At 40.6% G+C, this 57,671-nt stretch carries 50 protein-coding genes, 4 pseudogenes and 1 other annotated feature (1 of these 55 running past the window's edge); of the genes and pseudogenes, 11 read left to right on the top strand and 43 right to left on the bottom strand.

Annotation, left to right across the window (positions count from 1 at the left end; genetic code table 11):
- Positions 1 to 75: 75 nt before the first annotated feature.
- A pseudogene (locus P7J36_RS03970) lies at positions 76 to 4,500 on the bottom strand (SspB-related isopeptide-forming adhesin); the annotation flags it as partial.
- A 171-nt stretch (positions 4,501 to 4,671) separates the two neighbouring features.
- On the opposite strand from P7J36_RS03970, the gene P7J36_RS03975 reads away from it, so the two are divergent.
- Together P7J36_RS03975 and P7J36_RS03980 are read left to right on the top strand one after the other, a co-directional pair.
- Positions 4,672 to 5,262, top strand: a complete 591-nt coding sequence (locus tag P7J36_RS03975; protein WP_408551295.1) for a type IV toxin-antitoxin system AbiEi family antitoxin domain-containing protein — start codon at positions 4,672 to 4,674, stop codon at positions 5,260 to 5,262.
- On the top strand, positions 5,259 to 6,104 hold the full coding sequence (locus P7J36_RS03980) for a nucleotidyl transferase AbiEii/AbiGii toxin family protein (protein ID WP_408551296.1): 846 nt from the start codon (positions 5,259 to 5,261) through the stop codon (positions 6,102 to 6,104). Before P7J36_RS03975 ends, P7J36_RS03980 begins: the two co-directional genes overlap by 4 nt.
- Before the next feature lie 62 nt (positions 6,105 to 6,166).
- On the opposite strand, the pseudogene P7J36_RS03985 reads toward P7J36_RS03980, so the two are convergent.
- The 21 genes and pseudogenes from P7J36_RS03985 to P7J36_RS04085 all read right to left on the bottom strand — a co-directional run.
- Positions 6,167 to 6,289: pseudogene (locus P7J36_RS03985) on the bottom strand (CHAP domain-containing protein); the annotation flags it as partial.
- 147 nt (positions 6,290 to 6,436) lie between these two features.
- Positions 6,437 to 8,281 (bottom strand): group II intron reverse transcriptase/maturase, encoded by a 1,845-nt coding sequence (gene ltrA, locus P7J36_RS03990; protein ID WP_408551298.1) that lies wholly within the window; start codon positions 8,279 to 8,281, stop codon positions 6,437 to 6,439.
- Positions 8,282 to 9,058: 777 nt separating this feature from the next.
- Positions 9,059 to 11,752, bottom strand: a complete 2,694-nt coding sequence (locus P7J36_RS03995) for a phage tail tip lysozyme (RefSeq protein WP_408551299.1) — start codon at positions 11,750 to 11,752, stop codon at positions 9,059 to 9,061.
- Between the two features lies 1 nt (position 11,753).
- Complete coding sequence (locus P7J36_RS04000; protein WP_408551301.1) at positions 11,754 to 14,105, bottom strand: VirB4-like conjugal transfer ATPase, CD1110 family; 2,352 nt, start codon at positions 14,103 to 14,105, stop codon at positions 11,754 to 11,756.
- On the bottom strand, positions 14,062 to 14,415 hold the full coding sequence (locus tag P7J36_RS04005) for a PrgI family protein (protein ID WP_408551303.1): 354 nt from the start codon (positions 14,413 to 14,415) through the stop codon (positions 14,062 to 14,064). The genes P7J36_RS04000 and P7J36_RS04005 overlap by 44 nt, the downstream gene beginning before the upstream one ends.
- A gap of 61 nt (positions 14,416 to 14,476) precedes the next feature.
- Positions 14,477 to 15,331, bottom strand: a pseudogene (locus P7J36_RS04010) (VirB6/TrbL-like conjugal transfer protein, CD1112 family).
- Between the two features lie 18 nt (positions 15,332 to 15,349).
- Entirely contained in the window at positions 15,350 to 15,592 is a 243-nt protein-coding gene (locus P7J36_RS04015; protein WP_001072182.1) for a hypothetical protein, read from the bottom strand.
- Between the two features lie 17 nt (positions 15,593 to 15,609).
- Positions 15,610 to 17,427, bottom strand: a complete 1,818-nt coding sequence (locus P7J36_RS04020; protein ID WP_408551305.1) for a VirD4-like conjugal transfer protein, CD1115 family — start codon at positions 17,425 to 17,427, stop codon at positions 15,610 to 15,612.
- Positions 17,427 to 17,915 (bottom strand): hypothetical protein, encoded by a 489-nt coding sequence (locus P7J36_RS04025; protein WP_136628767.1) that lies wholly within the window; start codon positions 17,913 to 17,915, stop codon positions 17,427 to 17,429. Before P7J36_RS04025 ends, P7J36_RS04020 begins: the two co-directional genes overlap by 1 nt.
- Before the next feature lie 76 nt (positions 17,916 to 17,991).
- Entirely contained in the window at positions 17,992 to 18,576 is a 585-nt protein-coding gene (locus P7J36_RS04030; RefSeq protein ID WP_408551307.1) for a CPBP family intramembrane glutamic endopeptidase, read from the bottom strand.
- A 2-nt stretch (positions 18,577 to 18,578) separates the two neighbouring features.
- Positions 18,579 to 18,812 carry a transcriptional regulator gene (locus P7J36_RS04035; RefSeq protein WP_408551308.1) on the bottom strand — a complete coding sequence of 78 codons (234 nt, stop codon included), beginning with the start codon at positions 18,810 to 18,812 and terminating at the stop codon, positions 18,579 to 18,581.
- A gap of 8 nt (positions 18,813 to 18,820) precedes the next feature.
- Complete coding sequence (locus P7J36_RS04040; RefSeq protein ID WP_024415400.1) at positions 18,821 to 19,204, bottom strand: thioredoxin domain-containing protein; 384 nt, start codon at positions 19,202 to 19,204, stop codon at positions 18,821 to 18,823.
- A gap of 10 nt (positions 19,205 to 19,214) precedes the next feature.
- A complete protein-coding gene (locus tag P7J36_RS04045) occupies positions 19,215 to 19,643 on the bottom strand; it encodes a hypothetical protein (RefSeq protein ID WP_408551309.1) in 429 nt (142 codons plus the stop codon).
- The gene (gene dcm, locus P7J36_RS04050) at positions 19,627 to 20,982 is read right to left on the bottom strand and encodes a DNA (cytosine-5-)-methyltransferase (protein ID WP_398581672.1); all 1,356 of its coding nucleotides are present in this window, start codon (positions 20,980 to 20,982) and stop codon (positions 19,627 to 19,629) included. The genes P7J36_RS04045 and dcm overlap by 17 nt, the downstream gene beginning before the upstream one ends.
- 149 nt (positions 20,983 to 21,131) lie before the next feature.
- On the bottom strand, positions 21,132 to 21,950 hold the full coding sequence (locus P7J36_RS04055; RefSeq protein WP_408551310.1) for a replication initiator protein A: 819 nt from the start codon (positions 21,948 to 21,950) through the stop codon (positions 21,132 to 21,134).
- Positions 21,947 to 22,120, bottom strand: a complete 174-nt coding sequence (locus P7J36_RS04060; protein WP_032510356.1) for a hypothetical protein — start codon at positions 22,118 to 22,120, stop codon at positions 21,947 to 21,949. The genes P7J36_RS04055 and P7J36_RS04060 overlap by 4 nt, the downstream gene beginning before the upstream one ends.
- 199 nt (positions 22,121 to 22,319) lie before the next feature.
- Complete coding sequence (gene rplL / locus P7J36_RS04065) at positions 22,320 to 22,685, bottom strand: 50S ribosomal protein L7/L12 (protein WP_002936483.1); 366 nt, start codon at positions 22,683 to 22,685, stop codon at positions 22,320 to 22,322.
- Between the two features lie 65 nt (positions 22,686 to 22,750).
- Complete coding sequence (gene rplJ, locus P7J36_RS04070; RefSeq protein ID WP_408551311.1) at positions 22,751 to 23,245, bottom strand: 50S ribosomal protein L10; 495 nt, start codon at positions 23,243 to 23,245, stop codon at positions 22,751 to 22,753.
- A gap of 26 nt (positions 23,246 to 23,271) precedes the next feature.
- Positions 23,272 to 23,406, bottom strand: a sequence feature (ribosomal protein L10 leader region).
- 123 nt (positions 23,407 to 23,529) lie between these two features.
- Positions 23,530 to 25,623 (bottom strand): type I DNA topoisomerase, encoded by a 2,094-nt coding sequence (gene topA / locus P7J36_RS04075; RefSeq protein ID WP_398581669.1) that lies wholly within the window; start codon positions 25,621 to 25,623, stop codon positions 23,530 to 23,532.
- A gap of 92 nt (positions 25,624 to 25,715) precedes the next feature.
- Positions 25,716 to 26,558 (bottom strand): DNA-processing protein DprA, encoded by an 843-nt coding sequence (dprA, locus tag P7J36_RS04080; protein ID WP_408551312.1) that lies wholly within the window; start codon positions 26,556 to 26,558, stop codon positions 25,716 to 25,718.
- Positions 26,559 to 26,702: 144 nt separating this feature from the next.
- Positions 26,703 to 27,314: a sugar O-acetyltransferase gene (locus P7J36_RS04085; protein ID WP_408551313.1), complete on the bottom strand. Its 612-nt coding sequence runs from the start codon at positions 27,312 to 27,314 to the stop codon at positions 26,703 to 26,705.
- A gap of 125 nt (positions 27,315 to 27,439) precedes the next feature.
- On the opposite strand from P7J36_RS04085, the gene P7J36_RS04090 reads away from it, so the two are divergent.
- From P7J36_RS04090 to trhA, 3 genes are all read left to right on the top strand, one after another.
- Positions 27,440 to 27,751 carry a rhodanese-like domain-containing protein gene (locus P7J36_RS04090; RefSeq protein WP_172010858.1) on the top strand — a complete coding sequence of 104 codons (312 nt, stop codon included), beginning with the start codon at positions 27,440 to 27,442 and terminating at the stop codon, positions 27,749 to 27,751.
- A 96-nt stretch (positions 27,752 to 27,847) separates the two neighbouring features.
- Complete coding sequence (locus P7J36_RS04095) at positions 27,848 to 28,399, top strand: DUF1836 domain-containing protein (RefSeq protein WP_408551314.1); 552 nt, start codon at positions 27,848 to 27,850, stop codon at positions 28,397 to 28,399.
- A complete protein-coding gene (gene trhA / locus P7J36_RS04100) occupies positions 28,389 to 29,039 on the top strand; it encodes a PAQR family membrane homeostasis protein TrhA (RefSeq protein ID WP_408551315.1) in 651 nt (216 codons plus the stop codon). The genes P7J36_RS04095 and trhA overlap by 11 nt, the downstream gene beginning before the upstream one ends.
- 376 nt (positions 29,040 to 29,415) lie before the next feature.
- On the opposite strand, the gene P7J36_RS04105 is transcribed toward trhA, so the two are convergent.
- The 15 genes and pseudogenes from P7J36_RS04105 to P7J36_RS04175 form a co-directional block, all read right to left on the bottom strand.
- A complete protein-coding gene (locus tag P7J36_RS04105) occupies positions 29,416 to 30,732 on the bottom strand; it encodes a glucosyltransferase domain-containing protein (protein ID WP_408551316.1) in 1,317 nt (438 codons plus the stop codon).
- Positions 30,733 to 30,740: 8 nt separating this feature from the next.
- Complete coding sequence (locus P7J36_RS04110; protein ID WP_408551317.1) at positions 30,741 to 31,751, bottom strand: YdcF family protein; 1,011 nt, start codon at positions 31,749 to 31,751, stop codon at positions 30,741 to 30,743.
- A complete protein-coding gene (locus P7J36_RS04115) occupies positions 31,748 to 32,527 on the bottom strand; it encodes a ribonuclease HII (RefSeq protein ID WP_408551318.1) in 780 nt (259 codons plus the stop codon). The genes P7J36_RS04110 and P7J36_RS04115 overlap by 4 nt, the downstream gene beginning before the upstream one ends.
- Positions 32,514 to 33,365: a ribosome biogenesis GTPase YlqF gene (gene ylqF / locus P7J36_RS04120; protein WP_408551319.1), complete on the bottom strand. Its 852-nt coding sequence runs from the start codon at positions 33,363 to 33,365 to the stop codon at positions 32,514 to 32,516. Before ylqF ends, P7J36_RS04115 begins: the two co-directional genes overlap by 14 nt.
- Before the next feature lie 235 nt (positions 33,366 to 33,600).
- Positions 33,601 to 34,091 (bottom strand): annotated as a pseudogene (locus tag P7J36_RS04125) (YkgJ family cysteine cluster protein).
- A gap of 51 nt (positions 34,092 to 34,142) precedes the next feature.
- Complete coding sequence (locus P7J36_RS04130) at positions 34,143 to 34,790, bottom strand: Maf family protein (RefSeq protein WP_408551320.1); 648 nt, start codon at positions 34,788 to 34,790, stop codon at positions 34,143 to 34,145.
- A 50-nt stretch (positions 34,791 to 34,840) separates the two neighbouring features.
- Entirely contained in the window at positions 34,841 to 36,955 is a 2,115-nt protein-coding gene (gene nt5e / locus P7J36_RS04135) for a cell surface ecto-5'-nucleotidase Nt5e (protein WP_408551321.1), read from the bottom strand.
- A 129-nt stretch (positions 36,956 to 37,084) separates the two neighbouring features.
- A complete protein-coding gene (locus tag P7J36_RS04140; protein WP_408551322.1) occupies positions 37,085 to 38,353 on the bottom strand; it encodes a dihydroorotase in 1,269 nt (422 codons plus the stop codon).
- Between the two features lie 39 nt (positions 38,354 to 38,392).
- The gene (locus P7J36_RS04145) at positions 38,393 to 39,046 is read right to left on the bottom strand and encodes a uracil-DNA glycosylase (RefSeq protein ID WP_044767141.1); all 654 of its coding nucleotides are present in this window, start codon (positions 39,044 to 39,046) and stop codon (positions 38,393 to 38,395) included.
- A gap of 9 nt (positions 39,047 to 39,055) precedes the next feature.
- Positions 39,056 to 39,982 carry a glycosyltransferase family 2 protein gene (locus P7J36_RS04150; RefSeq protein WP_408551323.1) on the bottom strand — a complete coding sequence of 309 codons (927 nt, stop codon included), beginning with the start codon at positions 39,980 to 39,982 and terminating at the stop codon, positions 39,056 to 39,058.
- 108 nt (positions 39,983 to 40,090) lie between these two features.
- Entirely contained in the window at positions 40,091 to 40,723 is a 633-nt protein-coding gene (pyrE, locus tag P7J36_RS04155) for an orotate phosphoribosyltransferase (RefSeq protein WP_408551324.1), read from the bottom strand.
- 137 nt (positions 40,724 to 40,860) lie between these two features.
- Positions 40,861 to 41,187, bottom strand: coding sequence for an inorganic diphosphatase (locus tag P7J36_RS04160; RefSeq protein ID WP_408551325.1), 327 nt, complete (start codon positions 41,185 to 41,187; stop codon positions 40,861 to 40,863).
- Positions 41,180 to 41,875, bottom strand: a complete 696-nt coding sequence (pyrF, locus tag P7J36_RS04165; protein ID WP_408551326.1) for an orotidine-5'-phosphate decarboxylase — start codon at positions 41,873 to 41,875, stop codon at positions 41,180 to 41,182. Before pyrF ends, P7J36_RS04160 begins: the two co-directional genes overlap by 8 nt.
- A gap of 164 nt (positions 41,876 to 42,039) precedes the next feature.
- Entirely contained in the window at positions 42,040 to 42,981 is a 942-nt protein-coding gene (locus tag P7J36_RS04170; protein ID WP_408551327.1) for a dihydroorotate dehydrogenase, read from the bottom strand.
- A 9-nt stretch (positions 42,982 to 42,990) separates the two neighbouring features.
- Positions 42,991 to 43,803: a dihydroorotate dehydrogenase electron transfer subunit gene (locus P7J36_RS04175; protein ID WP_408551339.1), complete on the bottom strand. Its 813-nt coding sequence runs from the start codon at positions 43,801 to 43,803 to the stop codon at positions 42,991 to 42,993.
- A gap of 174 nt (positions 43,804 to 43,977) precedes the next feature.
- Between P7J36_RS04175 and P7J36_RS04180 the strand changes: the two genes are divergently transcribed.
- From P7J36_RS04180 to glgB, 5 genes are all read left to right on the top strand, one after another.
- Positions 43,978 to 44,889, top strand: coding sequence for a LysR family transcriptional regulator (locus tag P7J36_RS04180; protein WP_408551328.1), 912 nt, complete (start codon positions 43,978 to 43,980; stop codon positions 44,887 to 44,889).
- A gap of 163 nt (positions 44,890 to 45,052) precedes the next feature.
- On the top strand, positions 45,053 to 46,180 hold the full coding sequence (locus tag P7J36_RS04185; protein WP_002935156.1) for a glucose-1-phosphate adenylyltransferase: 1,128 nt from the start codon (positions 45,053 to 45,055) through the stop codon (positions 46,178 to 46,180).
- 12 nt (positions 46,181 to 46,192) lie between these two features.
- Positions 46,193 to 47,308 (top strand): glucose-1-phosphate adenylyltransferase subunit GlgD, encoded by a 1,116-nt coding sequence (gene glgD, locus P7J36_RS04190; RefSeq protein ID WP_002935157.1) that lies wholly within the window; start codon positions 46,193 to 46,195, stop codon positions 47,306 to 47,308.
- An 8-nt stretch (positions 47,309 to 47,316) separates the two neighbouring features.
- Positions 47,317 to 48,762, top strand: coding sequence for a glycogen synthase GlgA (gene glgA / locus P7J36_RS04195; protein ID WP_408551329.1), 1,446 nt, complete (start codon positions 47,317 to 47,319; stop codon positions 48,760 to 48,762).
- 72 nt (positions 48,763 to 48,834) lie between these two features.
- The gene (gene glgB / locus P7J36_RS04200; RefSeq protein ID WP_408551330.1) at positions 48,835 to 50,673 is read left to right on the top strand and encodes a 1,4-alpha-glucan branching protein GlgB; all 1,839 of its coding nucleotides are present in this window, start codon (positions 48,835 to 48,837) and stop codon (positions 50,671 to 50,673) included.
- Between the two features lie 126 nt (positions 50,674 to 50,799).
- Here the strand turns inward: glgB and P7J36_RS04205 are convergent, their stop codons facing one another.
- The 6 genes from P7J36_RS04205 to uvrB all read right to left on the bottom strand — a co-directional run bounded on the left by P7J36_RS04205 (position 50,800) and on the right by uvrB (position 56,488).
- Positions 50,800 to 51,600: a transporter substrate-binding domain-containing protein gene (locus tag P7J36_RS04205; RefSeq protein WP_014637883.1), complete on the bottom strand. Its 801-nt coding sequence runs from the start codon at positions 51,598 to 51,600 to the stop codon at positions 50,800 to 50,802.
- Positions 51,601 to 51,771: 171 nt separating this feature from the next.
- Positions 51,772 to 52,581: a transporter substrate-binding domain-containing protein gene (locus P7J36_RS04210; RefSeq protein ID WP_079254971.1), complete on the bottom strand. Its 810-nt coding sequence runs from the start codon at positions 52,579 to 52,581 to the stop codon at positions 51,772 to 51,774.
- Between the two features lie 200 nt (positions 52,582 to 52,781).
- Positions 52,782 to 53,249: an 8-oxo-dGTP diphosphatase gene (locus P7J36_RS04215; protein ID WP_408551331.1), complete on the bottom strand. Its 468-nt coding sequence runs from the start codon at positions 53,247 to 53,249 to the stop codon at positions 52,782 to 52,784.
- A 9-nt stretch (positions 53,250 to 53,258) separates the two neighbouring features.
- Complete coding sequence (locus P7J36_RS04220) at positions 53,259 to 53,990, bottom strand: elongation factor Tu (protein ID WP_408551340.1); 732 nt, start codon at positions 53,988 to 53,990, stop codon at positions 53,259 to 53,261.
- Positions 53,987 to 54,478: a GNAT family N-acetyltransferase gene (locus P7J36_RS04225; protein ID WP_408551332.1), complete on the bottom strand. Its 492-nt coding sequence runs from the start codon at positions 54,476 to 54,478 to the stop codon at positions 53,987 to 53,989. The genes P7J36_RS04220 and P7J36_RS04225 overlap by 4 nt, the downstream gene beginning before the upstream one ends.
- Before the next feature lie 24 nt (positions 54,479 to 54,502).
- A complete protein-coding gene (gene uvrB, locus P7J36_RS04230) occupies positions 54,503 to 56,488 on the bottom strand; it encodes an excinuclease ABC subunit UvrB (RefSeq protein ID WP_408551333.1) in 1,986 nt (661 codons plus the stop codon).
- 197 nt (positions 56,489 to 56,685) lie between these two features.
- On the opposite strand from uvrB, the gene P7J36_RS04235 reads away from it, so the two are divergent.
- A protein-coding gene (locus P7J36_RS04235) for an ABC transporter substrate-binding protein/permease (protein WP_408551334.1) crosses the window boundary here: on the top strand, positions 56,686 to 57,671 show its start. Its footprint extends 1,210 nt past the window's final position; the window shows 986 of its 2,196 coding nt (coding positions 1-986); its start codon is at positions 56,686 to 56,688; its stop codon lies beyond the right edge, outside the window.

A 57,671-nucleotide genomic window follows, 5' to 3' on the forward strand; every position in this document is an offset into this window, starting at 1 on the left:
TATTATTGGGAATCCCAGCTTAAATCATAGATACCGTAAGGGATTTTATTCTTTATTTAAAACTTTGCAACAGAACCCATTATACTCATCATGCTTTTCATCATAGTTATCTTCAAAACCATATTCAAATAAATCTGTCGCACGATTGCTTGGAATCATTGCTCCAACTAAGCGATAGTTAATGATTTGATTCAAGGCCACTTCTTTCCCATCAAGGCTGTTATTTTTATGAGACAAGTCAACCACCACATCCTTTTGTGGGTCTAGTTTGGGAACATTATTGACCACCGTTTCCGTGACATAAGCCAAGCCAAAATCAATTTGATAGGCTGTATTTTCATACTGACCACCTGTTTTGGTCAGCTCATTTTTAACCGTCATCGGAAGCGTGACAACCAATGTTTGACCAGTCTTCACATAGGTCTCATAAAATGTTTTGGGATCATCGCTACTAAGGACTTGAATGGCTCCTTTAGGCGTAAACTGACGTTTAGCCATGGCATCTTGGACGACTTCCGGAGCTTCTGACAAACTAGCGTAGGTGCTGACAGAGATACCAGATACACGATTGCCAGCCTTATCCAAAACTTGAATGCCATCAGGATTTAGGGTAAGGGCTTCTTCTGGGTAATCGTCTACCATGTAAAATCCCTTGGCAAGAACATCATCCGTCACGACCATGTCCTTGTATTGACTGTAATCCAAGACAATTTTGTAATAATTGACCGTATTCGGAAGAACAGTCTTTCCATCAATTGAAATACCTTCTTGGTTGGTATTAGACTTATGTGGAGTTACTTTAGGGACAAAATTGGTCACCGTGTTGGTTTCATAGGCTTGCCCAAAGTCCACCTGATAAGCCACGTTTTCATAAGACTTCCCTGAATTAAGCATGGTTTCCAAAACCGTCATCGGAGTGACAATGGTAATATTCTCCCCCTTGGTCACATAAGATTCAAAAAAGGCTTGTGGGTCCTCAGGCATGAAAACTTGAAAAGCTCCTTGAGGCTGAATTTTTTGTTTCGAAAGGGCTGCTTGTAGCGTTTTAGGAGCTTCTGATAATTGAGAATAAGCCTTCACCGTGATTCCTGAAACTGTTTTGCCATCAGATGTGATAAACTGAATAGCTGTTTCATCCGGCAATAAAGCTTCTTCTGGATAATCATCCACAAAGTAAAAACCTTGTGCAATCTGAGAGTTGTCTGCTTTAATCCCTCGGTATTGGTCCAAGTCCCATGAGAGAGTATAGTGATTTTGAGTTCCCACTAGCATGGGCTTCCCGTTGATATCCACTTTATCCTTGTTTAGGTTTTGTTTCTTGGGTTCTGGAGAAACAAGGGTGTTGGTCACTTCCTTGGTTTCATAGCCATTGCCGAAATCAACTTGGTATGCCTTGTTTGTATAGGTCTTTGTCTGACCGTAGAGACTATCTTTAACCGTCATTTTGGTCAAAAGAGCTAAAGAAGTTCCTGTTTGAACATACTGGTCATAAAAGGCTTGGTTGTCATTAGGCATAAAGACTTGAAAGGCACCTGTCGGTGTAATCTTAGCACGAGCTAATTTATCTTGAAGGTCTTTAGGGGCTTCATTTAGTGAAGCATAGTTTTTAACCGTAATTCCTGATACCTTCTGACCGTCAAGGGTTGTAACAGCCGTCCCATTTTCCACCACATCAAGCACTTCCTCTGGGTAATCGTCCACAAAGAAGAAGCCTCGTGCAATTGTCTCTTTAGCAGAACGATCTCCCTTATACTGGTCCAAATCCCAAGTCAAACGATAGTGGTTGGTTGTGCCAAGGGCTACGACCGTGTCATTAATGAGGACACCATCCGCATTTTCATTGTTTTTATCTGGTGTAATGAGCGTGGTTGTCTCCCCATCACCTGGTGTACGAACCGTTACAACATTTGAAGTGACTGTGTAAGCATTGGTTGTACCCTTGTTCAAAAGGAGTTTGTAACTATTGGAATAGGTTGCCCCATCATTTTGAACAGAACCATAGAGTTTTGGAGCGGTCAGTTGATAAACCTTGGTTAAATCTTTATTTACCTCCTGCAACAAGTTTTCCTTTGCGGTCAAGGTCACAAAATGCTTAGTCTCATCAAAGCTAAGGACATAGTTTCCATTCTCATTTTGTGTTGTTTCCTTATCAAACAGGTAACCTGCAGGTAAATAGTCCTCAAAAATGAGGCTAGTCGTTTGAGCACGATTGGGCGATAAGGCATCAACTGTTAAGGGATAAATCACCGTTGAATCTTTTGCGACAGTTTTCTCATGAAGATTAGCTTGGTCACTATTGACCACTTCTTTCATGATCTCTGGAGTTGTCGTCAAACGGTAAGCATGATAATGGACAGTCGGAACTTGTGGTGGCGTTGGAAGTTCTTTTGGAATAGGTTTGACAGGTAAGGTTACCTTGGTCAAAGTTAGACTAGGCTGAATCACTTCTTCCAAAGGCTTTGGCGTGAAGGTTACAGGCTTTTCTGGTGTAAATGTTTTAGGAGTAAAGACATCTGGTGTTACCGTAATAGGTTCAGGAACAGGCTCAAGTTCCACCGCTACATGAGGTTTGGGACTATAAGGTGTTACTGTACGTGCAACTGGTAGGGTATTTAAGGCAAACCAGTAAGACAATCCAACATTCTGTGGCATATCGCCTTGCCCAAAGGTAACTGTATAGGTGTTGCCTGATATGACCGTTGAGACAATAGCTCCTTTATAAGCATAACGACTTGATGTGGTATCCCATTCCTCAGGTAAATTCAAATCACTTGCACGGTTGGAACCCAACGAACGGGCCAGACCTTCATTAGTCACTTGAACGGTAGAACCATTAATCGGCACAAATTTCCCAGATGAATCTTTGACATATTCTAGACCAATGTCATTATGATTGAGGGAAGAATGTGTGAAGACTCCAGGCTTTTCTTTGGAGAAGGTAACCTGCGTTCCGTCTTCCAAGAAATACTTGGCAACTACACGAAATTCCATCTTGTCTGTTCGCCAATCACCATTTCCGTCATTTCGATAGGCAATAAAACCTTCGGTTGGATCATTTGGCACAACCAATTTCACGGCATCGGTTCCAGCTGGTGATACAAGGTTGGTAATATCGTAAGTCACACGACTAATCTTTTTACCATCAAATCGTGCATTTTGAAGATTTTGATAGTTAAAACTAAGGGTCTCACCTGTTTTGAAGCTATCATAGACAAAGAATCCTGTTGAATCCAATATTCTTGAGTAGCCACCCAGCATGGCATCGCCAGTTGAAATGATTTGATTAGGATTTCGGGTAATGGCCCCATGTTGTGCTTGGGGTTCACCGTTATTGAGATTGAGGGCTTGAGCAAGGGCTTCAGAAATATAACCTTCTGCACCTTTTGAAATCTCGGCCAAATCACGTTGATAGCGTTCCATTTCTTTGGTATTGTAGGCATCAATCACTTCATTTTCTTTTCTGGCTGCGGCTTCTTTTTCTTGATTACGTTTTGTGATAGCTTCAATCTCGGCTGCACGATCTGAAACTAATTGTTGTTTCTCCTGATTAGCTTGATCTACTGCGGCTTGACCTGCACGGTTTTCAGCATCAACAGCTGCTTGACCTGCCTGATTACGCCTTTCAATGGCTTCATTATCTGCCTTTGCCTTAGCAAGTCCAGCTTCATTTTCTTTTTGAATGGCCTGATTTTTCGCAACAATATCATCTGCCTTGGTTTTCTTTGTTAGATAATCCGCTACTGCTTGTTCGTTTGTTGTTTGAATGGTTTCAACAGTCTTGCCATAGTTTGTATAGTCAAGTACAGATGTCCCATTTCCTGATGAAACTACTTGTTCATTTACTATCACATCAGCATCTACATACCGAGTTTTTAGGTCATTGACTTTAGTATCAACCCAAGCATTTGTCTCTTTACCAGTTTGGTTGGCCTCTTCGTAGGCCTGTGACAGCTCCTTATTTTCCTGTTCAATGCGTGCTTTATTCGATTCGTATGTCGCTTTGTCAGCTTTGTAGGTTTCAGTAACTTCATTGATAGCCTCAACTTGGTTTTGGGCATCTGCTTCAGCTTTTGAAATTTGTTGGTTGGTCTCTGCCGCAGATCTTGTATTTCCTAAATCCATTGGACTATCTTCAACCGTAGAAACACCTTCAGCCTTTGCCCCTTCAACTGCTTGTGTTACCGTATCATGTGGTACGGTGACTGCAATTGCACCGTTAGATTGTCCAGTTGACCCTAAACTTTCAGTTTGTTCAGAAACAGGGGTTGGTTGTGTTTCAGGTAAATTCGTAGCTGGATTTTCCGCTCGTTGAATAGTGGTGTCAACTGATGATGTGACTTCATCAGCATGTGCAACCGTGCCTCCCCAAGCAACAACGGCAGTCACCATCGTTCCAAGGGCAACCGAACATAGAGTACGGTATTTTTTACTCTTACGAAAGACGTGTTTCTCGCCTTTTTCCTGATTGACAAGAAAGTGATGATTACATGTTTTGGTCATAAATAGTCCTTCTTTTCTTTTTTATGTAGCAACAAACTGTCACTCTTTCCTCATCATAAAAAAGAAGGCTTGATTTTGTTATCACAATAAGTTTAGGGAAAAGAAAATGTTGCTTTCGCACTACAAATATTGTAAAATTGTAGTGTAAAAGCAACATAGAAAGGAGTAAGCATGTCAAAAAAAGAGATTCTACTTGAATTTATAGAAAACCACAATGGTATTATCACCTATAAAGATTGTAAAGCTCTAAATATTCCAACAATATATTTGACAAGACTAGAAAAAGAAGGAATTCTATACCGCGTCGAAAAAGGAATTTTCCTAACCCAGAATGGAGACTACGACGAATACTACTTCTTTCAGTACCGATATCCGAAAGCTGTTTTCTCATATATCTCAGCGCTTTATCTGCAACAATTTACAGATGAAATTCCTCAATATTTTGACGTAACCATTCCTAGAGGCTACCGTTTTAATACTCCTCCAGCAAATCTGAACATTCATTCCGTTTCTAAGGAAAATAGCGAACTAGGAATTACTCTTGTAAATACCCCTATGGGAAACGAGGTAAGAGCGTATGATTTCGAACGTATTATCTGTGATTTTGTGATTCATCGAGAAAAAATAGATACTGAGCTTTTTGTCAAAACACTTCAACATTACGGAAACTATCCTAAAAAAAATCTTACAAAACTCTATGAATATGCGACAAAAATGAACACCTTGGCCAAGGTCAAACAAACTCTGGAGGTCCTAGTATGAATAAAGCTAAGCTAACAGCACTCTGTCATAAAATATCAAAGAATACTGGATTAACCTTTAATTCCGTGATGACCTATTACTTTCTAGAAGTGATTTTGAAAAAATTAAGTCAGAGTACCTATTCAAATCACTATATATTCAAAGGAGGATTCCTACTATCAAATGTTATTGGAGTTGAATCTCGTAGCACGGTGGATATTGATTTTTTGTTCCATCAAATAACACTCTCAGAAGATACTGTGAAGCAGCAACTCAAGGAAATTTTAGCAGATTCAGAAGAAGGTATTTCTTTTGTGATTCAATCCATCACAGCTATTAAAGAAAGTGATGACTATGGTGGCTATCGAGCAACAATTTTGTGCCAACTTGAGAATATTAAACAAGTTATCCATTTGGATATTGCGACAGGCGATGTTGTAACTCCTCAGCCGATTACATACGACTATAAAGCTATTTTTGATGAAGAAAATTTTCCAATCATTGCTTATACAATTGAAACAATCCTAGCTGAGAAACTTCAAACCATCTATTCACGTAACTTCTTGAACAGCAGAAGCAAAGATTTTTATGATGTTTATATACTTTCAAAACTGAAGCAAGAAGACATTGACTTCATTCAGTTGAAAAATGCCTGTCAGAGAACATTTTCATATCGCGAAACAGAACTCGATTTTGAAAAAATTATTGAACTACTCGAGAGGTTCAAATCTGACACTATTCAGAATAAACAATGGCAAAATTATTCGAAAAAATATAGCTATACAAAGGGGATTTCCCTTGCAGATGTTCTTGATGAGATGATTCGTCTCATAGCAGTTCTCATTTCTATAAATTCTGATTAATAGTGACCAAAAAATTAAAAAGGATATGCTAACATTTATACATTTTGTTAGCATATCCTTTTTTATTTCGTCGTATACGCAAAACTCAAGCTACTATCCACTCCAGATAATTTACGGAAGGTGTAGTTTGGATTGCCATTATAGTTGGTTTCGGAGATAAGGAATGAGCCATCTGGGTAGACTTTTTATAGCGATAGGTAAAACTTTGATACTATCTCCATCTTTTCCCCCGCTTCACACCGTGCGTGCGACTTTCACCGCACACGGCGTTCCATCAATAGTGTATTATCACGATTTTGCTTTATCGTGCTATATTAATATGATTAACATGATTATTCTAAGTTCAAATTTTCTTTCAATAATGGTGGATTTCCTACAAGTTCACGCAACTGATTTAATTTGGTCAGTCCTGTATTACTCAAATTCAAAAGCTGAAAGAGATTTTTGATAGCCTTCTCATTTGTTGCGTGAATCAGGCGATGACTATCTCGTCCAACAATGATAAGGTTCCTATAAGAGTCATCCTTTGTTTCTGACCAAGGTCTCTTATGGTGACAATGAATATCATCCATATCCAATTCCTGACCGGTTACAGCACATTTCCCTTTTTGAGCTACAAATAAAGAAATTCGATTATCGTTATATTCAACTGTTGCACGCTTATTTATAATTGGGTGTTCTCTCAGCCATTTTAATTTCCATGTTTCAACAGATTCCTGTTGTTTATGAATCAATTTTCTCCCCTCAGGAGTATACCTATTCAGATTCTTATTTCTTCCTTTTAATGTCCTTGTCTTGACATAGCTAATTGGAAGAATTGGATACCCCATTAAGTACCGAATATTTTGAGATTGAAGGTAAGGGAGAACCCCTTTATCTTTTCCCTTGTATTCTCCTATTTTTGTCAGACCTTTCGCCTGCAATCGATTTTTAAAAGAGAGGTAAAGCTGATAATGAATTTCTTCTAAATCCTTACTCACATGTGTTGCCATACTATAGTAGTTATGAATACCGATAACCATACTATTATACTTCTGTATTTCACGAATAATTGTTTCTTTAACACCTTTAATTTGTATCAATTTCATCTGTTGTTTCAGTTGATGTTTAATACGTTTCTTGGCTTTCGGTGCAATATGAGAAAAACAGACAAAACGATTATTCTTAGAAACCAGCTTTAAAGTAATCCCAAGGAATTCGCTGCTTTTCTTTCTCAGATTGGTAATTTGAGATTTTTCCTCCGAAACAGGAAGGTTAAGTCGCTCTTTTAACCACAATTTTACAGCCTTAAACGTTCGCTCTGCCTCATTCCTATTTCGACAAAAGATTTTAAAATCATCCGCATATCGAACAATATACATCTCTTTTAGTGTCGTTGAAGCTCGCAGCTTTCTATAAACATGTGACTTGTGTCTTGTTCCCTTGGAATTATATTGAGGAACTAATTCCTTACAATCTCTTTCTTCCCATTGTCGTCCTATCCACCAATCAAATTCATTAAGATTGATATTGGCAAGTAGCGGAGATAGGATACCTCCTTGTGGTGTGCCCTTAGTTGGATGGCTCACTTTTCCATTCGGAAGAACAATTGGTGCTTTTAACATTTTTCGAATAATCACTAGAAGTTGTTTGTCCCTGATGCCTAAGGTCCAGATTTGACGCATTAACTTAGTATGATTCACTTCATCAAAAAAGCCTTTAATATCAACGTCAACGACATAAGTCATATGACTTTTATTCATACGATACATACAGTCCATAATAGCGTTATCAGCTGACCGTAGAGGTCTAAATCCATAACTATGTTTGTAAAATTTAGCTTCACATATTGGCTCTAACACTTGTAAAATACACTGTTGAGCAATCCTATCCCACATTGAGGGAATGCCTAGTGGTCTTTTCTTTCCATTTGGTTTAAGAATCTCTACTCTTCTGACCTTTCTGGGTCTATAATGTTGAAATCTTCTTTGAACTTTAGAGATAAAGTCTTCTTGGGTCAAATTTTCTAAGTCTTTAATGGTAACACCATCTACACCCTTGGTTTGACTACCACCATTCCGCTTTATGGTACGATAAGCGAGTAGTATATTTTCGGGAGATGTGATAATGTTCATCAAATTCTTAAAGTTGAATCCATTTTGACTTTTGGAATATAAATCGTCAAATATTTCGGTCATGCCATAGTATTCTGCATACCTTAGTTTTTGACGTTTTAATAGTTTGTCATCATTTTTGGGTTTCGTCGTGGTCTATCACTCCTCTCTTTGGATTCGTGACCTTTTATGTCTTACAAGAATCCATGAAATGATAAAGTTCATAACAATACACTATTGACTAGTGGCTGTTCCTCCAGTATCATTACAACACTTTCAAAGGTCGTGCCACCACTCTCACTAGAGATTAAGGAAAGTTATGATTTCCTTTCCATTGCTTCGCTGGTTGTGCAACCTCCACATCTCTAGCTTTCGACGTTCCCTTATCTTTATCAATACTAAACTTAGGTGCCTAGCTATACCCCTTCAACTTTGATATGCCTGTAACATAACAAGGAATTTCATATCGTAGATTCTTACTCTTCCTCAAGTTGAAACAACTTACGTTGCTATACGCATTTCTACGTACTCGCCTTCGGAGCGTACATTCGCTGGTTCGTCAGTGCTCATGCACATTCTCACCCTATTTAGTTTTTAATGACTCCCGACCTATCAGATACATATCCCACCTCTGGAACACTTTCGATTCTTAAGTCCTTAAGAATGACGGTATCTTTCAGCCGACTTCACCGAGCTTCATACCTTTACCTTTGCATCAGATAAACGCATGTCGGAGTATTAGAGAAATCGTTTCAGGGCGTTACCCCTTCATTCCAATTTTCAAGATAAGAGTTCTCCATTCTCTTCAAATTTAACCTGATTATCAGGTTGATTTTTCAAGAACGTGTCTAACCTTTTCAGTTAGAAACGTCTCGCACCCACGAAGGCCACATGTCCGTATTCTGCTGGTGTGTCATGTCCTCCACCCGCAAATGAGAGTATGGCTCCTGGTTGCGGACTTGTTCCAGTTTCACCACCGAGACTTGCGGCTGTACGCACCCAATCTTGGCCATTGCCCATGGTACTGATAATTGAAATCTTCTCACCATTTTTACCTTTAAGTTTTAGACCCAGTTGGTTGATACGGGCTGCAACTCCCCAAGTACATTGGCCGTAGGCATACCCCATACCGTCACCACCTCCTGGAATAGAGTTTTCAAAGAGGTCTCCTCGTACAGCTTCAAGTGCTTTTGGATCACTTTGCGCTGTCCCACCGTTGGGTTGACTAAATCCTTTTTCAATTTGGTAATACCACTCACTTGCTCGTGTCTGTCGTTCAAGTAGCTTATCACCACTATTACCTTCCCAGTAAATGAGAAAGAGTTGGGCAAGACTAGCTGGACTTCCTGAATTTTTGAAGAAGTCCTTTAACCAGTTGGTGTAATAAGGACTATCCCCTTGCAACATGAAATCCAGTTGTAACCCTAAGTTATACCACTTTTGATGTTTTCCTTTTGCATATTCGAGCAATAAGGTATGTCTGCGTGAACCATCTGCGGTATCTGTCCATTGTCCTAAGCCTAAACCACGTTTAAGAATATTTGGGTAACGTCCATTGTATATTGTTGGACCATTAAGTGAAAGCCAACCCTCATCATCCCACGAACTGTCTGTCGCACCAATAGGTGGAGATAGATAGTCGCCCTCTGCACGCTTCGGATTAATGGAAGATTCTACCGACCAATTTCCTAAAATGGCTGCGATAGCTTGATTGGTCGCACCTTTGCTTTTGAGATAGTCATAAATCGCCTTGGCTCTCTCAAACTCATCGCCACCAAACTGACCAATAGTTGGAAGAATGGTGGTCTGAACCTGAATCACTTTTGGAAAGTAAAAAGCTGGATTGACATAGACCAACTTATTCGTGTCATCATCAACCTTTTGATAGCTGACTTTTAGACCCGTTCCATCCTTGGTCTGACCAATAATGTCTCCTGCCATGACTTGTTGATGTTCACTCACTCGACCTGAATGAATGCCAAACAAGGTTAGTTTAGTCTTATTGACTCCCTTACCAGATGTCAAAATAACGTTCTCCCCATCAAGAGATACCTTGCCATCCATCGGAGCCACAATGACTTGACCTTCTTTTGCTTCTAAGATGATATGGTGATGAAGCGTTGGTTTTTCATCAATGACCTCATAACCATATCGGTATAACATACTTAAACTATCTTCATCAGTCTGTCCCTGAAAGGGATTGTCCAATTCTTGAAGGGCTAAATAGTTGCCTTCTTCGGTCAACTCCTTTAGTTCTTCTTGGTCCTCATCTGACAGCTTGTAAGCAGGTTCTTTATACAAGTCAGACATGGATTTAATAGAGTCTCCACCATTTAAGTCCGTCCAGACTTGACTGAGAAATGCTTTGTAGGTCGCACCACCTGTTTCCATGACATCGTCAAGCTTGTAGTCTTGGTATTGATGATTCATGTAAACCATGACCTCATCAATCTTGGTGTAATAGGTAATCCCTTTTTCGTTAGTTCTCGTATGCTCCGCATCTTCCCACGTCATGTGGGTATAAGCCTTGGTCAATTCCATCTCATCTTGTTGAATGACACTGCTTCCTGAGACACTCATGAAAAAGCTCAACATCAAAAGGAGTATCAAGAGAAGGCCTGAGACAATCCAAGTCAAAGGATTTCCCGCAATTACAGAAAAGAAGGTCAGGCTTCCCTTAATGGCTTGAACAATCTCCTTAACTCCTGCTAGACTATGCTTTCTGGCATGCTTTAAAAAGGTCTGGTAGCGTCTTTGTGGTTTAAGAGGTTTCTGGCGTGTGAATCCTTTTCCCTTTTTGAAGTTCTGGAATCGTTCCTTTCCATGAGCCACTTTCGTCTTTGTAAAACGCACACCAGTCTGTCCGCTTTTCACCGCCACTTTACCTGCTTGATAGGTAAACCTGCCATAGCGTCTGGCTTTCAAACTAGTATCCTTTAAGGTTCTAAAACCTTCTAAATCATCATCCTGTGCCACCAAGTCAAGCGATTCAGATGCAGCTAAGCCCAATCCAACTTTGACTTTGGTAGAGTTTTTCTTAGACTTTTGGACTTTCTTGAGTTGTTTGACCTCACGTTTGGCAGAACTGACTTCTTTTTCTGCACTTAGTCGATCAAATGACTTTTCTTGGTGAAATTGAAAGCGAGACTTCAGGGAAGGATTTTCTTTTTTGAAAGTAAACTTAGGATTAACCGATTTTGACTTTTCACTTAGTTTCACTTCTGACAAATGTTTTCTTGTCATCCGCAAACGCTCTTGAGCTTGCGGAAGTCGATAGTTCTTGATTTCTTTTACCTTCAATAGTCTAGGAGACACATAGGTAATTTCCTTTAGGAACTTCTCTTCTGCTTCCTTTTGGCTACTGAGTAGATTTTCTTTTAACTCTGTTTTCTTTTCCTGAAAAAGAGAATTTTGAGCTGGTTTTCGAAATCGTCCTTTATTAGGAACAGTCTGTTTTAAGGCTCTAACTTCTTTCCGATAATGCATACGAGCTGATTTTAAGTTGCTTCGAAAGTTTTGCCTGGCTTGTTTGACTACCTTTTTATCCTCTTTCATCTCATGTCCTCATTTTTTCAGGGTCCGTACTCATGATGTCAAAGAGCTCAGTGTGTTGTGGAATCTTATTCTTGAATGGGACAACGGTGGAACCGGCCTTGATTAGTCCAGCCCCTTTTTCGGGATTGACCAAGTATTTCTCCAGTTCCTTGGAAAGTCCAAGCATATGCACCAATTCTTCGCGATCGCTCTTAGCCTGTTTTAATAGAATCATAAACTCGCTATTGGCAATAATACGTCTGCCATTGGCATCTAAAAGAAGAGTCTCTACATTTTGAGTAATACCTGTCGGTATCGCCCCATACTTACGGACACGACTCCAGAGTTTAAAAAAGAAATCAGAGGCGTATTTGTCCAATAAAAGAAGTTGCATCTCATCAAAGTATATCCAGGTCTTCTTGCCTAGTTTTTGGTTTTTTACCACCCGATTCCAAATTTGGTCAAAGATAACCATAAGGGCAATTTGTTTTAATTCATCGCCTAATTTTTTGACATTGTAAATAAGGAAATGACTGTCAGTTTTGATATTGGTCCGATGTGAAAATATATCTAGCGACCCTTCTACATAGAGTTCCATATCCAGTGCCAAGTCCTTAGCTTCCTGTTCAGGTTGTTGAGATAAGACAAAGACCCACTCGACCAATGATGGTGTGTCAAAATGCTTATAGGTGAGTCGTGTCACACGGTCAATCAAGGACTTCTCACGACCATCCATTTTGCGGTCCAAGAGCTTTCCAATCCAGGACAAGAGAAATTCGGACTTGACCTTGACTGGGTCCTCATCCATATTCTCATCGGATAGGTCTAAGACATTTAAAAAGGTAGTGGAATCTGGGGCAATATCAATACTCTCTCCACCAAAGGCTTGACCGATAATACTGTACTCATTTTCTGGGTCAACAATAATAATTTCGGTATCGCTATCTGCTTCCTTGAGCTTAGTAGAGATGATTTCATGTTTTGTCGCCATCCCTTTTCCAGCTCCAGAAGTCCCTAAAATCAAACCTGACGGAGTATTTAACTTGCCACGGTCAATACTGATGATATTACTTGAGATTTGATTGATGCCATAAAATTTCCCACCCTTGTCCTGAATATCTACGGAAGTCCAAGGGGCATTCACGGCAATGTTTGAAGTCAATAGAGACCGAGAAATACCTTCGAGATAGTTCTTCCCAAATGGCAAGAGACTATTAAAGGCAGCTTCTTGCATATAGGTCAAGTTATCGATAATCATATCATTTGACCCAGCCACTTGCTTGATAATATCAAGAGATTGTTTGAGTTGGTCTTCAGTATCCGCCAGCACGCCAATTAGAAATACGGTGTCAAACAGTTTATCTCCTGTTTGAGTCATGGTTTGAAGAAGAGTTTCTGCTTCATCGATATTGTTTTCAAGAACATGCCCGACCTTCTCCAAATAGATGCCTGTCCGAGCCATCTTTTGTTGTTCCCCAATCTTTTGTGATTCCATCAAGGTTTTCTTGGTTCGTAGCTTGGTCATGGTTTCAGACTTGGTAGAGCCTTTAGCATGTAGGCTAATCATCACTTCCAAATCTGACTGCATGAGGTCACGAATAAATTTATCCCCTAGCTCCATACCGTAATCACGAACATAGACAATCTGTAATAATCGATCGTCCAATTCAATATGATTCTTGTGTTTAAAGGAAAGGTAGGTTGGGGCCATAAAGTGTTTGGTGGATTGACCTGACAGGGTTAAATCCTTGTAAGAGAAAGGCAAATGATTTTCACCTCGTAACATATCCGCAAGGACATTCACTCGCTCCTCTCCACCAAGCAAACCAAGAGATACATCAATCTCTGAAAAGCCACTCTTGAAATATTCCCCAATTTGCGACAGAGAACGAAAAGCTAGTTTTGGACTCTGGTCGCTCTTGCCAAATGAAAGAAACTTGACGGCTGAAAAGTTGTTCTCACCCGCCTCTAAGTTGGCATCCATCATGCGATTCAATTCATCACGATAAGCATCAAACCCATCTTCCTGCAAGGGATAGAGAATACTCTTACGGAATTTTTCCAAATTGACCTTTTGATTGAAAATGGTCAGTTGGAAATTGGTCTGATCATCCAGTGAATTGATTAAATCGGAATATTTCTCAACAATAGCTCCTTTATCATCTAAGCCAACTGTTTGGTAATTGACATCTCCTAAGAGATAGGTTTGTGAAAAATAGCTTGGACTGACCTGCATAAGGCCATTCTGAAAAAGTCCTTGATAGGCTAACGTATTTATCGTAGAAGGGCTGATTTCCTGTTTCTGTGTTTTCATCTTTTGCTTTTTGTCATTAGAAGAGGTCTTTGGTTTCATTGAGTGTTTTAATTTTTTCACGTTGGTCTCCTTTTCTTCCAGTAAATGTACGATCTGGTACTGTTAGTTCATAATGAAAACGGTACTTAAGGTAGATTTCAAATGGTAAATCATTAGGGCGATAGACCCCAAATAACATGAGTGGAATGGTAAAGCTAAAAACAAAACCATAGACAAACCAATCCCCAAATTGCCAGTAAAATAGGTTCAAGCCCAATACTAAAATGGTTAGGGCGATGGCTGGAAATACCAAAATAACCTGTCTAGTTGTAAATCCCAGCCATGCCCTGTGTTGAACCTTTGAGATGTCCTTAAAGACACGTGTGTTCATAAATGTTCTCCAATCTAAGTAAGCTATAAAAAGAGGAGGCGAGATAATGACTCCCTTCCTCCTACATCCCCAAAATACTTCGGGCGGTTCGTTGACTGCCAACTAAGGCAATGATTAACAAGATAGCCTGTACCAAGCCACCAAACATAATGGCGAGTGATTCCATAACTCCAGCTCCATTTGATACGGCAATCTTTCCAGCCGATTCAAACAAGGGGACAAGAGATACAATTAGAAAAATCAAAATACCTTGAACGGCATAGACCATGATGTTTTTAAGGTAACCAATCCCAACACTTCTCCAGTCATCACTAAGGAAGGTCGGAATGGTAACAGGGGCAAAAGGAATCATCAGATAGAGTTAGATAAAGCGAATGGTAATCAAGATATTGACAACCATGATGCTAGCCATTCGTACCAACCAAATGAGAATCGCAAAAAAGCCAATAATCATTTTTCCTACAATTCCAGATCCCTTAATGCCTGAGATGGTATCGTAATTAGCACCACCATTCGTGACAAGACTTGCCACTTGTTCAATAACATAAGAGGCAATGGCAATAATGGCTTCCACAATAACCGTCGTATTGGTAATCACGACCGCGACCATGATGTAGCTGACAATCATAGGTGCCATAGCTTCAAAGGTCATTGCACCACCTGAGTTTGCGATTTTCTTGGCCATTTTTGAAAATTCGAGTACAAGAACTACCGCAAGAATAGCTACTCCCAAGGGCTGCATAATACCCTTGGTAATGGCTGTCATGTAAGACCAAACCGTCGGATTAAAGTCCGCTAGTGACTTAACCAAGTTGGCGGTTGATTCTAAATCCACTTGAAACCCTTCAAAAAGGCTGTCGCTAGATACTTTTTCAGAGGCTAGAAATACAAAAGGTGACGTAAAATTCATCATCATGTCATGTTCTGACCTCCTCTAAATGGTAATCTGTGTCACAAAAGCACCTGCGGCTCCCACCATGACACCACCAACAATTTCTAGAATGGCATTTCGGACGCCTGGCCCACCATCTTTAATGTTGGTTGAAAGGTTGATAATGCCCATGACTACAAGAAAGGCTCCTACTGCAATCAAGCCTTTTTGTAATAGAGACATGGCCTGGGAGAACATGGAGCTGGCGTCCACTCCGTAAACAAAGCCTGTTAGTTTTTGATTCATATTTTTCCTCATTTCTATTAATGTAGTGACGTTTCTGTGCTTAAATCCCTTATTTGATAGTCTGACAAGTCCAATTCTTCCTCTTTAGCCAAGGGATTGATGTGATAGTTCCACCAACGGTCATCGGTTTCCTTATCAGCGAGCAACTTCCAATGTTTGTGTTTGAGTGGGAAATATTTCTTGGTCCGAAAAACAGGAACTCCTGCAATGCGTACGAGACATTCATCTCGTTTCATATTTCCTACTTCATCTGCTGTCATCAAGTCACGGGCAATTTTCTGGTGAGAGGTAGAACTTGAGCCAGTCTGCCCAAAAGAATGACTGGTACTTCTGACATCAATGGTTTGTTTACCTAGAAGACCACTCATGAATTTGAAAGTTTCCTCGTCATTTCCACCCAAATAGAGGAGGCTATCACAGTTCCCCAGAATAGTTTTCCAAGCTTCTTTTTCCTTATAAAGTCCTTGGAGTTGGGCGATATTTTGCAAGATTGGTACTAGACTCATATTCCTAGAACGAACTGTTGAGGTTTGTTCGGCAAAGTCTGGGATTTCTCCAACATTCGCAAACTCATCCAGATAGCTTCGAACATGAATAGGCAGTTGCCCTTTAAAGTCCATATCTGCCTGTCTGGTCAAAGTAGAGAAAACCGTAGAGAAAAATAAAGCAGATAGGAAACGAAAGGTAGTATCGTTATCTGGAATAACAAGATAGACCATGGTCTTTTGAGTGCCCCACGTTTTCAAATCCATAGTGTCTCTTTGCGTCAAATCAATCACTGATTGGATATTAAAAAGGGCAAATTTAGCTGTTGTAACCGCAATTACCGAATCCAATGTCTTATCCTTATAATTTTGGAAATCCGCCCAGTTTCGCATGGTAAAGTTCTCGTGACCATATTTCTTAGCATAGTCTTCAAACAAGACTTCAAGAACACTTTTGTCCTGATTGTCTCCCTTTGATAAGAGTTTGATGAGTTTCCCAATCTCTGAAAAGGCTGGATAACGGCCACGCTTACGTCTTGCTTCCTGTTCTTGCTTGGAACTTCCTGGAGGATTGTAAAAATCCAGCAAATAGGAGGCAATCGCTCTCACCAATGTCATGGAAGCCTCGTCCCAAAAGGGATCACTGCGAGAACCATTTCCCTTGGTATTGTTAAAATAGACCGTTAACATGCGGTTCAAATCATTTTCTGTCTCAACATAACGAAAGGGATTAAAACCATCTGAATTGGTCATGTTAACCAGGTCTAAAACATTGACCTGATAACCGTTTTCCAAAAAGAGTTTACCTGTCTTCTCAGCCAAATGGTCTTTAGGATCCACGACAATATTGGAACAGTTAAGCTGGATAAGGTTGGGTTTCACAAAGCGAAAGGTCTTACCTGCCCCAGAACCCCCAATGACAATCAGGTTTTTATTTCGGTCAAACTGGGGCTTCTTCTTTTCCAACAAGGTCAGACGAACATCACGAGCCAAAATCGTGTCATTGAAAGGATACTTACTGTAAAAGAACCGCTTTTCCTTACTGGTTCCAAATCGTGCAGAACCATATTCTTCCCCTTCTCGATAGACTTTCTGTCCTGTTGAAATATACAGATAGACTAGCGTCATCGTTAGAACCCCAAGGATAAAGGCAAGAAAAGATTTTTGAGTAAAGGAAAATAGCCATAAAGGATTGAAAACCTGATTTAACCCCTCTCCTAAGAGGTAGGCAATACGTTCCATAGGTGGGGCATTGGTTAAACTATCATAGAGTAGGGTTAGACGATGGCAGAAATAGCCAAAGGCGAGACCCAAGAGGCCAAAGACAAATGCTTTTTGCCTAGAATACATTACAAGGTCACCTCCTTGGTCTTGACTGCCGAAGGTTCTGTCACTCTAATTTTCTCTTTGGCCAGTTCTATCTCTTGGTCCAAGGTTTTATCAAAGGTTAGACCTTCTAGCTTCTCTGGATTAGACACCAGTTTCTTCACGAGTTCGTCCAAGTGATGATCGAGCAAGGTCTTGTCCTTGGCATAAAAGTAGAGATAGTCTTTTTGCCAACTAATAGCAATCGGCAGTTTTTCTGACTCCATCAACTCCTTGAATTTCTCCACATCAATTGGCTTATCTAAAATGTCTTTACTAACATTAATCCCTTCAATGGCGTAAGGGCTTTGAAGGAGTTCTTCCAGTTTTTGAACCCCAATCTTATAAGCTGAATCTTGGGCTAAGGCTTGCCTAGCTGACCATTCTAAGAGCTTTAAGAGGGTTCTGACTGTCAATAAACTACTTCTTTCCACGTATTGCATCGCTTGACGTTCTTGTTGTTCAGATGACATGGTGACCTCCTCTTCTTTGAATCCCCTATCAAATATAAGGTGCTTCCATAATACGGAAGCACTCTTGATTTTGGTATCACAAGAAGGTCAAGACATAAACCAAACTATTCCAAAGTAAATGTAAGGTGATTGCCATTTTACAATCGTTTTTCAATCGAACAACAGCCAAGGTTCCCCCAAGACAGCTATACATGAGCCAACTCCCTAATTGAATGGGACCATGGGCTAAAGCAAAGAGAAAACTGGTCACTCCTATTTGTACAAAAGGGAATGTCAATTTTTCCCACAGCAGTTGCCTATAAACTACCTCTTCAAGAATACTTGCATTGACCAGAAACAATAAAAAGATAACATGTGGAGCTTGTTTTCCTACTTGTACCAAGACCGCTTGATTCCTAGTCTGAACTGGAAAAAGAAAACTGATAAAGACTGCAAAAGCAACCATACACGCAAAACCAAGAAGCAACCATCTTAGGCGATTTTGTATGGTCATATTTTTTGCTTGAACAGTTTTATGACGGGCAATCTCAAAGCAAGTCACACATAATAGGACCAATTGTAGCAAGATTAAGACCTCGATTGTCAGATACTCTTTCAGGTATAAACTCACCAGAAGACCGTTAAGCTGTATGGCTAGATAAAACACCACTATACTTATCATTATCACCTCTTGAATAAATCTTCATAATCTATATCTAAGACTAGAACGATTCGCTCAACCCATCTTGTCTGTGGCATTAGACGATTGGATTTGTAATGCCGTAATTTTTGATAGAGGCGATTAAACTCACTTGGATAAACATATTGACCATTGAATACTTTGCGAGCTAGTTCTGCCCAAGTGAGTTCTTTTTCTGCCAGAATGATTTCTAAATTCTCCCAAAATCGTTCATTCATCTTCACACCTACCCTGTCACTTGTTTCATCAAGCTGGCCTGAAACAGTTCTTCTTTTACCTGTCTGGGAAGAAAGGTGCGCACTTCATCTAACCCAATAGCTGGATAGACATGATTTTGGCAGACAATGAGAGGCAGACGAAGGTTTTGGTCTGGTTTTTGGAGAATAAGCTGAATCATCTCATTCAAACTTATCGAATATTGACGCTTAAAGCGAAGAAATCGTGGCGACAGCAACTCAAAACAATCAGTGGTTTTGGCAAAGAGTGACAGTAAGATTTCATGGTTTACATCACACGCTTTTGTACAACGATAAGCCACACCATAGGTCGTCAAAATGGTTAGTAAGTCTTGATTTGTATTGGCATTATTTCCTAGATATACCTCAAGCATAGGCTCCTCCTTATAGGGTTAGGCTATTTTCAACTGTTTGTTCAGGAGTTGAGAAATAGCGACTCATATCAATAAGCATCCGTCCTTCACTAAAGCACTTGACCGTCACCAAAGTCGTTAAAATGCCATCCTTTCCCCTAGCAGTATAATTTTCACCAAAGGCACGAAAGGCCAAGTGTTTGTCTTTCGTCAATAGTGTATCTACATCATTTTTAATATCCCTAGTTTCCAAAAAATCCGAAATCCGATGAAGATTGGATTCGTAGAATAGGGGATCATTCATCTCTTTGTGGTAATCATCTTCAAAAGTCACCTCAAAGTCACAATCAAAATTGGGGAGCGACAGTATCTTTTCCAATAACTGATTGGTTTCAACTTGGTGAATACGTTCCTCTAATTCAGTACACTCTAGGATACTTTTCTTATTTAGTAGGTTCATGTTTTTCTTCCTCTTCTATTCTTCTAAATTCTCTGGCAATGGCTTCAATAACCGTCACCGTTACACTATTGCCTGCCTGTTTGTATAGTTGGCTCTTACTGGAAACACTCTCTGCTCTTTCATAAGCCCAATCAGGAAAGCCTTGAAGTCTGAAACACTCTCTTGGTGTCAGTCGTCTAATTCTTAGGCGATAGAGTTTTCCGTCTAAGACAATGCCTGTGACTTCATACCACTTATCCTGTCGATATTCCAGAGCAGCGACCACCACTCCCATATTATCTGAAGTCGTCAGGGTATTGGATATTCCCTTTCCCACTCGTCCCCTACGTTTGGTTGAGTCTGGATAAGCCAGATTGACAGAGTCTCCAAGAGTTGCCTTTGCGTACCCTCTTTTTGTGGCTTCCTTGATTTTCAGAAATGGCAGCTCCTCCCTCAGCAAAATCTTTGGAACCTTATCTCCACCCTGCATGGTGGTCAAGGTCGGTGACAAGCCAGAAATGTCAAATACTCTTCCAGTCTGGTCAAAGCTAGTCGGCAGATTTCCTGCGACGACAACACCATGTCTGTCTTGACTGGTCAATGTAAACATAGAGTCTTGATTGTCCTTAAATCGACGACCATGTTGCCGTTTTTCAAGTCTATCTGGTGTTAAGACTGGAATGGCGATTTTAGCCCCCTCACCTTTACCTCTTGTTAGTGTAGGAGCAAGTCCACTCGTCAGATAGACTTCACCATTCAAACCACGTTTAGAGGGATTGATATTGCCTAGCCTTTCAAGATTAGCTGGGCTGTTTTCTCTTCTGAGAGGAAATATGAATCTGGAACGGTATCTTCTAGAATGTCCGATAATAAAGACCCGTTCTCTGTTTTGCGGGACTTGGAAGTCCTTACTGTTAAGCACCTGCCATTCGACATCATACCCCAATTCATCCAGCGTGGAGAGGATTGTGGCGAACGTCCGTCCCTTGTCGTGATTGAGTAGGCCTTTGACGTTTTCCAAAAATAGAAAACGTGGTTGGATTTGTTTGGCCGCTCGAGCAATTTCAAAAAAGAGAGTCCCTCGAGTATCTTCAAATCCCAATCGTCTGCCTGCGAGTGAAAATGCTTGGCAAGGAAATCCCCCGCAGATAACCTCCACTTGCCCTCTAAATTGTCTAAAGTCATGGTCTGTGACCTCTTTAATGTCATGGTATTCTATTTCTCCTTCTGTGTTAAACATGGCTTTGTAGGATGTTCTAGCGAATTTATCAATTTCACAAAAGCCCAAACACTCATGGCCCTGTGATTCCATTCCTATTCTAAAACCACCTATCCCAGCAAATAAATCTAAAAACTTCATTTTTCCTCTCTTTCCAAATAAAAAAGAGCCTTACGATTTGTAAAACTCTTGCCTATATATGATCATCCATTTCTGGTGCTCGGATGATTTCAACAATCAAAATGATGATCGAAATTAGATAGATTCCACCTAGTATCCACCAAATCATCTTAATCACCTCCCTTTACTTCTTGTCGTCTCAGTTGCTTGGTCCATTCTGACAGCACACCATTAAACACGTATTCAGCTATCACTTCCGCTGACCGAGCAAATCGCATATGTTCTAAAGCATACTGATAACGATCACTAAAATAGATCATGGCATAGTCACTAGCCGACTGAGATAGACCTGTCTGTCTTAGCTGGTCATGAACCAGACCCCAAATATAGTCTCTATCGTACTTGGTCACAGCATCTACTTTTGGAGTAAAGTTTTCTTCTTGTTTGTCATCTACTAGCTGCCTCTCCTCCTCGTCCTCAATAAGGAAATCACTCCCTTCAGTTTCACTATATTCAGTCTCACTTCCTTCAGTCTCACTAGGGGCTGAATTTAAGACCGGCCCCGTCTTTCTTTGAGACTCCCCTGGTGTTTTTTTAACACTAGCCCCGTTTGAATCTAAGACTGGGGTAGGTTCATGTTCTAATTCCCCCAAGTAAATTTTATTTGCCATTCGACCTTTTTCACTAGAGGACTGTTGGACTTCATCAATCAAGCCATATTCTCGTAAGGTTTTCTTGATAGAGAGTAATTTTGACTTTGAACAGCCTAAAAGTGCCATCAGATTTGAATTGGAATAAATCAAATAAATTGCCCCATCCTCATCAATCCAGCCTTTACTCAAAGACAACTCCAACCGATCTTTTAAAACCGCGTAGGCTACCTTAACCTCCAGCTTCATATCCTTATACCGTTCACTCTCAAACAAGACTTTTGGGAGTTTATAATAATGCTCTGATGTCTGATATTGATTAGCGGTAATTCGTTTCATGATTGTCCCTCCAAGACTAAAATTCCAACATTTCCAAATTCATCAAATCGGATTAAACCTAGTTGTTCCATTTCATCAATTAGCTGTGTTGCTTTCACAATATCAACTCCTAAAATAGTCACGAGATGACATATCACGATTTGGCGTGATGATTGTTCCTTCTTTTGCATAATTACCTCCAAAACGCAAAAAAGGGGTAGACAATTTAATGTCTACCTCCCGATAATTTATTAAAACAAAAATCCTGCCAAAGAAATTTTGGCAGGATTTTTGGCAAGAAACCAAATCAATTTATCAGTTTCTATCAATCGCTTATCGCTCTCAAAGACTGGTAAATAGGGATTCCGCAATCTAATTATGATGTGACTCTTATTTAAGAGTAACTGAAGCGCCTGCTTCTTCCAATTTAGCTTTGATTTCTTCAGCTTCTGCAGTTGCAACGCCTTCTTTAACCATAGCTGGTGCACCGTCAACAAGCTCTTTAGCTTCTTTAAGACCAAGACCAGTGATTTCACGTACAACTTTGATAACGCCAACTTTTTTGTCACCAGCAGATGTCAATTCAACGTCAAATGAATCTTTAGCTTCTTCAGCAGCACCACCAGCTGCAGCAACAGCTACAGGAGCAGCCGCAGTTACACCAAATTCTTCTTCGATAGCTTTAACAAGGTCGTTAAGCTCAAGGATAGTAGCTTCTTTAATTTCAGCAATAATGTTTTCAATGTTCAATGCCATTGTGATTTTCCTCCAATTTAGGTTTTTAAATAGTTTGTAGCACTAAGCAGCTACGCTCTGACGCATTAAGCTGCGTCTTTTTTTTCTGCAACAGCTTTGACAGCGTATGCAACGTTGCGAACTGGCGCTTGAAGTACAGAAAGCAACATAGAAAGCATGCCTTCGCGGTTTGGCAATGTAGCAAGTGCTTCGATTTCTTCTTTAGAAGAAACTTTACCTTCTACAGCTCCACCTTTGATTTCAAGAGCATCAGCAGTTTTCGCGAAATCGTAAATTGTTTTAGCTGGAGCAACTGCATCGTTTGAGAATGCAACTGCAGATGGACCTACAAACAATTCTGCAAGACCTTCAAGACCAGCTTGCTCAGCAGCACGACGCAAGATTGAGTTTTTGATAACTTTGTACTCAACTTCTGCACCACGCAAGTTACGACGAAGAACTGTATCTTGTTCTACTGTCAAACCACGAGCATCTACAACAACGATAGATGTTGCAGCTTTCATTTGCTCAGCAACGGCATTTACTAATTCCGCTTTTTTAGCGATAATAGCTTCACTCATTTTTTTACCTCCGTTTTTATTTTGGGCTAGGCACAAAAAAATCGCACCTAAACCTAGACACGAAAGTACAAATACGTTTATCTCAATAATCGTTTTGTGCCTCGGTAGGATGTTTATGAGTCTAGCTCCCCTACTGTCTTAGGTCAGTTTTTTCAAACCTCAATTATCATAACACAGTATTTTCTAGAATGCAAGACTTTTCTCTTACTTTTTGAAAATTTTTTACCAATTTTTTCTCAAGGATGAAAAACAACTGCCATTCCCTTGAGAATAGCAGTTTAATCTTATTTAATTTTGTCTTCTTCGTAGTCGCCATTTGGGCAGACAACTTGTTTGCCATCACCACGAACTTTCTTCTCAACGAGATAGTGGTCACATTTTGGACAGGAACGTCCGACGGGCTTGTCCCAAGATGTAAATTCACACTCTGGGTAGCGATCGCAACCATAGAATAGACGATTGCGTTTGCTCTTGCGTTCAATCACCTGACCTTTTTGGCAAACCGGACAAGTCACACCGATTTCCTTGGTGATTTGTTTGGTATTGCGGCAGTCTGGGAAGTTGCTACAAGCGTAGAATTTTCCAAAACGACCTAACTTGATGACCATTTCATGACCACAAACATCACAATCAAAACCAGCTGGCTCATCCTTAATTTGGATTTTCTCCATCTGGTCTTCAGCCTTAGATAGCTCAACCTTGAACGGTTGGTAGAAACCATCGATGACCTTCTGCCACTGCTCTTTCCCGATTTCTACATCATCCAATTTTTGCTCCATATCGGCTGTAAATTTGACATTGACAATATCTGGGAAGAATTCGACAATGAGTTTATTGACAATCTCACCCAACTCTGTCGGTTCAAATCGCTTAGCAGCAAGCTTAACATAGTACCGTTTTTGAATGGTTTCAATGGTTGGTGCATAGGTTGACGGACGACCAACACCGTTTTCTTCTAAGGTCTTGATTAAAGTTGCTTCTGAATAGCGAGCAGGCGGTTGAGTAAAATGCTGTTCAGGATTTGTTGTTGTTCTAACAACTGTATCTCCTTGCTCCATGTCCGGCAACATCTTATTCTTATCAGAATCATTATAGACTGCCATGTAACCATCGAATTTTACTTGACTACCGTTGGCAGAGAAAATGACACCATTTTGCCCTAGGCGAACACTCATGGTATCAAAGACTGCCGCTGCCATCTGGCTAGCTACAAATCGGTTCCAAATCAAGGTATAAAGACGAAGTTGGTCCTTATCCAAATACTTGGCAATAGACTCTGGTGTCAAATGAACATTTGACGGACGAATGGCCTCGTGGGCATCCTGGGCTCCTGTCGCATTCTTGACCTTGCTACCATGTTTTGAATAGGTTTCGCCAAAACGCTCTGTGATAAATTCTGCTGCCTGAGCTTGAGCAACAGGGCTAATACGGGTTGAATCTGTACGCATATAGGTAATCAAACCTTGAGTACCGCCTGTTCCAAGACTAACTCCTTCATAGAGCTGTTGGGCAACCATCATGGTTTTACGGGTACGGAAGTTGATTTTATTGGCCGCATCCATCTGCATGGTCGAGGTTGTATATGGAAGTGGTGCATTACGTTTGCGTTCCTTCCGTTCTACCTGCTCTACCAAGAAATCGTCTCCATTTAGTCGTGCCAAAATTTCCTTGACTTGCTCATTGTTTTCAACCTTGACTTTTTTACCATCTAAGCCATAAAAGCTAGCTTGGAATTTCTTGCTTCCTTTTTTAAAAGTCGCATCAATTGTCCAGTATTCTTCTGGTTTGAAATTGTTAATTTCATTTTCACGGTCAATAATCAACTTGAGGGCGACAGATTGTACTCGCCCTGCCGACAAGCCTTTTTTGACTTTTTTCCATAGAATTGGCGAAATGGAATACCCTACAATACGGTCCAAGACACGGCGAGCTTGTTGGGCATCAACCAAATCATGATTGATAGCACGTGGTTCCTTAAAGGCATTTTTTACAGCATCTTTGGTGATTTCGTTGAAAACAACACGATTTTTGTCATTTTCATCTAGTCCCAAAATATGTGCCAAATGCCATGAAATTGCTTCACCTTCGCGGTCCGGGTCACTCGCCAGAAAGACTTGTTTGGCATTTTTAGCCTCTTTCTTCAAGGAATTGATAAGCGGTCCTTTGCCTCGAATGTTGATGTATTCTGGTGCGTAGTTGTTGTCAAAGTCAATGGACATGCTTGATTTTTTCAAATCACGAATGTGACCTACTGAAGCAACAACCTTATAATTTTTACCAAGATACTTCTCAATCGTTTTGGCCTTGGCAGGCGATTCCACTATAACAAGATTCTTCTTGGTTGCTGTTTTTTTCTTAGTAACTGATTTCGTAGCCATTCTTATACCTTACAATTATTTTTAACCTCACAAAGAATATACTATTTTTTAATCAGTGTCAAGATTTTTATTTTCCTATAGGAAAACTTATTTTAAAATTGATAGTCCGAAATGATGTCCAAACCCGATGTGATGCACTTTGCACCTTCTTGAATCAAATGATGACAGCCATCTGATTTTCCATCTAAAATAGAACCTGGAATAGCATAAACTTCTCTTCCTTCTTCCAAGGCACGTTCGCAGGTAATCAAGCTACCAGACCGCATTTTTGCCTCGCAAACCACCAAACCTTCTACCAAACCAGCGATAATCCGATTCCGTTCTGGGAAATGGTATTTGAGTGGCTGGGCACCCGGTTCATACTCTGTCAGTACCAGATGGTGTTTGCCAATGTAGGTCTGCAAGTCCTTGTTTTCTTTGGGATAGACCTTATCCAAACCTGATCCAATTACAGCAATGGTTCGGCCTCCATTTTTTAGACTTGCAATATGAGCTGCAGTGTCGATTCCTCTCGCTAAACCGCTAACGATGACAAAGCGATTGTTGAGTTCCTTGATAATCTTCTGCACAGACTGAACGCCATTTTTACTGGCATTTCGGGTACCAACAACTGCCAGCTTTGATTTTTCCAGCAATTCTAAATCCCCTTGATAAAACAAAAGTACAGGCGGATTGTAAATCTGTTTGAGTGCCAAAGGATAGATGTCATCCAAGATTGAAAAGGAAGGATACTTGTTAAATTCCTCGCGACAGGCTTTTGTATCTAGATTCTTATAATTTTCCATAAATAGCACTGGATTTTTGCATTCAGACACTACAGCAACATTGCGTAAAGTCAATTTTTTACCATGTTTTTCTTGATAGGCCAAAACTTTATTCACATTAAGATTGGTCAAGCCTGCTTTTTTCCATTTAAACAATTCAAAATTATTCATTTTCTTCACCTCACTATTATTATTCGCAAAGGAAAGAAAAAATGGGAGTGGGAAAGAACTCGACCCCAAAAAGAGTTCGTCTTCCCACCCCCGCACAGTTGATTAGGTCAGATTTGGAGTGTGAGACACGAACAAATCTGCCAATCAACCACTGCGCTGAGATGTTGACAAGAACTCTGAGAAGTGACGCTGTCCCCTTAATTTTTGAGGTATTTCTTTTATCACACGCGCAGGATTACCCGCTAAAACAACATTATCACCAAAAGATTTGGTCACAACTGCTCCTGCTCCAACAACCACATTATCGCCCAAGGTCACACCTGGTAAGATAATGGCACCGCCACCAGCCCAGAAGTTATCTCCAATGGTAATTGGAGCCCCGTACTCCAAACCAGAATTACGTTCTTCAGGGTCCAAGGGATGCAAGGGTGTCAACAATTGCACATTGGGACCGAGCATGGCATTTTTCCCAATTCGTATCGGACAGACATCAAGCATAGTACAGTTAAAATTAGCATAGAAATCCTCTCCGACATGAATGTTACTTCCGTAATCGCAGTAGAAATTTGGCTCCATGTAAATCCGCTCACCTGTAGCTCCAAACCAATTTTTCAATTGCTCCGAACGGGCTTGACCATCTAATTCTTCGTTAAATTTTTTCATCTGTTGGCGGGCAAAGGTTCGCATCTCTCTCAATTCAGCATCTGCCGCCATATAACATTGCCCTGCTATCATCTTTTCTCTTTCTGTAGGCATACATTTGCTCCTTTTTTTATTCTTACTACTTATCATAGGATTTCTCATTCTAAAAGTCAATCCTTCTTGACAAATCCAGTCAAGATTTGATATTGTTCTTTTACATTCAATAAAAAGAGGGAATTATGCTAGAAAATCAAGAACAAACACTAATCATGTCTGCTGCAGAATTGCTCGACTTGATGCAAACCGAATCTGTCCAATTGCTAGACGTTCGTGACCCAGAAGAATATTCAGCTGGTCATATTGATGGTGCTATTAATTGTCCTATGGATAAGATTGACACATTTGATGGACCAGTCGACCAACACTATCTCCTCATCTGTAAGAGCGGAAAACGTAGCAAGCTGGCCAAAGAAATCCTGTCATCTAAAGGATTTAAGGCAAATGATATTGCAGGTGGCATGGATGCTTGGGACGGTTCGACTGTGAAATAAGGGTATTTCGGAAAGGAAGTACTCTTTTTCTTTACTTTATTTTTTTAAAATTATATAATCTAGTTATCAATACTAGATAAAAGGAGGTGGATAATAATGAAACAGACTATCCCCTACTGGCATGAATTACCTGATTTAGATTTATATTTGGACCAAGTTCTGCTGTATGTTAATCAAGTAGTCCATTCTCAGGAAAACCTTGAACAGAAAAGTTTATACTCAATGAAAATCAACAGTAGCCTAGGAAACGAAGCTGATGATAGAACTGGGGTTCATCAAGGCAAGTTGACAAGGGATAATGTTGATGTTCGAAGAGTATTGACTGCTGCCATGATCAATAACTATGTCAAACACAAACAGCTTGAAAAACCAATAAAGAAAAAATATCAGAAGCAGCAAGTGGCTCGCCTGATTGCCTTGACTATCCTAAAAAATGCTTTTTCCATTCAGGAAATCAGTCAGACCTTACATCTTCTTCTCTTGTCAAGTAATTCAGAAACCTTATACGATCATTTTGTTGACTGCATGCGAAATGAGGAAAGCGACGAAACGCCTGACATCATTCGTTCTGCCTGCCAGTCTGTCAAACTTTATTACAAAACCCGTCAACTCACTATGGAGTTAGAAAGGAGTCACTATGAATCCTAGTTTGAAATTAAGTCTGAAATTGTCTTTTAGCGAAGAAGTCGCAAATAGTGTCACCCATGCAGTCGGTGCCTTGCTTATGTTAGTCTTGCTCCCCATTACTGCTATCCATTCCTTTCAAGATTATAACGTGACTGCTGTGGTCGGCATGTCCATCTTTGTCATCAGCCTATTTCTCATGTTCCTATCCTCCTCCATCTACCACTCCATGCCTTATGCTTCTACTCACAAATACATCCTAAGGATTATCGACCACAGCATGATTTACATTGCTATCGCTGGAAGTTACACACCTGTAGCACTTTCCTTGGTCGGTGGCTGGTTGGGATATCTAATTGTTGGTTTGCAATGGGGATTGACCATTTTCGGTATTCTCTACAAAATATTTGCTAAAAAAATCAATGAAAAATTCAGCCTTTTCCTCTATCTCTTTATGGGATGGTTGGTTGTCTTTATCTTGCCAGCTATTCTGCAAAAGACTGGACTTGTTTTCGGAATTTTGATGCTAGCTGGTGGTTTATCTTATACTATTGGAGCCCTCTTCTACGCCAAGAAAAAGCCTTACTTCCACATGATTTGGCATCTCTTTATCCTACTGGCTTCAGCACTTCAGTATATCGCCATTGTCTACTTTATGTTGTGACCTATGTTACGAGTTCACAGATTATTGATACTTGGCTACTTTTGAAATTTCTTGAGCAGGTGATTCATACTCATTTAAAATCAAAAATAGCTATCTACCAATAAAAGTAGATGTAGATGGTTTCGATTTTGAATTTTTTCAAAAGAAAACAACATGCTTAAAATTAATGATTCGTAACTCGAACATAAATAGAACAGTTTTGCGTATTATAAATAATTTACGCTTGCTATTTTTGAACTTAACTGAGTATCAGTATAAACAAAAAATAAAACGCATAAAACCATCGTTATAAGTGAAACGTATAGTTTTATGCGTTTTTCTACTGCTATTAGAATACCTTAGTATACAAACTGAATTCGATTCATCATAATACTAACTATTCAAAAATAATATACACTACTTTTTTTACGTCATCCAATTGTATCCAACTTGTATTTGGATTGGTATAAAACGATATAGATTGTTGACTGATTTCTTGATTCTCTTCTATTGTTGAAGGAATATAGTTCACACCTTCTAACTTTAAAAAGTTATCACTTCGTCCTTGACTTGGTAAAGGATCCCACCAAAAGAAACTCTTACCAACTGGTTCTCCAGCAATAATAAATGGAATTCGATTTCCTTGATACTTACCAATAAATTGCACACGATAGTCAGAGTTTGGAATTGCTTTCTTAATTGTTTGAGCCAAGTTGCGATCGTCTTGATACTGACGGTAATTCTGATATACCAAAAAGACTGTAATCATTGTGAAAGTAATCAAGGATAATTCTATGAAATGTTTTAGCTTTTTCTTTTTATCATAATAAACTGACGAAAAGATAATACCTACTACAAATGGAAACGTAGGAAATAAAGCACGGTATTGCAAATTTCCTACAGCAGCTAAAGTTAAGAAAGGTGAACAATAAAATGCAGATTTAAGAAAAAAACTGCTCATATCTATCTTTTTCGAAAATAATTCAAATAAAAAATAAATAGTAACAAAAACTATGATAACAATCGCCAATAGAGATACTTTACTTAAAAACAAAATATGAAGGTAATCACTATTTCCATTTTGTTGATTGAATAGGTTGTTAAGTAACCAATACACCCCCAAACTAAGACAAGGTGCTAAAAAGAGTTTCAATATAACTAACCGTGGTTTCAATGTATCCTTATTTTGTAGTAAAAAATAAGAAGTGCTAGCGATTATAAAGTCCAGAAAAGATTGGTAAACACTAATGGCGAATCCAAATATTAAAATCGGAATCAACCAAGTATACCAGTTGGTTGATGTTGAAAAATAATAAGCAGATAAAACTACCAATAAACAGGTAAAAACCACTTCTGCATTTTGTAATTGAAAATAAATCTGAAAATAAGTAATCGGCAAGGATAAGAAAGTTAGAGAAAATACAATAAGATGAACTTTTAATTTTTTACTTACAAAGTACAAAAAGAAACCCAGCCCTATTATCATTATTAGGTTATTTAAAATTGGAGAATATCCTGTTGGAAAAAAGAGTTTTTTCAAACCAACTAGACCAATCCGTCCTATTGTTTCCCAAGAAAATAACAAATAGTCATAATGAAGAATGGCATTTTCTGTATCAATCCCAACAGTTGGAAAGATAATAAAGTGCCCCAAAAATAATATTGGAAGGAGATAGGCCCAAATCAAGTCTTTAAATCGTATAAAAAATCTCATTTTTCCTCCTAAAGCATTAAACTGATAATCATTCCAATCAGATAAAGGACTGACACGATGCTCAAAAATACCAAATGCGCCTTTCGACTCATGACCACATAGCCAACAAATTCCCGAATGAAGGCATTAAGGCTAAAGTAAAATTTTGTCTTTGCTCCGTAGCCGATACACTTGATTTTCAGTTGTCGTGCCAATAGCAGAGCTCTGAAAACGTGATAGTAATTGGTGACAAGAGCAAATCGACTGCCAGGTTTCATCAGGGCATAGGAAAATTTCAAGTTTTCCTCGGTATTGGTTGATTGGTTTTCTATCACAATATCTTCCGCAGGAATCCCCTGTTCCAAGGCATAGTTAGCCATAGCCTGTCCCTCTGCCATGAGTTCATCAGGACCCTGTCCACCTGACATGATGAGCTTGCTACCAGAATGTTTCTTGTAGATCGCTATGCCTTTTTCAATCCGCGAAGCCAAAAGCGGCGTTACCTTGTCACCAATTAAGCCCGTACCTAAGACCACCACATAATCAAGCTTGCCTGGGAAGAGATTGACCAAATTGACAAAGCTAGACGTGGTATAGAGCATGCTGATGATAATAGCATATGACACCAAAAAACTAACGTAGAGGAACAGCATGATGAAAAAGCTGATGCCTGAAAGGGATTGAACCACAAAGGGAGCGATGAAGAGATAGTAAGTCAGGGCAACCGCCAGTCCCATGGATAGGAAATTATGGAAGCGAACCCCTTCTCTCTTCAAAATCTGAAAGCCATTCAGATAAAGTGTGAAAAGCAAGACAAATGGACCACTTAACAAGGCTAAAAAGAGCACCATAGCCATGTTTATGGCCAGCAAACGTAAGATTTCATTGTTTTCGAGAATGCCTGTTGAGATAATCCATGCCAAAGCCCAGACGAGGATATTCAAGGCAAACAGTGAGATAAAAATCGACCGCCGCTCCCAGAAATAGACGAGAGCAAACAGACCGATAGCTGCTAAAAATAGCCAGAAAAAGACTGTCACGACGTATGTCCTCCTGTTACCATAGACTTAATGGGCTCAAAGGATTTGCGGTGAATGGGCGTGATGCCTAGCTGGTTCAAGCCTTCCAAGTGCTCTGACGTTCCATAGCCTGCATTTTTGGCGAAGCCGTAGCCTGAGAACTCCTTGTCATAATCCGCCATCATCTTGTCCCGCGTCACCTTGGCCACGATAGAGGCTGCTGCGATAGACAGGCTATTGGCATCTCCTTTGATGATAGAGGTTTGCGGAATTTTCGTGTCCAACTTCATAGCATCTATTAAGAGGTGTTCAGGCTCTTGGCTCAGTTTGCCCAAAGCTTCCAGCATAGCCAACTTGGTCGCCTCGTAGATGTTAACCTGGTCGATGACAGCTGCATCTTTGACACCTACACCGACTGCCAGAGCTCGCTCCATGACTTCTTGGTAGATTGACTCGTGCTTGGACTTGGGGATTTTCTTGGAGTCGTTGAGGTAGCGGATTTTGCACCCTTTGGGCAAGATAACCGCAGCTGCCACCACAGGACCTGCTAGAGGCCCCCGGCCGACTTCGTCGATACCAGCGATTAACTCCACCCCATTTTCATAAAGGGCTTTTTCGTAGCATAGCATAGCTTCTAAGCGAGCGTCTTCTGCTACTTCTTTTTCCAGCTCCTTAAGGCGTTTCTTGATAGCAGCCTGGACCCCAGCTCGATCATCCTGAGATAGTTCCGACCAGACAGAACTGTCTAGACTGTCCACCTGAGCCAGCAGAGCAGTCACTTCCTTAATCGTTGCCATCTAAGTCACTCACCCTGTCTAATGTATAGGTGCCCAAACGCCCGTCTCGAACATCCTTGACAAAGAGGTTGTAAAAACGGTCATAGTCATCACGGAAGCCTAATTTCTTGGTCCAGTCCATGATGAGTTCAGGCGTTTCTTGCTCCAAATCCATGCCATTGAACCGCTCTTGTAAGCGTTCTGGGTAGTTGGTCTTGAAATAATCCAAACCAAAAATAGTCACTTCATCCATAGGCAAGAGTTGGTCCTTGATTGCTCCAGTCAGAGCCAACTTAAGGCCGACCTCTTGGTCCTCAAACTTCGGCCAGAGAATCCCTGGTGTATCAAGAATTTCAAGGTTCTTGTTAGACTTGAGCCATTGTTGCCCCTTGGTCACACCTGGTTTGTTGCCGACAACGGCGATTTTCTTACCAGCCAGACGATTCATAAGGGTGGATTTTCCAGCGTTTGGAATACCGATAATCATGGTTCGCAAGGTCTCCTTTTGAATCCCTCTTTCGCGGAGGCGTTCAATCTTGTCTTTCATCAGACTCTTGGCTGCGTCGGTCACCTTTTTCACCGTCGCTTGCTCTTTTGAGTTGATAGCAAGGGTACGAATGCCTTGACCTTCAAAGTAGCTCTGCCATTCTTTGGTACGAACAGGGTCTGCCAAATCGACCTTGTTGAGAATCATGAGCTTGGGCTTGTCGCCGACAATCTTGGTCAGCATGGGGTTTTGGCTGGATAGGGGCAGGCGGGCATCGACCAAGATGGTCACGAAATCAACGTGCTTGATGTTCTCCTGCACCTGCCTGCGAGCTTTTGACATGTGGCCCGGAAACCATTGAATTGTTGCCATTTAATAAAATTCCTTTCGTAGCAAGGGTTTGAGGCACTTGCTGCCTTTATTTTTCATCTAGGCACCAAATAGGCACCAAAATTTCGATTACCATGACATTTCATAAGCCACACTTTACCATTGGATTATTGCCATAAGATACTCCTTCATCTTACTTCATTGAAAAAAGCCGTAAAAACGGCTTGTTTTTTTATTATTATAGCAGAAAATCAATATTTTGTCTTACTTGTTCCTCTTAAATTCTCTCCCGTAACTTTTCGACAAAGAGATAGGCTGCGGGACAAATCAGAGTATTTTTTATTGTTAAATTGTTGATTTGATAAATCTTCTTGCGGTCAGTATGCGGAAATTCTCGACAGGCTTTGGGACGAGCATCATAGATATACTACATAGATTATCGCCTCCAAGGAAGGGACAGGGCATGGATTGAAATACCTTATCTCCGTCCTCATCCACACGCAAGTACATGTCCTCAAAAACTGGAAGTTTCATGCGCAAATGCTTGGCAATTCGGGTAATATCTGCTTCTGTAAAGAGCGGTCCCAACGTTTTACAACAGTTGGCACACTCTGTACAGTCGATTTCAGAAAATACTTCGGCATGAATATCTTGAACAATTCTATCCAAATTTTTAGGTGCTTTTTTCTTCAAATTTGCTAGAAATTTTCGATGTTCTCCTTGCTTCTGCTGGGCCAATTGCTTGTATCTTTCAATGTCGACGGTCATAAACTCTCCTTTTCGACCACTATTATACCACAAACTAGCTATTGAGCTCTGCTATTTTTCAAAACCTTCTTCAGAAAAAATCCTGCGGGAAACTTCGGCTACAGGTAGACCAATAATAGTTTGAATATCCCCAGAAATACCTGCTATAAAGCGTGGGTCAAGCTCCTGAATACCGTAGGCACCTGCCTTGTCGAGTGGCTGTTTTTCACGGATATATGATTGAATAACCTCTTCAAGGGCTGGATAATAGTCGACAAAATCAATCTGTGCAACCGTATAAAAAACATCCAGTGAGTGACTTGTCCGTAGGCAGACAGACGTTACAACGTGATGACTCTTTCCAAAATAGGAACGTAACATGGTTTCAGCTTCTGTCAAATCTTGAGGCTTGTTAAAAATTTGCCCATCTGACACGACGATTGTATCCGCAGAAATGTAGAGATGACCAGTTACCAAATCCATGTCCGATTTGGCTTTGGAAATTTCACAACAAGTTTTTGCAGCTCGAGTGAGAAAATCATCTGTAGCGAATTGTTTCATAAAATGTTCTTCGATACCACGCTCATCCACTTCAACTGATGCGATTTGTGGTTGTAAAAATCCCAATAATTGTTTACGACGCGGGGAGTTGCTGAGCAGAACGTAAGAACTAATCTGCTCACGACTCCCTTCTTTTTGATAGTTAAATACAGTTTGCATATTTCCTCCAGTCAAAAACAGAGCCCTAAGACCCTGTTTCTGCCATTCTATTAGTTTGTTTTACGGCGACGAACGGTCACTGCAAGTCCAGCAAGACCAAGTCCAAATAGGCTGAGCGTCAGATTCATCTGGTCACCAGTATTTGGCAAAACTCCTGCTTTTGTAGTTTTTACTGGACTTGCTACTTCTGGTTTTTTATCTCCTACTTTTGGAGAATCAACTGGGACCTTCTTGTCCGTTGCCGAAGTATTTTGTGCTTGATTAGATGGTGAATCTGTATTTTCGGCTGGAACAGTTTCTGGATTTGATGCTGGATTTTCTGGATCAGTATCCAATAAAATCTCGATAAAGTCTGGGTAGCCATCTTCATCCGTATCAATGCTTGAATTTACAGGAATGATACGTGAATATGGGTTGACAACCTCATAAGCTGATAAGTCAGCTGTTTTTAGGTATTCAGCAAAGACGCTGTCCATTGAAGGACCTTCTTCACGTGCTCCGCCAAGCATTGTATAGCCATCACCACCAGCAGCAAGGAAGTCATTTGTTGCTAAATAGTAGTTTTTTTCAAGATCCAAGGCGTCATATTCGCCAGTCTCTGGATTAAGAATACCGATAAGAAGAACACGTTCTTCTACAGGAAGAGTTGGATCGTAGAATACATTTGCTCCTGAAATGTGTAGGAATCCACCACTAGCTTCAAAGAGTGGCATACCATTTTCATCTAAAAGCATCTCGCCAGTTTCTGGATTCACTTGCAATGTAGATGATAAAGACTTGGTAAACATATCATAAATTTGCTGACCAGTCACAGTGATTTGAGAAACAATGTTACCAAATGGCAAGACTGCAATAATATCACCTTTTGTAACAGGCTGATCTTTAGCAATTGTTGCACGTAGACCACCACCGTTAGTCACAGCAAGGCTAGTTTTGTTTGAAAATCCTGTTTGACCATAGGCATAAATCGCATCCGCCACTGCATTCCCCAAGTTGGTTTCACGAACACGCACGTTTGAGCGGTCTCCGTTTAATTCCACTGGGTTATTTTCAATAACTACTTGAGCATTTTCAGCTTCATATTTTGCTTTAATTTCATCAACCAAGGCTGTGATTTTAGCATTTGGCGTCACATTCTTAGTATCTGCGGCAGAAATCAAGCTAGCTTCACCCAATAATTTATCGGATTTCAAGGTTACTTTACCAATATTGTTCAAGTAAGAGCCTGTTTGATTATAAGTAACGTTATCTCCATAGGTAGTTGCTTCTACCGTGTGGGAATGACCGTCAATAACAATAACACGTTTACCAGCTAATTTACTATTTTTAGAAAGTGCTTCAGCAAGAGTTGAACCTCTCCATTCAACAGGTGTTGTAGAATCGACACCTAGGTGAGCTAGAATGATATAGTTCTTGTAAACACGATTATCTGCTAGAGCACGCGCTTCCACTTCGTCAATCACTTTATTGACTTCTGTGACTGGGTCGGTAAACGTTACTCCCTCAACATTTTTCGGATGGGTTTTTGTAGCAGTTTCAGGTGTTGTTACACCGATAACTACAAATTCATCACCTACAACAGTTGGAGTTTTATCGACGATAGTTGAAGCTTCAAAAACACGAGCGCCATTAACGTAAGTGTTAGCACTCAATAGCGGGAAGTTCAAAGTTTCCTTGTACTTGATTGCTTGATCCATCCCAAAGTCAAATTCATGGTTACCAACAGCCATTGCATCATAGCCGACTTGGTTCATGATATTGGCGCGGTCTTCACCTTTTGTAGAGTTGGAAATTGGAAGTCCTTGGAAGGCATCACCAGCATCTACTACAATTGTATTTTCTACTTTGGCACGTTCTTCTTCAATGACTGCCGCAGCCTTAGCGTCACCGATGACATTCTTTTCTTCAAGAATACGACCGTGAACGTCGTTTGTGTGGATAATGACTGCCTCTACTGTCTCTTCCACAGCAGGGACAACAGTTTCCTCCGTTGCTACGTTTTCAACTGACGTTGCTGGTACCGTAGCAGTTGCATCAGTCGTTGCTGGCTGATTGGTTGTGGTAGCTGCAGTCGTTGTCTCAGCAGCTTGTACTTGTTGAGCTAAAACAAATGGAGCCAACAAGAGTGTGGACATTACAGGCAACAAGATATTTTTCTTTTTCATAAATAGACCTTTCTTCGGCATTTTTTATATCTCTATTATACACTTTTTAACAAAAAACAAAAACATTAAAATCGCTTACATGTAAAAAGGTTCGAAATAAGCGAATTAGCTATCTAATCCGCTCATTTCCTATTTACCAAATACTATTTGTCCATTTGCAATGGTGTAAAGAACCTGTCCTTTCAGACTATCACCAACAAACGGAGAATTAGCAGACTTCGAGGCAAAATCCGCTGTAACCAACCGATTTGTATTTGGGTCAAAAATAACAAGATCAGCTGGGCCATTTTCAGCAAGATAGCCAGCATCAAGACCATAGAGCTTGGCTGGATTAATCGTCATTTTCTCCAGCAATTGCACGAGTGTCAGATACCCTTCTTCCACCAGATGCGTCAAACCAAGTGAAAGCGAGGTTTCCAAGCCTGTCATTCCTGATGGGGCCTTTGTGAGATCTTCTACATTTTTTTCATCTGCGTGATGAGGAGCATGATCCGTCGCAATGACAGAGATAACACCAGATTTCAACCCATCAATCACAGCCAAGCGATCACTTTCTAATCGTAGCGGAGGGTTCATCTTAGCATTGGCACCTTTTGTTAGAAGTAAGTCCTCAGTTCGTGAAAAATGTTGGGGGGCTACTTCTGCCGTGACGTTTGCTCCGAGACCTTGAACAAATTCAACCACCTTGACCGACTCGGCTTTGGATAGATGCTGGATATGAACACGCGCACCCGTTTCATAGGCAATCATGACATCGCGAGCGACCATGCTGTATTCTGCTACGCCAGTTGCTCCACAAACATGAAAATGTTTTTCAGCTACTTGCTCGTTGAGTCCCAAGACGCCATTCAGGTCAGGGTCTTCTTCATGCAGGCTGATGAGACAGCCCTGCTCTTTGGCTAATTTCATAGCTTTTCTAACCACGCCAGCATTTGTCAAAGGAATACCGTCGTCCGAAAAGGCCACCGCTCCAGCTTCTAGCAGAGCAGGAAAATCGGTCAGATTTTGCCCATCAAATTGATTGGTAATGGTTGCCACACTATAAATATGGATGGCTTCTTTTTTAGCAGATTCCAGGACTTCATTCAGAGTTTCTACTGTAGAAATCGTCGGATTAGTGTTAGCCATCATGACAACAGAAGTAAAACCACCCGCTGTTGCAGAAAGAGCTCCTGTATGAATATCTTCTTTATGGGTCTGACCAGGCTCCCGAAAATGCACATGAACATCGACCAAACCAGGAGCAACGACTAATCCTGTCGCATCAATCACCTGTTCAACGTCAGCAGAAATCGACTCCGCGATCTTAACAATCTTACTTCCGTCCATCAAGATGTCGCAAACCTTGTCTAAACCGGATTGCGGATCCAACACTCGACCATTTTTCACTAATAACATTCATATTCTCCTTTGTAGTACCAAAGCCATTACCATCTACTATCGAAGCCAATCAATTCCTGTTCTGCCTTGTGAAGTCAAGTAGGCATTTGCTTGTGAGAAGGGCTTGCTTCCAAAGAAACCTCGATAGGCTGAAAGAGGGCTTGGATGAGCAGATTCGATAACCAGATGTTTTGGATTGGTTATCAACGCCTTTTTCTTGCGGGCATAAGCACCCCAAAGAATATAGACGACAGGCTGGTCTAAGCTATTGACCACCTTAATAACAGCGTCCGTAAAAGGCTCCCAGATTTGCCCTGCATGTCCATTTGCCTGCCCTGCTGGAACAGTTAAACAAGCATTGAGCAAAAGCACACCTTGTTCCGCCCATGCTGTCAAATCATGATCTTGTTTGACGCCAATATCATCCGTCAATTCTTTTAAAATGTTTTGAAGAGATGGCGGAGCTGGTACCGAGTTCGGAACAGAAAATGACAAGCCCTGTGCCTGACCAGGTCCGTGATAGGGATCCTGTCCCAAAATAACTACTTTAACCTCTTCCAAATCCGTTGTTTGAATGGCAGCAAATACCTTCTCACGAGGCGGATAAATGGTTCCACCAGCATAAACATAATCTAAAAACTGATTGATTTTACCAAAATAATGCTCTGGCAACTGTGCCTTTATCAATTCGTGCCAAGCTGAATGTTCCATAAACTGCTCCTAGTTTGAACTTTTCTCTTTAACAACATAAATCGGACGTTTCTTTGTTTCCAAGAAAACTTTTGCCAAATATTTACCGAGAATACCAATGGTCATCAACTGCAGACCTCCCAAAAATAGGATGATACAAATGGTCGATGGCCAGCCAATTGTAGGATCTCCGAACACCAAGGTTTTGATGACTACGAAAACCATTAAAACCAGTGACAACAAGAATGTAAAGAATCCGGTGAAGGATGCGATATTCAAAGGTGTATCTGAAAAATTGATGATTCCTTCAATAGAATAGGAAAGCAATTTCCAGAAAGACCAACTAGTTTCACCAGCGACCCTCTCAACATTTTCATATGGCAAGTATTCTGTCTCGAATCCAACCCAGGCAAAAATTCCTTTTGAAAAGCGATTGTATTCAGACACAGATAGAATAGCAGCTACCATGTGACGACGCATGAGACGGAAATCACGGGCACCGTCTACTACCTCGACCTGGCTGATTTTATTCATCAATTTGTAGAATAATTTTGCAAAAAAGCTTCGAATCGGTGGCTCACCATCACGACTGACACGACGGGTTCCAACGCAATCTAAATCCGGATTTCCATCCAACATAGCCTTCATTTCCATCAACATTTCAGGTGGATCTTGCAAATCAACATCCATGACAGTCACTAGCTCACCTTTCGCAGCTTGTAGACCTGCATAGAGAGCAGCTTCTTTCCCGAAATTCCTTGAAAAGGAAAGATAGCGAACAGCTCGGTCTTGACCAGACAATTGGCGTAAAACCGTTAATGTCCTATCCTTTGAACCATCATTGACAAAAATATACTCAAATTGTTCCCCCATCTCCTTACGAACTTTCTCCATAGCATCGTAAAAATAGGGAATTGCCTCTTCTTCATTAAAACAAGGCACGATAACTGAAATCATGTTCTTCTCCTCATACGGTCAATTATTGTATTCTCAAAATACGTTAGAGACTATTATACCATTTTACAGGATAAGTTCCCAGAAATCGTGCGTGGGCTCGTTTTAAATCTAGTCTTCCTGCCAAGTTTCTTGATTTTGACGGAACTTTTTAAGCAGATTCAAACCATCTGCATTGATATATCCCTGTACTTTTGCGACCTTGATTAACTCTGAATAATTGCTGAGCGTAACCAATTTCACGCCAGCATTGTTAAAATTACGATCTGCCTTTGGCAATTCATAAGTAAAGATTGCCACAACACCAATAACGTCAGCGCCTTCACGCTCAGCTGCTGCTACGGCATCTAGAACAGACCCTCCAGTAGAAATCAAGTCTTCAACGACAACCATTTTTTGTCCCTTGACGATGCGACCCTCTAATTGATTCCCTGCACCATGGTCTTTTGGCTTGCTACGGATATAAGCAAATGGCAAATTCATCCGATCTGCAATGATAGCACCATGGGGAATACCTGCTGTGGCCGTTCCGGCAATCACCTCAACCTCAGAAAATTCTTCTTCAATGCGTTGAACAAAGCCATCTTCAATCAAATTTCGAGTTTCAGGATAAGAAAGTGTAATACGATTATCTGTATAGATAGGGGATTTGATACCTGATGCCCATGTAAATGGCTTTTCTGGACGCAGATGAACTGCCTTAATATCCAATAAGTGTGATGCGATTTCTGTTGCTAGTGTCATAATAGACCTCCTTCTAAATGCGTACCATTCCAACATGACCATCCCGCCGAATAGCCTGTCACTCCTAAAGTATTGGTTCAATCTATGAACCCTACAAAAAACTATATTTATCCCTGTTGAATTCTTACAGACTTCTCCTAGTCCACCATTTCAATCCATGAATCAAAATACTGTTCAATGAAATTGGTTTTCTCTTTTATTTCTGTCACGGTAAGTTTTTCATCAAGACCTGTCAGAACCCATTTATCCTCGACATCATCTCTGCGATGTATAATCGCGACCAATTTCCCCTCGAAAGCTGTCAAGGGCTGCCGAACAACTTTGGAAATGATGTAAACATCTTGCTCTTCACCATCTCCAGCCAATAGATTTGGAACATAGCCGTAATTGATTGGATACTGGTGGCCAAATTTATCAATATACCCGATAGGTCTATCGATTATAACCTGATAAACCTTATCCACGATTCCACTCCTCTTTAATAGACAAATAGGTCTGGTAAGGATGGTCGGCTCTCGTAATCGGGCGACCTACTACGATATAATCACTACCGATCCGAGCAGCATCTGCTGGTGTCATAACTCGTTTCTGATCGCCTACTTCACCGCCAGTCGGACGAATTCCTGGCGTCAGGCACACAAAATCAGAACTCGTAGCATCTTTAATCAAAGCCACCTCATGCGCTGAACAAACCACCCCATCAAGACCAGCTTCTTGTGCTCTTTGAGCATAGTGAACAACCGCTTCCTGCAAACTAGTCTGTATATTCTGGTCCGTTCTCATCTGCTCTTCTGAGGTAGAGGTCAACTGAGTGACTGCTATTAAAACAGCATCCTTAACCAATCCCCTTCGTGCGGCCCGCATCATCTCAACACCACCAGCAGCGTGAACGTTGGTCATATCCACACCGAGTTTTGCCAAGACTTTCATAGCAGACTCGACGGTATTAGGAATATCATGCAGTTTCAAATCTAGAAAAATACTGTGACCGCAGCCTTTCAAATAATTGATAATACCTGGTCCCTCCGCATAATACAACTCCATTCCAACCTTTACATAGAGTTTCTCATCTGGTGGGAACTGTTCCAGAAAAGACTGGACTTCTTCTTTACCTGCAAAGTCAAGGGCAATAATTGGTCTTGTTTCTTTCATAAAATCCTTTCATTTACACAAAAATCCCTGCCAAATCGGTCAGGGATGTGCACGAATTCAGCTTGAAAATCACCTTTCAAGCCTATTACATGACACCTTCCTAGCCTCTCTGGACTTAGTTAAAGGAGATATTTTCTTTATATTACTCTTTTATTTTACCTTTGTCAACGCTTACCCAAGCTATGTCTGATTTCTCGGCGTAAACCTTCCAAACTATCAATACCATAAACTTCCATGCGTTTTGGCAAGTCTTGAATAATCTTTGGACAGGCAAATGGATCTGTAAAGTTGGCTGTTCCTACCCCTACAGCTGAAGCTCCTGCAACCATCATCTCTATAGCCTTGTCCGCCGTATCCACACCACCCATACCAATAATTGGTAAATCAATCATCTGAGCAACCTGACGAATGAGTTTGAGAGCAACCGGAAAAACTGCTGGACCTGACATTCCTCCTGTACCATTTGCCAAGATTGGCTGTCGAGTTTTGAGATTAAATCGCATACCAACCAAAGTATTTATCATCGTCAAGCCAGTCGCTCCAGCATCCTCAGCAGCCTTGGCCAACAGGGTTATGTCTGCCACACTTGGTGTCAACTTAACGTAAACAGGTACAGATGAGGCTTCGACTGCTGCTTTTACTGCTTGATAGGCTAATTCTGGCACCTGTCCAATCAAAAGACCATTATTTCCGTGGTCCACATTGGGACAGGAAATATTTAGTTCAATTGCTTTTACATTTGGAGCCTTTGAAATTTTCCCTGACACATAGGCATATTCTTCATTGGAAAAACCAGCCACATTGGCAATGATAGGCAAGTCTGGAAAATGCTGTTCCAACCATGGTAATTTTTCGGATAAGACTACATCAACGCCTGGATTTTGAAGTCCAATGGCATTGAGCATACCTGCTGGTGTCTCGGCTACACGGGGAGTCGCATTGCCATAACGAGGATGACGGGTAGTCGCCTTAATCATAATGGATCCAAGCTGGTTAAGGTCATAATAATCTGCATACTCCTGACCAAAACCGAAGCAGCCAGAGGCTGGAATGATGGGATTTTTCAAGTCCAAGCCTGGCAAGGAAATGGCTAATCGTTTCTTCATCTCAACCTCCTATAAAATCAGACTAGCAGTCGCAAAGACTGGACCTTCCTTGCAGACACGCTTGTTCTCGTGTTCTTGTCCCTCTTTGGGTTTGACAACACAGGCATAGCACGCCCCCATCCCACAAGCCATCCTAGCCTCCAGTGAAATGTAGGCATGAGGATGTTCCTGAAAGCGTTGGTCAACATAGTTCATCATAGCTGGCGCCCCACATGAGTAAATGGCTGCAAACTCGTTTGTCAGCTCTTCAACGACCGTTGCGACATTCCCCTTACGCCCATAGGAACTATCATCCGTTGTGACATAAACTTGACCATACTTGGCTAATTCCTCTTCCAAAATGACGGCCTCTTTGGTGGCAAAGCCAATGACTGACGTGACTTTGGCGCCACGGTTCGCCGCCTGTTTGGCTACTTCCACCAAGGGAGGAACACCGATTCCCCCGCCAATGATGAGAATGCGGTCACCTTCTTTGAGAAAGTCTACTTCAAACCCTTTCCCAAGCGGTCCCATGACATCCAAATACTGACCAACAGTCATTTTCGAAAAGACTTCCGTCCCTTGACCTTCCACTCGGTAAATAATCCGACATTGAGACTTATTCCGATCAATCTCGGAAATAGATATTGGTCTCCGCAAGAGCATGGAATCATCTGGAACACGAATATGGATAAACTGCCCCATTTTCATATCTTGGACCATATCACCCTGCAAGATCATAGCAAATATACGTGGAGCAAGTTGGACTTGGTCCACCAGTAACATCTGTTCTTTTAAAATCATCTTTTCTCCTATTCTATATAACAATGACACAGAAAACAAGAAAGTCGATATAGAGAAAAAACCTTGCTGGCTAGCAAGGTTACACGAAAAGAAGGCAGTATTTGCCCTATTTATCACGTTCCCTTCTTCGCCTCTCTGGACTCAGTTAAAGGATATATTTTCAGCATTATACATTTTTTAGAATAATTTGTCAAATCATGTTACAATAGAGGTATGAGAATCCAACAATTATACTATATTATTAAAATTGCAGAAACAGGCAGTATGAATGAGGCTGCCAAGCAACTCTTCATTACCCAACCCAGCCTTTCCAACGCTGTACGAGACCTGGAAAAAGAAATGAAAATTAAAATCTTTTTCCGTAATTCTAAGGGCATTACCCTGACAAAGGATGGCATGGAGTTTCTTTCCTACGCTCGTCAAATTGTTGAGCAGACCGAACTATTGGAAGACCGCTATAAAAATCCGAATGCAAAACGCCAACTATTTAGCGTCTCTTCTCAACACTATGCCTTTGTCGTCAACGCCTTTGTCTCGCTTTTGAAAGAAACTGAAATGGAAGATTATGAACTCTTCCTACGTGAAACACGGACCTGGGAAATCATTGATGACGTTAAGAATTTCCGCTCAGAAATCGGAGTGCTTTTCCTCAACCATTTCAACCGTGATGTCCTGCTGAAACTTTTGGATGACAATCGACTATCCTATACAACTCTCTTCACTGCCAAACCACATGTATTTGTCAGCAAAACCAATCCTTTGGCACAAAGAAAGTCAATCACTCTCGATGATTTGGTAGATTTCCCTTATCTCAGCTACGAGCAAGGTATTCACAATTCCTTCTACTTTGCAGAAGAAATTCTAGCCCAGGAACACCATAAAAAATCGATTGTCGTATCTGACCGTGCCACACTCTTCAATCTCTTAATCGGTCTGGATGGCTATACAATCGCAACAGGTATCCTCAATTCAAATCTTAACGGAGATAATATTGTATCCATTCCTCTGGAATTTGACGATGAAATCGAATTGGTCTATATCCAACATGAAAAGGCATTGCTGTCCGACATGGGAGAAAAATTCATCAATTACCTACTTGAAGAGGTAAAATTCAACCGAAAATAAATACCATTTTATATAGACAAACAAAATACAATATGTTATGATACATTTATGAAAGACGTTGAAAAGAAAAATGAAAATAATTCATTTTTCTTTAAGGAAACGCTTTCATTTTTTTATAATTTATGCTATAATACACATATCATATATATTAAGGAGTGGTTAAATGGCTCAAAATAAAATGTTAGCTATGATTCTTGCTGGTGGACGTGGAACACGTCTAGAAGGGTTGACAAAAAAAGTCGCCAAACCAGCGGTCGCATTTGGCGGAAAGTACCGCATTATTGACTTTCCTCTCAGTAACTGTGCCAACTCAGGTATTGATATTGTCGGAGTTTTGACTCAGTATGAGCCTGTTCTCTTGAACTCATACGTTGCACAGTCTCAACGTTGGGGGCTTGATGTACAAGGATCTGGCGTCTTTGTATTACCACCGAGTGAAAAAATCGAAGGTTTCGGACTTTACAAAGGTACAGCCGACGCTATTACACAGAACATTGATTTCATTGATCTTCACGATCCAGAGTACGTATTGATTTTGTCTGGTGACCACATCTATAAGATGAACTACGACAAACTCCTTGATACACATATTCAGAAAAAAGCAGATGCTACGATTGCGGTTATCGAAGTTCCAATCAAAGAAGCTTCACGTTTTGGTATCATGAATACGGACGAAGATTACCGTATTGAAGAATTTGAAGAAAAACCAGAAAATCCAAAGAGTAACTTGGCCTCAATGGGTATCTATATCTTCACATGGAAGACCTTGAAAAAATATCTCCAGGAAGATGACAAATTAGATACTTCTTCACACGATTTTGGGCACGACATCATTCCGAAATACTTAGAAGATGGCCGCACTCTCATTGCCCATCCATTCCGCGGTTATTGGAAAGACGTAGGTACCGTTAACAGCCTCTGGGAATCCAATATGGACTTGATTGATCACGCTGGAGATTTGGACCTTTCTGACCGCTCATGGAGAATCTATTCAGAGGATAAGGGTTCTCCTGCCCAAGTCATTGGTGCGACTGCAACTGTTAAATCTGCCTATATTGATAAAGGGGCAGTTATTGACGGTACAGTAGAACATTCTGTTATTTCAACAGATGTACAGGTCAACCAAAATGCCGTAGTAAAAAATTCTGTCGTCCTGCCTGGTGCTATTATCGGCGAAGGTGTTGAACTTGACTACGTCATCGTCGCTGAAAATATTAAAATTGCCGACGGAGTTAAACTCACAGGAGACATCGACCATATCCTCTTGATTGACAAGAATGTGACCAAGTAAGAAAGGACTGCTATGCTAAGAAATACTCTCGGAATTGTAAATATTGAAGGAAACAACGTACATTTTGGTGATGTGATGAAGCACCGTGGCGTACAAGCTTTCGGTTTCTTAGGTCGTTATCGCCTAATTGACTTTGCTCTATCCAATATGTCAAACTCTGGAATTACAGAATTCCAAGTGTACATGCCTGCCGAAATGCGTTCAACAATTCAGCACGTTGGTACAGGAAAACACTATAATATCAACAGTAAACGCGGTACCCTTCGCTTGCTCAATAGCGCAACAGACCCAAATAGTGTCTATCGTCACGATATTAATGCCTTCACAGAAAACATCCACTACATCGAAAAGTCTACAAAAGATTATGTGCTAGTTGCTCCATCTTACTTCATCTATAGCCAGGATTTTTCAAAAGTCATGGATGACCATATTGCAACGGATGCTGATATTACCGTTCTTTATAAAAACGTTTCAGATGCTAAAGAAAATTTCATCGGCTGCCAAACTCTCAAATTTGGTGAAGACCGTCGTGTCGTAGCTTTTGAGGAAAACCACGGTAAATATAAAAACCGTCCCGTTTCCCTTGAAGCCTACATTATGAAACGGACTACATTTATCGACTTGATTAAACGTGCTAACAAAGTGTCGTCTCTCTACTGGTTAAAAGATATTTTACGTGATACAGTTGACCAGTACAAGATTATGGGCTATGCACATCGTGATTATGTCGCATGTATCAATACGACAGCTTCCTACTTCAATACTCAAATTGAATTGATTGACCAAGATACCCGCAAACTCCTCTTCAAACATGATTGGCCAATCCATACCCAAACAAGTGATAGCTCACCATGTTTGTATGGTCCATTGGCAGAGGTCAAACGTAGCCTAATTTCAAATGGAGCGAATATCAATGGTCAAGTCGAAAATTCAGTCATTGACCGCGATGTTATCATTGAAGAAGGTGTTGTTATCAAAAACTCAATCATTCTCAATGGCGTGACAATCAAGAGTGGGGCGAATATTGAAAATGCAATTATCGATAAAGCAACTAAAATTATTCACCCAATTGACATCAAGGGAAGCGAAACTTCGCCTTCATACTTGAAACCACACCAAATCATTTAGGAGCTAACATGACAAAAAAATCTGTTCTCTTTGTAGCATCCGAGGGACTTCCGTTCATCAAGACTGGCGGATTGGCTGATGTTATTGGCTCTTTGCCAAAAGAATTGGTAAAACAGGGTTTAGATGTCCGAGTCGTTCTACCACTCTACAAAAAAATTGCAGTAAACAATCACTCTGATTTCGATTACGTATCAAGTTTTGATGTGCGGGCTGGCGACATCCAATCTATGGCAAATGTTTACAGTCAGGTTGTTGATGGAGTAACATTCTATTTTATTGAGCACCGCGATTTCTTTGAACGCGATAAACTATATGGATATGACGATGATGCCATGCGTTTTGGCTATTTCCAACATGCTACATGTCGTCTGTTAGAAGCACTTCATTTCTTCCCGGATGTCATGCACACACATGACTGGCACACTGCTGCCCTTCCATTCCTTTGCCGTACTTTCTATAGCTACCGCGAAGAATTCCGCAATATCAAGCATGTATTCACTATTCATAACTTGGCTTTTCAGGGGATTTTCCATAAACAAGCGCTTTGGTCAGCGCTTGGCATGGACTATAGCTACTATTTGGATGGTATTGCACGTTTTCATGATGAATGTATCAGCTTCATGAAGCTTGGTATCCTATATGCTGACAAGGTTACTACAGTTTCTGAAACTTATGCTCGCGAAATCCTAACGGAAGAATTCGGCGAAAACATGCAACATGTACTAGAGTTGCGCAAATATGACTTGGTTGGCATTGTCAATGGTATCGACTATGATAGTTGGGATAGTCAAACAGACCAGTACCTTGTGAGAAATTATAGTCTTGAAACGATTGAAAGTAAAAAGGCTAATAAACTGGCCCTGCAAGCACAATTTGCCCTTCCACAAGATGAGAATGTCCTATTGATAGGTATCGTCTCTCGCTTGACATGGCAAAAAGGGTTCTATCTCTTGACCGAGGTACTTGGCCATCTTCTTCAAGCCCATGTCCAATTTGTTATCTTAGGCAATGGTGAGGAAGACATTGAAAATGCCTTTAATCACTTTAAACACGCCTATCCTGATAAATTTGCATTCTACCGTGGTTACAATGAACCACTTGCCCACCAAATTTATGCAGCAAGCGATCTCTTCCTCATGCCTTCTATGTTTGAACCATGCGGCATTAGCCAGTTGATTTCAATGCATTACGGAACACTCCCTCTAGTGCGTGAAACAGGTGGCTTGGTTGATACTGTAGCACCATACAATATGTCTACCAAAGAAGGAACTGGTTTTAGCTTTGGAGGGCGTGACGCTTACAATATGCGACAAGTCTATGATTTAGCCCTTCAAACCTACTATGATCGTCCCGATGACTGGCATGCCATGGTTGAACAAGCTATGAAGCGTGATTTTAGTTGGACAGCTTCGGCAGAGAAATACATCTGGCTCTACCGTGAAATTAGTGGTTAGGAAATAAGATGAAAAAATAAACTGAATCGGAGTGGGACCCTAGTCCACTCCTTTTCGGCAATGGAGATTGCTATGACAGAATTTACTGACCTAGATTTATATTATATGAATGCTGGTGAGCATACCACTCTTTACGAAAAAATGGGTGCTCATATTATAAAAGAAGGAAACAAAATTATCGGAACCCAATTTCGTGTCTATGCCCCAAATGCCAGAGAAGTATTCTTAGTTGGCAACTTTAATGAGTGGCAACGCAGTCACTCTATGGAGCGTGAAATTGATGGTGTGTTTCAACTTTATGTAGACGGATTAAAATCCCTTGAAGATTATAAATACCTGATTATCACACACGATGGGCGTGAAATATATAAGGCTGACCCTTATGCATTTTTCAGCCAAGTTCGTCCAGACACTGCCTCTACAACCTACAATTCGCGTTATAAATTCAAAGATGACCTCTGGATGTATAATCGTGTTAACTATGATTTTAAAGAACAGCCAGTATCCATCTACGAGGTGCACTTAGGTTCGTGGAAGCAAAAATTTGCTAATAAGAATGAAGGAGGAGCTCCTGTAGAAGCTTTCAATAGTTATAAGGAAATTACTCCACTTCTCATCGAACATATCAGGGAAAATAACTACACACATATTGAATTATTGCCAATTACCGAGCATCCTCTCGATGCGTCTTGGGGCTATCAGGTAACAGGCTACTACAGTCCAACTAGTCGCTATGGCAAGCCAGATGAACTTAAGTATTTAGTTGACCAATGTCACCAAGCAGGAATCGGAGTGATTCTTGACTGGGTACCACTTCATTTCTGTAAAGATGCTCATGGGCTCTACCAGTTTGATGGTAGTTGGCTATACGAATACTCCTACGAACAAGATCGTGAAAACCACCAGTGGGGGACTGCTAATTTTGACCTTGGAAAAGGACTGACTCGTTCTTTCCTTCTTTCTAATTTAAAATACTGGTTGGAATATTTCCATTTTGATGGCATCCGTGTTGATGCACTATCTTATCTCCTCTATTGGCGTGGTGAAACAGATGAAGATAAGATAAATCATGCCGCTATAGACTTTATCAAACGTGTCAACGCCATGGTCCATACCGACTATAAGGGAGTCCTGATGATTGCTGAAGACTCTTCAAGCTTCCCTAAAGTCACACATCCTCTAGAAGATGGCGGTATTGGATTTGATATGAAATGGGATCTGGGCTGGATGAATGATACACTAAAATTCGTGGAACGCCCTGCTATTTATCGAAAATATCACTCAAATGAAATCACTTTTGGTATGTACTATAACCAAAACGAGCAATTCTTACTACCACTTTCGCACGACGAAGTTGTTCATGGGAAGCACTCCATTATCGAGAAGATGAATGGCGACTACGAAGATAAGTTCCATCTGGCTCGAGTCTACTACAGCTTTTACTTTGCCCATCCTGGAAAGAAATTACTCTTCATGGGAAATGAATGGGGTCATATCCGTGAATGGCACGAATATACAGAAATGGACTGGGGACTGCTACAATTTCCAATCCACCATTCTTTCTATCAAATGATGAAAACATTATCTACTTTCTATAAAGAACATGATGCTTTCTGGAAATATGACTATCAAGCCTATGAAAAAGGATTTAATTGGGTAAGGATTGACGAAGAAGCTAGCCTATACGCTTTTTCTCGTACTAGTGATGAACAAGAAATTTTGACCGTTCATAACTTTAATGATCAGGAATTGTTTGATGTGCACTTGAATCTGCCTGCAGATAGTGAGTACAAGTTGGTCTTCTCATCAAATGCTATTCCATTGGAAACATTTAGCCTCTATCCCGATGAAAATGGAGCTAGAATTACTGTACCACGTTTGACCAGTTTTTATCTAGAGCGTGTGAAATAATTATCTATAAAAAATGGAGTATTGAACCGACCCCAATTTTCTGTCTAACTTTTGGTGTGCGGCTCACTTGCTCCATTCTTTTTGCATGCAAAAACAACCACCGTTTCCGATGATTGTTCCTTTCTCTTATTCAACACTTGTATATGTTGCAGCTTTCTCAAGGAAAGTATCAAACTCACCACTTGCTTTTACTTCTGCGATAACCTTGTCTATCGCAGTTTTTAGTTCTGTACTACCTTTTGGCAAAGCAATGACTTTCGAATTCTCATCAATCGTTGGAAATTCAACGGATGCAACGGCTAAATCTGAATTCTGTGAAACATAACCAGCAGCAACTGGAGAATCCATTAAAATAGCATCAACTTTTCCTGATTTGAGCTCATTTACAGCTTCACCCATCAAGGTTAAAGAAATTAGGTTAGCTTGACTAATATTTTCTTGTGCGTAGGCTTCCTGTGTTGACCCCTTTTGTACCGCAAGAGTCTTCCCACTCATAGCATCAATTGAAGTGAGTGAATTGGCGCTATCTTTTTTGATAAGTAAGACATCAGAAATTTGATAGTAACTTTCAGAGAAATCAAAAACTTTCGCACGCTCTTCCGAATACGATAGACCAGCAATTGCAATATCAGCTTTGCCATTTTGAACGCTAGACAATACATTGTCAAAACTCATTGCTGAAACTTCAAGCTTGACCCCAAGTTCGTCGGCTATTTTTTGAGCCAACATAATATCTGCACCAACAACTTCATTCTTTCCATCAACTAGTGCCTGAAACTCGAATGGAGCATAGTCTGGACTAGTTGCCACTACCAATGTACCTTTTTCTTTAATTTTATCTAATGCGGATTGTGATGACGTCGAAGAACAAGCTGCCAATGTCAGTCCTGCTAAAACTGTTGCTGCTAATGCCAAGATTTTTTTCATATTTCCTAACTACCTTCTCTTTATTTTAATAAAATACCTATTCTAAAAAACACAAGCTTTTTGATTTTCATTGTATTTTCTTGCAGTTTTTCAGAATGTATTCTCATTTTAATTCATTTTTATACATTTGTCAAGAAAATATTATTTTTATTCAATTTAATTGCATAAAATTTAATTGTTAGCAATGGATAATTCATAGGCTTCTTGAACAAATTGATCCATCTGTCCAGATTCTACTAGTTTTGTAATGACAGAGTCAACTTTTTCCTTTAAAGCTGTACTTCCTTTTGGCAAGGCAATAGCATAGGCATCTGAATAGCTACTTTTTATCTCAGTATCTAAAATAACCAAATCATCATTTTTGGCAACATAGGCTTTCGCAATCGGCTCTTCAAAAATAACTGCTTCTACCTTCTGTGATTTTAATTGATTAATCAGCTCTCCGTTCGAAGCCAGAGCAATAACCGTGGAAGACGGAAGCTGTTCTTTAACGATTTGTTCTTGAATAGAACCTTTTTGTGCTCCTATATTTGCCTCAGCTAGAGAATCAAGCGATGTATATTGTGCCAGATCCTCTTTATTTATAATAACTTTATTGGTTGAGGTGTAGTAAGGAATGGAAAAATCATACACTTTTGCGCGCTCTTCAGTGGCTGAAATTCCTGAAATGGCAATATCCGATTGCCCTGACTGGACATTGTTCAAAACATTATCAAAACTCATCGCTGAAAATTCGACTTCTACACCCAATTCTTGCCCAATGGCTTTTGCAAGCTCAATGTCAGCTCCAACGATTGTATCTTTGCCATCAACCAGTGTTCTAAACTCAAATGGTGGAAATTCTGGATTCAATGCAACAATTAGTTTTCCCTTTTCCTGAACATCCTTCAAAGAAGTATCTTCTTGAGTAGCATTTCCACTACAAGCGCTTAGGGTCATCGTTGCCAGTAAAACCAAGCCTGTCATAATATATTTTTTCATCATCATATTCTCCTTTAAAATAATCCTGTGCATACTTATACCGTTTTTTTATATAAAACATCGGACTTTCATTGTAGTAAAATGCATATTTTTTCTCCTTTTTTGAAAGATAAAAACATTTTATGTCATTTTTATACATTTGTCAACTTATTTTTTGTATTTTTATTCAAACAACATAAAAAAGAAGCTATTTCTAGCTTCTACCTAAAATTCCTATCCCACTCTCCATCTTCATTTTTTCTAGTATAAAAGAACTCGGACAAATCTGGATCATCCATGACTTTTAAAATTTCCAGCAAATCATAGGCCAAATTCATCTGTGGGAGGTCTGTTTTCTTGACCCAACGAACTTCGCCCTCCTCTGTTGACTGTAGGGTTCCAGTAAATTCTGTAGCCTTATAAAGAAAGACCATATAGCGATGACCTTCCTTATCAGGCCAATGTTTGACACCAACTAATCGAGCATTTGCAATGGTCAAACCAGTTTCTTCCTGAACTTCCCTAACAACAGAATCATGAAGATTTTCACCTTCTTCAATATGCCCTCCAGGAAAAGCAACACCTGACCAACGATAGCGTTCAGGGTCACGAATTTGCACTACGACATTCCCATCCTTATCTTCGATTAGGCACATATTGGTCAACGTGACCATTTCTTTACGAGCCATGGTAACTCCTTATCTCTCAATTTCAAACCAGACTAACAAATCTACTGGTCTCTTTTTATTATTCCAACGGTGGTATTCACTAAATACTTCTTCGATACTGCCAAACTTTTCGACCAAACTATCTATGGCTAAAAAACTATGCCAGTATTCATAGAAAATAGAAGCATAATCTCCTTCATAAGTCTTTCGGCCAAATTCCAATAAAGAATGGTAGCCGTATTTTCCCTGAAAGAGTGTGACCAATTGCTGATTAACTATTTTTTCTCGAGCAAACTCCTCTTCTCTTAAAAAATAACGACGACTGATGTATTCAACCATCCCCTCTTCAAACCACATTGTCTCTTCTTCGTAATCTAAAAACAACTCACTTTGATGGACCAATTCATGTCCAACAATCTGTAAAAGATGGTTGTCTGATAGCGATTGATAATGCCTTGTAATCATAGACAAATCTTCTACAGAATAATTTTCTAATTGCTTGAGATAAATATCCTGCCAAACTTGTCTATCTGGAGTCATGACCATACGAACATCATTGGTATAGGCTGGTATGGGGCATTCTCGGATAAAACGAGTCGCAGCCTCTTCATCAGCCCAAATAATCACCTCAGGCAAGTCTTTAACCTTAAAATGAGTCTGTATATAACTTAGGTACTGTTGAAATACTTGTCTATGACGGTCTACAAATTCTTTGTAGTTCACCAATTGTTCTGCATTACTAACTAAAAATAAATCTTTCAACGATTTCTTCTCCATACCATCCTATGTTCTATCCGTTCTTCCCCAAGATGAACTATCTTCTTCACACCGTCAAATCGGAATCCCACTTTTTCATAAAAAGCAATGGCACGCGCATTTCCCTCCAATACCCATAGAGTAACCGTTTCGTAGCTCTGCAATTTTTCCAAAGCCGCCTGCATAAGCTGGTAACCAATCTTCTGATTATAATAATCCGCCAAGACATAGAGGGCGAAGAGCTCCCCTGCTCCTGGCAAATCCTCCTGACTAGACGAGCCGTAACAGGCAAAACCAACCACCTGCTCATCCACCAGTGCTACCAAGACATTCTGAGGATAGCGAAAGGCCCAGTCCTGACAGCGTTCTAAGGTGTAAGCATTCTTTAAAAATTCCTGAGGTAACAAGTCAGCATAGGCCTCCTGCCACGATTTCCAATGAACATAGGCCTTGCCCCTGATTTCCTCCTCAGTCTGCATGGGTTTGATAAGCATATCCCTACCTCCGTGAATTATTTTCTACATATTCTTCAACTCAATGACCATATCACGAATCTGAGCAGCCAGTTCAAAGTCAAGCACTTCTGCCGCTTCCTGCATCTGACCTTCCAGTTTCTTGATCATAGCCTTGCGTTCGTCTTTGTTGAGGGCATTGAAGTCCACCACTTCTTCCTTGTCCTGAGTGACAGCCTTGGTCACGCTAATCAGGTCACGGATTTCCTTCTTAATGGTCTGTGGAATGATACCATGTTCTTCATTATAAGCCATCTGGATTTGACGGCGGCGGGCGGTTTCCTCCATAGCCTTCCGCATGGACTCAGTGACCTTGTCCGCATACATAATCACATGACCTTCAGAGTTACGGGCCGCCCGACCAATTGTCTGGATGAGCCCTCGTTCATTACGGAGGAAGCCTTCCTTGTCAGCATCCAAGATAGCAACCAGACTAACCTCTGGCACGTCAATCCCTTCTCGAAGCAGGTTAATCCCTATCAAGACATCAAATACACCCAGGCGCAAATCACGGATAATCTCCGTCCGCTCCAAGGTCTTGATGTCCGAGTGCATATACTTGACCTTGACACCCATTTCTTTCAGGTAGTCGGTCAAGTCCTCAGCCATTTTCTTGGTAAGCGTAGTGATAAAGGTCCGCTCGCCTTTCTCAACACGGGCATTGATTTCACCTAAAAGGTCATCCATTTGACCCATGGTTGGACGGACTTCCACTTCTGGATCCAAAAGCCCTGTCGGCCGAATAATCTGCTCGACAACGGTATCGGTCTGCTCCATTTCATAGTCACCTGGCGTCGCAGATACATAGACAATCTGGTGGACATGGCTCTCAAATTCTTCCCTGCGCAGCGGACGATTGTCCAGTGCACTCGGGAGGCGGAAACCATAGTTGACCAACATCTCCTTGCGTGAGCGGTCACCATTGTACATCCCCTTAATCTGCCCCATAGTCATGTGGCTCTCGTCAATCATAATCAGGTAGTCTTCAGGGAAAAAGTCCAGCAGAGTATAAGGAGGCTCGCCCTCGCTTCGCCCGTCCATGTGTCGTGAATAGTTCTCAACTCCGTTGGTGTAGCCCATTTCCCGCAGCATTTCGATGTCGTAGTCGGTTCGTTGTTTCAATCGCTGAGCTTCCAAGAGTTTTCCTTCTGCTTCAAAGACCTTGAGCTGCTCTTCCAGTTCCGCCTGAATCTTGGCAATGGCTGTTTCCATGTGGTCATCGTTGGTCACGAAGTGGGTGGCAGGGAAAATCGCCAAGTGTTCCACATCACCCAAAACCTTACCTGTCAAGCTTTCAATCTCACGAATGCGGTCGATTTCATCCCCGAAAAACTCCACACGAAAGGCATGCTCATCACGAGAAGCTGGGAAAATCTCCACCACATCTCCACGCACACGGAAACGTCCTCGTTGGAAGTCGATGTCGTTGCGCTCAAACTGAATATCGACCAAGGAATTGAGCAACTGGTCTCGGGAAATCTCCTGGCCGGGTCGCAGACTGACCACGCTGTCAGCATATTCCTTGGGCGATCCCAAACCGTAGATACAGGAAACGGAGGCCACAACGATGACATCATTCCGTTCGAGAAGAGCTGAGGTCGCTGAGTGACGGAGTTTGTCAATCTCATCATTGACCGAACTGTCCTTCTCAATATAGGTATCGCTAGACGGTACATAGGCTTCTGGCTGGTAGTAATCATAGTAAGACACGAAGTATTCGACCGCATTTTCTGGGAAGAATTCCTTGAACTCACTGTAGAGCTGACCAGCTAGGGTCTTGTTGTGGGCGATGACCAAAGTGGGCTTATTGACACGGGCAATGACCTGACTCATGGTGTAGGTCTTACCAGTACCAGTCGCCCCCATGAGAATCTGGGCTTTTTCACCCCCCTCGATATTATCCACCAAGGTTTCAATAGCTTGAGGCTGGTCACCAGACGGTGAGTATTTAGATACAAGTTTAAATTGGTTTTCAGTATTTCGATTGATCATATACCTATTTTATCATAAGTTCGACTAATGGAGAAACATTCTAAACCATTCACGACTATGTCCAAAATATTAAATTTTCTCACATTTTAATGACTTTGTATGTCAGAAATTCTAACATCGCAAAAACCTCGATTTTGCATTAATTTTCAGAATATGATATACTAGGACAGTTATTTTATAATAGAAGGAGTATGAAAATGAAGAAAAAATTACTCATACTATTGACAAGTATTTTGTCAGTATTCTTTATTTTTACCGGTGTCAAGGCTGATGATACAATCGATATCGTTTTCGACAATGCCTACGCACCATTTGAGTTCAAAGACTCAGACCAAGTTTATAAAGGATTAGACGTTGATATCATCAATGAAGTTGCCAAACGCTCTGGTTGGACAATGAATCAAACCTTCCCAGGATTTGACGCTGCGGTCAATGCAGTTCAATCAGGTTCTGCCGATGCTTTGATGGCAGGTACAACCATTACAGAGGCTCGTAAAAAAGTGTTTACTTTCTCTGATCCATACTTTGATACAAAAATCGTTGTGGCTACAACCAAGTCAAATACGATTTCTTCTTACGAAGACCTTAAAGGTAAAACAGTTGGTGTTAAAAACGGAACTGCTGCCCAGGCCTTCCTTGAAGAAAGCAAAGGCAAATATGGCTTCAGCATTAAGACCTTTGATACTGGCGATTTGATGTACAACAGCCTTTCAACTGGTGCCGTTGATGCAGTTATGGATGACGAAGCGGTTATTCAATACGCTATCCAACAAGGTCAAGACCTTAGCATTGATATCGAAGGTGAAGCAATCGGTTCATTTGGTTTCTCAGTTAAAAAAGGTAGCCAATACGAGTACCTCGTAGAAGATTTCAACAAAGCACTTGCTGCTATGAATAAAGATGGTACTTATGAGAAAATCATGAACAAGTGGCTTGGTTCATCTTCTGCTAGCGAAAGCACAAACTACTCATCTCGTCTCAGCTTAACTGGCAATGCAGCAAGTAAAGCTACACCTGTAAAATCAAGCTATACAATCGTTGCTGATTCATCATTTGCTCCATTTGAATACCAAGATGAATCAGGCAACTATGTCGGAATTGACATGGAATTGATTAAAGCCATTGCTGAACAACAAGGCTTTACCATTACCATTCAAAACCCAGGTTTTGATGCGGCATTGAA

The organism is Streptococcus suis, assembly GCF_046032115.1.
Lineage (GTDB): Bacteria > Bacillota > Bacilli > Lactobacillales > Streptococcaceae > Streptococcus > Streptococcus suis_AJ.

What these genes read in the sequence shown, in the direction of transcription:
- P7J36_RS03975 (WP_408551295.1), top strand. Translation starts at nt 4,672, where the DNA reads ATGTCAAAAAAAGAGATTCTACTTGAATTTATAGAAAACCACAATGGT.
- P7J36_RS04020 (WP_408551305.1), bottom strand. Translation starts at nt 17,427, where the DNA reads ATGTATTCTAGGCAAAAAGCATTTGTCTTTGGCCTCTTGGGTCTCGCC.
- P7J36_RS04025 (WP_136628767.1), bottom strand. Translation starts at nt 17,915, where the DNA reads ATGTCATCTGAACAACAAGAACGTCAAGCGATGCAATACGTGGAAAGA.
- nt5e (WP_408551321.1), bottom strand. Translation starts at nt 36,955, where the DNA reads ATGAAAAAGAAAAATATCTTGTTGCCTGTAATGTCCACACTCTTGTTG.
- P7J36_RS04145 (WP_044767141.1), bottom strand. Translation starts at nt 39,046, where the DNA reads ATGGAACATTCAGCTTGGCACGAATTGATAAAGGCACAGTTGCCAGAG.
- P7J36_RS04015 (WP_001072182.1), bottom strand. Translation starts at nt 15,592, where the DNA reads ATGAATCAAAAACTAACAGGCTTTGTTTACGGAGTGGACGCCAGCTCC.
- P7J36_RS04090 (WP_172010858.1), top strand. Translation starts at nt 27,440, where the DNA reads ATGCTAGAAAATCAAGAACAAACACTAATCATGTCTGCTGCAGAATTG.
- P7J36_RS04170 (WP_408551327.1), bottom strand. Translation starts at nt 42,981, where the DNA reads ATGAAGAAACGATTAGCCATTTCCTTGCCAGGCTTGGACTTGAAAAAT.
- P7J36_RS04085 (WP_408551313.1), bottom strand. Translation starts at nt 27,314, where the DNA reads ATGCCTACAGAAAGAGAAAAGATGATAGCAGGGCAATGTTATATGGCG.
- P7J36_RS04140 (WP_408551322.1), bottom strand. Translation starts at nt 38,353, where the DNA reads ATGTTATTAGTGAAAAATGGTCGAGTGTTGGATCCGCAATCCGGTTTA.
- dprA (WP_408551312.1), bottom strand. Translation starts at nt 26,558, where the DNA reads ATGAATAATTTTGAATTGTTTAAATGGAAAAAAGCAGGCTTGACCAAT.
- P7J36_RS04205 (WP_014637883.1), bottom strand. Translation starts at nt 51,600, where the DNA reads ATGAAAAAAATCTTGGCATTAGCAGCAACAGTTTTAGCAGGACTGACA.
- P7J36_RS04225 (WP_408551332.1), bottom strand. Translation starts at nt 54,478, where the DNA reads ATGCTTATCAAACCCATGCAGACTGAGGAGGAAATCAGGGGCAAGGCC.
- P7J36_RS04030 (WP_408551307.1), bottom strand. Translation starts at nt 18,576, where the DNA reads ATGATAAGTATAGTGGTGTTTTATCTAGCCATACAGCTTAACGGTCTT.
- P7J36_RS04040 (WP_024415400.1), bottom strand. Translation starts at nt 19,204, where the DNA reads ATGCTTGAGGTATATCTAGGAAATAATGCCAATACAAATCAAGACTTA.
- pyrE (WP_408551324.1), bottom strand. Translation starts at nt 40,723, where the DNA reads ATGACACTAGCAACAGAAATCGCATCACACTTATTGGATATTAAGGCA.
- P7J36_RS04005 (WP_408551303.1), bottom strand. Translation starts at nt 14,415, where the DNA reads ATGAACACACGTGTCTTTAAGGACATCTCAAAGGTTCAACACAGGGCA.
- P7J36_RS04045 (WP_408551309.1), bottom strand. Translation starts at nt 19,643, where the DNA reads ATGAACCTACTAAATAAGAAAAGTATCCTAGAGTGTACTGAATTAGAG.
- P7J36_RS04180 (WP_408551328.1), top strand. Translation starts at nt 43,978, where the DNA reads ATGAGAATCCAACAATTATACTATATTATTAAAATTGCAGAAACAGGC.
- P7J36_RS04215 (WP_408551331.1), bottom strand. Translation starts at nt 53,249, where the DNA reads ATGGCTCGTAAAGAAATGGTCACGTTGACCAATATGTGCCTAATCGAA.
- P7J36_RS04185 (WP_002935156.1), top strand. Translation starts at nt 45,053, where the DNA reads ATGGCTCAAAATAAAATGTTAGCTATGATTCTTGCTGGTGGACGTGGA.
- P7J36_RS04105 (WP_408551316.1), bottom strand. Translation starts at nt 30,732, where the DNA reads ATGAGATTTTTTATACGATTTAAAGACTTGATTTGGGCCTATCTCCTT.
- P7J36_RS04150 (WP_408551323.1), bottom strand. Translation starts at nt 39,982, where the DNA reads ATGATTTCAGTTATCGTGCCTTGTTTTAATGAAGAAGAGGCAATTCCC.
- P7J36_RS04095 (WP_408551314.1), top strand. Translation starts at nt 27,848, where the DNA reads ATGAAACAGACTATCCCCTACTGGCATGAATTACCTGATTTAGATTTA.
- glgD (WP_002935157.1), top strand. Translation starts at nt 46,193, where the DNA reads ATGCTAAGAAATACTCTCGGAATTGTAAATATTGAAGGAAACAACGTA.
- P7J36_RS04210 (WP_079254971.1), bottom strand. Translation starts at nt 52,581, where the DNA reads ATGAAAAAATATATTATGACAGGCTTGGTTTTACTGGCAACGATGACC.
- dcm (WP_398581672.1), bottom strand. Translation starts at nt 20,982, where the DNA reads ATGAAGTTTTTAGATTTATTTGCTGGGATAGGTGGTTTTAGAATAGGA.
- glgA (WP_408551329.1), top strand. Translation starts at nt 47,317, where the DNA reads ATGACAAAAAAATCTGTTCTCTTTGTAGCATCCGAGGGACTTCCGTTC.
- P7J36_RS04055 (WP_408551310.1), bottom strand. Translation starts at nt 21,950, where the DNA reads ATGAAACGAATTACCGCTAATCAATATCAGACATCAGAGCATTATTAT.
- glgB (WP_408551330.1), top strand. Translation starts at nt 48,835, where the DNA reads ATGACAGAATTTACTGACCTAGATTTATATTATATGAATGCTGGTGAG.
- rplL (WP_002936483.1), bottom strand. Translation starts at nt 22,685, where the DNA reads ATGGCATTGAACATTGAAAACATTATTGCTGAAATTAAAGAAGCTACT.
- P7J36_RS04060 (WP_032510356.1), bottom strand. Translation starts at nt 22,120, where the DNA reads ATGCAAAAGAAGGAACAATCATCACGCCAAATCGTGATATGTCATCTC.
- ltrA (WP_408551298.1), bottom strand. Translation starts at nt 8,281, where the DNA reads ATGACCGAAATATTTGACGATTTATATTCCAAAAGTCAAAATGGATTC.
- P7J36_RS04130 (WP_408551320.1), bottom strand. Translation starts at nt 34,790, where the DNA reads ATGCAAACTGTATTTAACTATCAAAAAGAAGGGAGTCGTGAGCAGATT.
- P7J36_RS04115 (WP_408551318.1), bottom strand. Translation starts at nt 32,527, where the DNA reads ATGGCAACGATTAAGGAAGTGACTGCTCTGCTGGCTCAGGTGGACAGT.
- P7J36_RS03995 (WP_408551299.1), bottom strand. Translation starts at nt 11,752, where the DNA reads ATGAAAGAGGATAAAAAGGTAGTCAAACAAGCCAGGCAAAACTTTCGA.
- rplJ (WP_408551311.1), bottom strand. Translation starts at nt 23,245, where the DNA reads ATGAGTGAAGCTATTATCGCTAAAAAAGCGGAATTAGTAAATGCCGTT.
- ylqF (WP_408551319.1), bottom strand. Translation starts at nt 33,365, where the DNA reads ATGGCAACAATTCAATGGTTTCCGGGCCACATGTCAAAAGCTCGCAGG.
- P7J36_RS04035 (WP_408551308.1), bottom strand. Translation starts at nt 18,812, where the DNA reads ATGAATGAACGATTTTGGGAGAATTTAGAAATCATTCTGGCAGAAAAA.
- pyrF (WP_408551326.1), bottom strand. Translation starts at nt 41,875, where the DNA reads ATGAAAGAAACAAGACCAATTATTGCCCTTGACTTTGCAGGTAAAGAA.
- topA (WP_398581669.1), bottom strand. Translation starts at nt 25,623, where the DNA reads ATGGCTACGAAATCAGTTACTAAGAAAAAAACAGCAACCAAGAAGAAT.
- uvrB (WP_408551333.1), bottom strand. Translation starts at nt 56,488, where the DNA reads ATGATCAATCGAAATACTGAAAACCAATTTAAACTTGTATCTAAATAC.
- P7J36_RS03980 (WP_408551296.1), top strand. Translation starts at nt 5,259, where the DNA reads ATGAATAAAGCTAAGCTAACAGCACTCTGTCATAAAATATCAAAGAAT.
- trhA (WP_408551315.1), top strand. Translation starts at nt 28,389, where the DNA reads ATGAATCCTAGTTTGAAATTAAGTCTGAAATTGTCTTTTAGCGAAGAA.